Annotated in this window: 58 protein-coding genes and 1 pseudogene (2 of these 59 cut by a window edge); 47 read left to right on the top strand and 12 right to left on the bottom strand. The window is 59.0% G+C overall.

What is annotated here, in order from left to right:
• A protein-coding gene (locus AC05K6_RS05530) for a choice-of-anchor M domain-containing protein (RefSeq protein WP_476727987.1) crosses the window boundary here: on the top strand, window positions 1-2,564 show its 3' portion. Its footprint begins 190 nt before the window's first position; the window shows 2,564 of its 2,754 coding nt (coding positions 191-2,754); its start codon lies off the left edge, out of view; it ends in the stop codon at window positions 2,562-2,564.
• On the opposite strand, the gene AC05K6_RS05525 is transcribed toward AC05K6_RS05530, so the two are convergent.
• A complete protein-coding gene (locus tag AC05K6_RS05525; RefSeq protein WP_476727986.1) occupies window positions 2,561-3,481 on the bottom strand; it encodes an esterase/lipase family protein in 921 nt (306 codons plus the stop codon). The genes AC05K6_RS05530 and AC05K6_RS05525 overlap by 4 nt on opposite strands.
• 453 nt (window positions 3,482-3,934) lie before the next feature.
• Between AC05K6_RS05525 and rplJ the strand changes: the two genes are divergently transcribed.
• The 6 genes from rplJ to AC05K6_RS05495 all read left to right on the top strand — a co-directional run bounded on the left by rplJ (window position 3,935) and on the right by AC05K6_RS05495 (window position 14,454).
• Window positions 3,935-4,450, top strand: a complete 516-nt coding sequence (rplJ, locus tag AC05K6_RS05520; RefSeq protein ID WP_448307842.1) for a 50S ribosomal protein L10 — start codon at window positions 3,935-3,937, stop codon at window positions 4,448-4,450.
• 94 nt (window positions 4,451-4,544) lie between these two features.
• Window positions 4,545-4,931: a 50S ribosomal protein L7/L12 gene (gene rplL / locus AC05K6_RS05515; RefSeq protein ID WP_293791639.1), complete on the top strand. Its 387-nt coding sequence runs from the start codon at window positions 4,545-4,547 to the stop codon at window positions 4,929-4,931.
• 183 nt (window positions 4,932-5,114) lie between these two features.
• Window positions 5,115-6,254 (top strand): cell envelope lipid trafficking protein PgfA, encoded by a 1,140-nt coding sequence (gene pgfA / locus AC05K6_RS05510; RefSeq protein WP_476727985.1) that lies wholly within the window; start codon window positions 5,115-5,117, stop codon window positions 6,252-6,254.
• A 288-nt stretch (window positions 6,255-6,542) separates the two neighbouring features.
• Entirely contained in the window at window positions 6,543-10,055 is a 3,513-nt protein-coding gene (rpoB, locus tag AC05K6_RS05505) for a DNA-directed RNA polymerase subunit beta (protein ID WP_293791660.1), read from the top strand.
• 131 nt (window positions 10,056-10,186) lie between these two features.
• Window positions 10,187-14,158, top strand: a complete 3,972-nt coding sequence (locus AC05K6_RS05500; RefSeq protein WP_476727984.1) for a DNA-directed RNA polymerase subunit beta' — start codon at window positions 10,187-10,189, stop codon at window positions 14,156-14,158.
• Window positions 14,159-14,259: 101 nt separating this feature from the next.
• Window positions 14,260-14,454 (top strand): DUF4236 domain-containing protein, encoded by a 195-nt coding sequence (locus AC05K6_RS05495; RefSeq protein ID WP_005292014.1) that lies wholly within the window; start codon window positions 14,260-14,262, stop codon window positions 14,452-14,454.
• Window positions 14,455-14,477: 23 nt separating this feature from the next.
• On the opposite strand, the gene AC05K6_RS05490 is transcribed toward AC05K6_RS05495, so the two are convergent.
• The gene (locus tag AC05K6_RS05490; protein WP_476727983.1) at window positions 14,478-16,847 is read right to left on the bottom strand and encodes an ATP-dependent RNA helicase; all 2,370 of its coding nucleotides are present in this window, start codon (window positions 16,845-16,847) and stop codon (window positions 14,478-14,480) included.
• A 365-nt stretch (window positions 16,848-17,212) separates the two neighbouring features.
• On the opposite strand from AC05K6_RS05490, the gene rpsL reads away from it, so the two are divergent.
• From rpsL to tuf, 4 genes are all read left to right on the top strand, one after another.
• Window positions 17,213-17,584 carry a 30S ribosomal protein S12 gene (gene rpsL / locus AC05K6_RS05485; protein ID WP_034971062.1) on the top strand — a complete coding sequence of 124 codons (372 nt, stop codon included), beginning with the start codon at window positions 17,213-17,215 and terminating at the stop codon, window positions 17,582-17,584.
• Between the two features lie 3 nt (window positions 17,585-17,587).
• A complete protein-coding gene (gene rpsG / locus AC05K6_RS05480; RefSeq protein ID WP_005291999.1) occupies window positions 17,588-18,058 on the top strand; it encodes a 30S ribosomal protein S7 in 471 nt (156 codons plus the stop codon).
• Between the two features lie 274 nt (window positions 18,059-18,332).
• Window positions 18,333-20,447, top strand: coding sequence for an elongation factor G (gene fusA / locus AC05K6_RS05475; protein ID WP_005291997.1), 2,115 nt, complete (start codon window positions 18,333-18,335; stop codon window positions 20,445-20,447).
• Window positions 20,448-20,945: 498 nt separating this feature from the next.
• A complete protein-coding gene (gene tuf, locus AC05K6_RS05470) occupies window positions 20,946-22,136 on the top strand; it encodes an elongation factor Tu (protein ID WP_293791632.1) in 1,191 nt (396 codons plus the stop codon).
• Window positions 22,137-22,249: 113 nt separating this feature from the next.
• Here the strand turns inward: tuf and AC05K6_RS05465 are convergent, their stop codons facing one another.
• From AC05K6_RS05465 to AC05K6_RS05450, 4 genes are all read right to left on the bottom strand, one after another.
• The gene (locus AC05K6_RS05465) at window positions 22,250-23,008 is read right to left on the bottom strand and encodes a GntR family transcriptional regulator (RefSeq protein ID WP_476727982.1); all 759 of its coding nucleotides are present in this window, start codon (window positions 23,006-23,008) and stop codon (window positions 22,250-22,252) included.
• Window positions 23,005-23,355 carry a hypothetical protein gene (locus AC05K6_RS05460; RefSeq protein ID WP_476727981.1) on the bottom strand — a complete coding sequence of 117 codons (351 nt, stop codon included), beginning with the start codon at window positions 23,353-23,355 and terminating at the stop codon, window positions 23,005-23,007. The genes AC05K6_RS05465 and AC05K6_RS05460 overlap by 4 nt, the downstream gene beginning before the upstream one ends.
• Window positions 23,356-23,559: 204 nt before the next feature.
• A complete protein-coding gene (locus AC05K6_RS05455) occupies window positions 23,560-24,396 on the bottom strand; it encodes a hypothetical protein (RefSeq protein WP_476727980.1) in 837 nt (278 codons plus the stop codon).
• 206 nt (window positions 24,397-24,602) lie between these two features.
• The gene (locus AC05K6_RS05450; RefSeq protein WP_476727979.1) at window positions 24,603-25,304 is read right to left on the bottom strand and encodes a sortase; all 702 of its coding nucleotides are present in this window, start codon (window positions 25,302-25,304) and stop codon (window positions 24,603-24,605) included.
• A 999-nt stretch (window positions 25,305-26,303) separates the two neighbouring features.
• Between AC05K6_RS05450 and rpsJ the strand changes: the two genes are divergently transcribed.
• The 15 genes from rpsJ (at window position 26,304) to AC05K6_RS05375 (ending at window position 36,240) form a co-directional block, all read left to right on the top strand.
• The gene (rpsJ, locus tag AC05K6_RS05445) at window positions 26,304-26,609 is read left to right on the top strand and encodes a 30S ribosomal protein S10 (protein WP_010120790.1); all 306 of its coding nucleotides are present in this window, start codon (window positions 26,304-26,306) and stop codon (window positions 26,607-26,609) included.
• 46 nt (window positions 26,610-26,655) lie between these two features.
• Window positions 26,656-27,312 carry a 50S ribosomal protein L3 gene (gene rplC / locus AC05K6_RS05440; protein ID WP_005291985.1) on the top strand — a complete coding sequence of 219 codons (657 nt, stop codon included), beginning with the start codon at window positions 26,656-26,658 and terminating at the stop codon, window positions 27,310-27,312.
• Entirely contained in the window at window positions 27,309-27,962 is a 654-nt protein-coding gene (gene rplD / locus AC05K6_RS05435) for a 50S ribosomal protein L4 (protein WP_005291982.1), read from the top strand. The genes rplC and rplD overlap by 4 nt, the downstream gene beginning before the upstream one ends.
• Window positions 27,959-28,264, top strand: a complete 306-nt coding sequence (rplW, locus tag AC05K6_RS05430) for a 50S ribosomal protein L23 (protein WP_005291980.1) — start codon at window positions 27,959-27,961, stop codon at window positions 28,262-28,264. The genes rplD and rplW overlap by 4 nt, the downstream gene beginning before the upstream one ends.
• A gap of 39 nt (window positions 28,265-28,303) precedes the next feature.
• Complete coding sequence (rplB, locus tag AC05K6_RS05425) at window positions 28,304-29,146, top strand: 50S ribosomal protein L2 (protein WP_005291966.1); 843 nt, start codon at window positions 28,304-28,306, stop codon at window positions 29,144-29,146.
• Window positions 29,147-29,162: 16 nt separating this feature from the next.
• Window positions 29,163-29,441 (top strand): 30S ribosomal protein S19, encoded by a 279-nt coding sequence (gene rpsS, locus AC05K6_RS05420; protein WP_005291963.1) that lies wholly within the window; start codon window positions 29,163-29,165, stop codon window positions 29,439-29,441.
• 2 nt (window positions 29,442-29,443) lie between these two features.
• Entirely contained in the window at window positions 29,444-29,806 is a 363-nt protein-coding gene (rplV, locus tag AC05K6_RS05415) for a 50S ribosomal protein L22 (RefSeq protein WP_111711900.1), read from the top strand.
• Window positions 29,806-30,549, top strand: a complete 744-nt coding sequence (rpsC, locus tag AC05K6_RS05410; protein ID WP_035012120.1) for a 30S ribosomal protein S3 — start codon at window positions 29,806-29,808, stop codon at window positions 30,547-30,549. The genes rplV and rpsC overlap by 1 nt, the downstream gene beginning before the upstream one ends.
• A gap of 5 nt (window positions 30,550-30,554) precedes the next feature.
• On the top strand, window positions 30,555-30,971 hold the full coding sequence (gene rplP / locus AC05K6_RS05405; protein ID WP_005291957.1) for a 50S ribosomal protein L16: 417 nt from the start codon (window positions 30,555-30,557) through the stop codon (window positions 30,969-30,971).
• Window positions 30,971-31,204, top strand: a complete 234-nt coding sequence (gene rpmC / locus AC05K6_RS05400) for a 50S ribosomal protein L29 (RefSeq protein WP_005291954.1) — start codon at window positions 30,971-30,973, stop codon at window positions 31,202-31,204. Before rplP ends, rpmC begins: the two co-directional genes overlap by 1 nt.
• Window positions 31,201-31,494 carry a 30S ribosomal protein S17 gene (gene rpsQ, locus AC05K6_RS05395; protein ID WP_005291953.1) on the top strand — a complete coding sequence of 98 codons (294 nt, stop codon included), beginning with the start codon at window positions 31,201-31,203 and terminating at the stop codon, window positions 31,492-31,494. Before rpmC ends, rpsQ begins: the two co-directional genes overlap by 4 nt.
• 883 nt (window positions 31,495-32,377) lie before the next feature.
• Window positions 32,378-33,340 (top strand): iron-siderophore ABC transporter substrate-binding protein, encoded by a 963-nt coding sequence (locus AC05K6_RS05390; RefSeq protein WP_476727978.1) that lies wholly within the window; start codon window positions 32,378-32,380, stop codon window positions 33,338-33,340.
• A gap of 82 nt (window positions 33,341-33,422) precedes the next feature.
• Window positions 33,423-34,400 (top strand): FecCD family ABC transporter permease, encoded by a 978-nt coding sequence (locus tag AC05K6_RS05385; RefSeq protein ID WP_476728036.1) that lies wholly within the window; start codon window positions 33,423-33,425, stop codon window positions 34,398-34,400.
• A complete protein-coding gene (locus tag AC05K6_RS05380) occupies window positions 34,397-35,449 on the top strand; it encodes a FecCD family ABC transporter permease (RefSeq protein ID WP_476727977.1) in 1,053 nt (350 codons plus the stop codon). The genes AC05K6_RS05385 and AC05K6_RS05380 overlap by 4 nt, the downstream gene beginning before the upstream one ends.
• Window positions 35,446-36,240, top strand: a complete 795-nt coding sequence (locus tag AC05K6_RS05375) for an ABC transporter ATP-binding protein (RefSeq protein WP_476727976.1) — start codon at window positions 35,446-35,448, stop codon at window positions 36,238-36,240. Before AC05K6_RS05380 ends, AC05K6_RS05375 begins: the two co-directional genes overlap by 4 nt.
• Window positions 36,241-36,249: 9 nt before the next feature.
• On the opposite strand, the gene AC05K6_RS05370 is transcribed toward AC05K6_RS05375, so the two are convergent.
• Together AC05K6_RS05370 and AC05K6_RS05365 are read right to left on the bottom strand one after the other, a co-directional pair.
• Window positions 36,250-37,173, bottom strand: a complete 924-nt coding sequence (locus tag AC05K6_RS05370; RefSeq protein WP_476727975.1) for a siderophore-interacting protein — start codon at window positions 37,171-37,173, stop codon at window positions 36,250-36,252.
• A 197-nt stretch (window positions 37,174-37,370) separates the two neighbouring features.
• Window positions 37,371-37,724, bottom strand: a complete 354-nt coding sequence (locus AC05K6_RS05365; protein WP_476727974.1) for a hypothetical protein — start codon at window positions 37,722-37,724, stop codon at window positions 37,371-37,373.
• A 655-nt stretch (window positions 37,725-38,379) separates the two neighbouring features.
• On the opposite strand from AC05K6_RS05365, the gene rplN reads away from it, so the two are divergent.
• From rplN to rplE, 3 genes are read left to right on the top strand one after another with little or no spacing between them, the layout of a single operon-like run.
• Window positions 38,380-38,751 carry a 50S ribosomal protein L14 gene (rplN, locus tag AC05K6_RS05360; protein ID WP_293791601.1) on the top strand — a complete coding sequence of 124 codons (372 nt, stop codon included), beginning with the start codon at window positions 38,380-38,382 and terminating at the stop codon, window positions 38,749-38,751.
• Window positions 38,752-39,066 (top strand): 50S ribosomal protein L24, encoded by a 315-nt coding sequence (rplX, locus tag AC05K6_RS05355; RefSeq protein WP_005291939.1) that lies wholly within the window; start codon window positions 38,752-38,754, stop codon window positions 39,064-39,066. It begins immediately after the preceding gene.
• 2 nt (window positions 39,067-39,068) lie between these two features.
• Entirely contained in the window at window positions 39,069-39,620 is a 552-nt protein-coding gene (gene rplE, locus AC05K6_RS05350; RefSeq protein ID WP_293791600.1) for a 50S ribosomal protein L5, read from the top strand.
• Between the two features lie 108 nt (window positions 39,621-39,728).
• Here rplE and AC05K6_RS05345 read toward each other — a convergent pair whose 3' ends face one another.
• Entirely contained in the window at window positions 39,729-40,133 is a 405-nt protein-coding gene (locus AC05K6_RS05345) for a hypothetical protein (RefSeq protein WP_293791599.1), read from the bottom strand.
• A gap of 583 nt (window positions 40,134-40,716) precedes the next feature.
• Between AC05K6_RS05345 and rpsH the strand changes: the two genes are divergently transcribed.
• From rpsH to rplQ, 16 genes are all read left to right on the top strand, one after another.
• Complete coding sequence (gene rpsH / locus AC05K6_RS05340; protein ID WP_293791597.1) at window positions 40,717-41,115, top strand: 30S ribosomal protein S8; 399 nt, start codon at window positions 40,717-40,719, stop codon at window positions 41,113-41,115.
• 18 nt (window positions 41,116-41,133) lie between these two features.
• Window positions 41,134-41,670, top strand: a complete 537-nt coding sequence (rplF, locus tag AC05K6_RS05335; protein ID WP_293791596.1) for a 50S ribosomal protein L6 — start codon at window positions 41,134-41,136, stop codon at window positions 41,668-41,670.
• On the top strand, window positions 41,670-42,074 hold the full coding sequence (rplR, locus tag AC05K6_RS05330; protein ID WP_293791595.1) for a 50S ribosomal protein L18: 405 nt from the start codon (window positions 41,670-41,672) through the stop codon (window positions 42,072-42,074). Before rplF ends, rplR begins: the two co-directional genes overlap by 1 nt.
• Before the next feature lie 40 nt (window positions 42,075-42,114).
• Window positions 42,115-42,768, top strand: a complete 654-nt coding sequence (gene rpsE / locus AC05K6_RS05325) for a 30S ribosomal protein S5 (RefSeq protein WP_293791594.1) — start codon at window positions 42,115-42,117, stop codon at window positions 42,766-42,768.
• A gap of 3 nt (window positions 42,769-42,771) precedes the next feature.
• Window positions 42,772-42,957: a 50S ribosomal protein L30 gene (gene rpmD / locus AC05K6_RS05320; RefSeq protein ID WP_293791593.1), complete on the top strand. Its 186-nt coding sequence runs from the start codon at window positions 42,772-42,774 to the stop codon at window positions 42,955-42,957.
• A 2-nt stretch (window positions 42,958-42,959) separates the two neighbouring features.
• Window positions 42,960-43,409, top strand: a complete 450-nt coding sequence (rplO, locus tag AC05K6_RS05315; RefSeq protein ID WP_005291915.1) for a 50S ribosomal protein L15 — start codon at window positions 42,960-42,962, stop codon at window positions 43,407-43,409.
• A 278-nt stretch (window positions 43,410-43,687) separates the two neighbouring features.
• On the top strand, window positions 43,688-45,022 hold the full coding sequence (gene secY / locus AC05K6_RS05310) for a preprotein translocase subunit SecY (protein WP_476727973.1): 1,335 nt from the start codon (window positions 43,688-43,690) through the stop codon (window positions 45,020-45,022).
• Entirely contained in the window at window positions 45,019-45,564 is a 546-nt protein-coding gene (locus AC05K6_RS05305; RefSeq protein ID WP_476727972.1) for an adenylate kinase, read from the top strand. The genes secY and AC05K6_RS05305 overlap by 4 nt, the downstream gene beginning before the upstream one ends.
• A 138-nt stretch (window positions 45,565-45,702) precedes the next feature.
• Window positions 45,703-46,497, top strand: coding sequence for a type I methionyl aminopeptidase (map, locus tag AC05K6_RS05300; protein WP_293791589.1), 795 nt, complete (start codon window positions 45,703-45,705; stop codon window positions 46,495-46,497).
• 190 nt (window positions 46,498-46,687) lie between these two features.
• Window positions 46,688-47,881, top strand: coding sequence for a dicarboxylate/amino acid:cation symporter (locus tag AC05K6_RS05295; protein WP_293791587.1), 1,194 nt, complete (start codon window positions 46,688-46,690; stop codon window positions 47,879-47,881).
• A 232-nt stretch (window positions 47,882-48,113) separates the two neighbouring features.
• Window positions 48,114-48,335 carry a translation initiation factor IF-1 gene (infA, locus tag AC05K6_RS05290; RefSeq protein WP_005519800.1) on the top strand — a complete coding sequence of 74 codons (222 nt, stop codon included), beginning with the start codon at window positions 48,114-48,116 and terminating at the stop codon, window positions 48,333-48,335.
• Between the two features lie 243 nt (window positions 48,336-48,578).
• Complete coding sequence (rpsM, locus tag AC05K6_RS05285; protein WP_005291872.1) at window positions 48,579-48,947, top strand: 30S ribosomal protein S13; 369 nt, start codon at window positions 48,579-48,581, stop codon at window positions 48,945-48,947.
• A gap of 3 nt (window positions 48,948-48,950) precedes the next feature.
• A complete protein-coding gene (gene rpsK, locus AC05K6_RS05280; protein WP_293791578.1) occupies window positions 48,951-49,355 on the top strand; it encodes a 30S ribosomal protein S11 in 405 nt (134 codons plus the stop codon).
• Window positions 49,356-49,381: 26 nt separating this feature from the next.
• Window positions 49,382-49,987 carry a 30S ribosomal protein S4 gene (rpsD, locus tag AC05K6_RS05275; protein WP_005291869.1) on the top strand — a complete coding sequence of 202 codons (606 nt, stop codon included), beginning with the start codon at window positions 49,382-49,384 and terminating at the stop codon, window positions 49,985-49,987.
• A 143-nt stretch (window positions 49,988-50,130) separates the two neighbouring features.
• Window positions 50,131-51,144: a DNA-directed RNA polymerase subunit alpha gene (locus AC05K6_RS05270; RefSeq protein ID WP_448307990.1), complete on the top strand. Its 1,014-nt coding sequence runs from the start codon at window positions 50,131-50,133 to the stop codon at window positions 51,142-51,144.
• 55 nt (window positions 51,145-51,199) lie between these two features.
• Complete coding sequence (gene rplQ, locus AC05K6_RS05265) at window positions 51,200-51,760, top strand: 50S ribosomal protein L17 (protein WP_476727971.1); 561 nt, start codon at window positions 51,200-51,202, stop codon at window positions 51,758-51,760.
• A gap of 361 nt (window positions 51,761-52,121) precedes the next feature.
• Here rplQ and AC05K6_RS05260 read toward each other — a convergent pair whose 3' ends face one another.
• Entirely contained in the window at window positions 52,122-52,736 is a 615-nt protein-coding gene (locus AC05K6_RS05260) for a cation efflux transmembrane domain-containing protein (protein WP_476727970.1), read from the bottom strand.
• A 66-nt stretch (window positions 52,737-52,802) separates the two neighbouring features.
• Here AC05K6_RS05260 and truA point away from each other — a divergent pair, with 66 nt between their 5' ends.
• Window positions 52,803-53,696, top strand: a complete 894-nt coding sequence (gene truA, locus AC05K6_RS05255; protein ID WP_476727969.1) for a tRNA pseudouridine(38-40) synthase TruA — start codon at window positions 52,803-52,805, stop codon at window positions 53,694-53,696.
• Here the strand turns inward: truA and AC05K6_RS05250 are convergent.
• Window positions 53,600-54,799 (bottom strand): hypothetical protein, encoded by a 1,200-nt coding sequence (locus AC05K6_RS05250; RefSeq protein WP_476727968.1) that lies wholly within the window; start codon window positions 54,797-54,799, stop codon window positions 53,600-53,602. The genes truA and AC05K6_RS05250 overlap by 97 nt on opposite strands.
• Window positions 54,800-54,975: 176 nt before the next feature.
• Here AC05K6_RS05250 and eccB point away from each other — a divergent pair, with 176 nt between their 5' ends.
• Window positions 54,976-56,301 carry a type VII secretion protein EccB gene (gene eccB / locus AC05K6_RS05245; RefSeq protein ID WP_476727967.1) on the top strand — a complete coding sequence of 442 codons (1,326 nt, stop codon included), beginning with the start codon at window positions 54,976-54,978 and terminating at the stop codon, window positions 56,299-56,301.
• Between the two features lie 176 nt (window positions 56,302-56,477).
• Here the strand turns inward: eccB and AC05K6_RS05240 are convergent.
• Window positions 56,478-56,611 (bottom strand): annotated as a pseudogene (locus AC05K6_RS05240) (S8 family peptidase) (its annotated part continues 490 nt past the right edge of the window); the annotation flags it as partial.

The following is a 56,611-nucleotide window of genomic DNA, read 5'->3' as shown; positions in this document are numbered from 1 at the left end:
CACCACTACGCAGTGACCATCAGACCGCCGATATCCTGCAGCGGGCGCAGGCGACGCCGACGGGACACAAGCCCGGCGAGGTCAGCAGCGGGCCGACCGTGGGGAAGGATGTAAAGAACACTGCAACTGGTAAACCGCATGTGTGCGCAGGCAAAAAATTGCTGTACAAGGCGCATGTTGATGCGATCTACGGCACGTACAACAAAGGTAAGCCGGATGTGATGGTCGTGGACGGGCAGCAACCCGTTCCGGCCGACGACGTCTGCCTGCGCCTGGCGCCCGACGCAGTTGACGGTAGGGAAGTCTCCCGCATTAAGGTACCGAACAAGAAGGCGCTGTCCTTCCTGGGTAAGCCCGGTACGGTGTTGTGGAATGCCCCGCAGGCCGTGGACTTTTCCTCCCAATGGCGCCCTATCTGGGCCGGCCTGGGTGCTTTTGATCCGGCACATGAGGTAGAGGTGCCAAAGGACTTCGCAGAGGGGGCGTTGCACTTCCACATGAAGAAGTTCTCCGGTCCCGGCAACATGGAGGTCTTCTTCCACAATTCCGGCACGCCTACCCCAGAGCGCGTGCTTTCCACCAAGGATGGCCTCAAAGACTATGACTATGAGGTCGGTGGGCATGGACACTTCAACTGGACTTTCTCTAAAGCGGGGCTGTACCAGCTGACGATGGCTTGGGATGTGAAGAAGTCCGACGGCACCACCGTCAAGTCCGCTGAGCGCACCATCAATTGGCTGGTGGGTAGCGACAAGCAGGTGGGATTGCCGGAGGGAACAACGACGGGATTGGAGAAGATCACAAAGCCTGTCGCGCCCTTTGACAAGGAGAAGCCGGATGAGGGGGATAAGCCGGGGCAGCCTTCGGATACTGAATCTACAGATCCGGCTGATCCGGCCGATCCCACGGCTCCGACTGATTCGACCGAGGGGACTGATCCCACAACCGGGGATTCCGGAGATGCCGGAACCGGTGAAGAAGGTGCCGAGGAGCCGACCGATCCCGAGGATGGCACGGAGGAAACGGAAACCTCCTGCGAGACTCCGAAGGAGGTCTCCGATGAGGAAGTCCGTGGGGAGATTGACGAGGCCTTTGGATCCAATGAAGGTACTGAGAGAGCGGTGATCCCCAGCGGCCACATGGATCTAGGCGTGGGTACCAATGATGCTTCGGATGCAGACCCGCACACCTTCCTCAAAGACGGTGCGGATCCGGCAAATGTTCAGGAACGCGAGTCCGGCAGCTTCATCTTCCTGGTTAATAGTCCAAAGGCTAAGGTGCGCGTGCCGGATGAGTACCGCGAGGAGCTGGGCAAGAGCGCCATTTCCTTGCCACAGGCGCAGCAAGAAAACCGCGATGTTCCGTGGCTGGGCTTTTCCACCGAGCACCTGAACTCCGCGAAGGAAGGAGTGGACCTCTCCATTAAGGATTTCGAGGGGCCGGGTCGAATGGTGACATTGGAATCCACTGGCTTGGATACCCGACTCCGCCTCGATTCCGAGCACCGTGAAAACAAGCTCCACTATTCGGTGGGCGCTCACAATCACCAGCAGTTCCTCTTCACCAAGCCGGGTGCGTATCGAGTCGTCTTCCGCTACGAAGGCACCACCGTGGATGGCAAGAAGTTCGATAGGGAGCTAGAGACCTTCTTCGTCATCAAGGACAGTTGCGGTGAAGAAGGTAACGCAAAGAACGGTAAGTCTGGGCTCGAGGAACTGCAGGAGCTCCAGAAGCACCTCGATAGCGAGAACGTGAAGATCGGCAAGTACATGGACACGATTGTCGGTGGTATCGAGGCACTGCGTGGAAACAACAAGTCTCCACAGTCGGATGCTAAGAACAACTCCGGCAACACCGCCGCGGGTGGTGCAAGCAGTGGTGCAAACAGCGGTGACGGAGCGAGCGGTACAGCGACCGGCGCATCCAGCGGCACAGCGACCGGTATGTCCAATGGACACTCCAACGCTGCAGGCGCTGCATCCAATGGTGGTGCAAGTAATGGCTCCGGTTCCAATGGAACCAGCGGCAGTGGTACTGGTGGTGGACACTCTGTGAGTGGCGGTTCTACCGGGGGGAGCAGTGGAGCGGCGGATGTTTCTAGCGGTTCTGCTGGTGGTGACATCGCCTCCGCCTCGGACGGTGGTGCTGGGGATGCTGGAATCGCCGAAGAAGCCGGCAGCGTCGAGGGCGAGGCAGCAGGTGAAGAGGCCGGCGGCGGTGGTGGCATTCACCGCATCAACGCCGCCCAGGGACAGCACAATGGCAACGCCGCACCTGCGCACTCCGATGGTGCACAGAACGTGGAGACCAAAAAGACTGCCGCCGAATCCTTCCTGGATTCCCTCACCAGCGGTGGCTGGACCACTGGTTTCCTGTTGGGGCTAGGCCTGATGGGGCTTCTCGGTGGCGCATTGCTCTTCTTTGTGGCGGCACGCAATATGCAGCGCGCTCACACCATGCAACTTCTGCAGGCCTACCGGGAAATCAGCCGCGACCGCGCTGAGCAGGCCTATGCAGAAGGCACCTATGAGGAGGACGGCTGGGCTGAAGGCCAGGAGCGCTAACCGCGCCTCCGCGGCAGCCGGAACTCTCCCATCAAAGGCAGCACCATCCCGCGCTTCAGCGGGTTGGCTGCACGGTAAGTCTCTGGGCCGTCGTCGCCCGGTGCCAGAGCTTCCAAAATCAAATCAACCACGCGCGGCGAATACAGCATTGCCAGGTGCCCAGATAGATCCAGCGGGTTGCCATCCTGCACACTTAGATTGCGCACCCGGGCGCCTTCGCCCGCAACCATCACCTGCTTCAAACGGGGCGTCGCAATACCGTCGTACTTGGCCGTAATCATCGTGTAGTCGACGCCCGGCGTGGTGTCGCCTTCGCGGTTCAGGTAATCACCGAACTCACTGCCGACGCGCTGGTCGATAGCGGCACCACCAAGGAACTTCTCCAGGAACCCAGCGAGCTTATTGTTCGGGTCGATCCGGTCGCCCAGTGTCGATATGCCAGACAACGTGGTGCCATGGTGTGCCGGCCCTACGCCGATCAGTCGAGCCACTTTATTGCGAGCTACGTCCACCCGATCCGCACCGCCGGAGTCGGAGAGGTAAAGGCGCGCCTGAGCGACTCCCTGCGAGTGCCCCACGAGGTTTACCCTCTGCGCCCCTGTGCGCTCGATAACCTCGTCGATAAAGGCTGCGACCTCCAGTTGGGAGGTGCGTAGGAAGTTGTTCGCATATACGCCCGCGGCTTTTCCTGTGATCGCGGATCGATCCTTGCCGTAGTTCACGGCAAAAACGGGGTGGCCCGCCGCGACGAGGTGTTTGGCGATGTAATCCCACGTGTTATAAGCATTCAGCCACGTGCCGTGGATCAGCACCGTTGGTGTTCTGCCGTCTAAAGGTTCTTCCCATTTATTGACGCCCTCCGGTAGGGGATTGTCGCGTCGCAGGCTGGATAGGAACTTGGGGATAAATGCTTCCATAAAACCCAAGGATAACTAAATGAGTATCCTCAAGTTTTGTAAACGAAAGAATTGATAGAGGTAAAAGCCGCGATTTGGAGAAGTTGTGAACAGGGGTGTAACCTCCTTCGAGGAAGTTTGACTAGATCAACAACGAGATCAGCAACGTCAAGTTTTCACCGAAGACCGTCGGTCATCACCGTCTACATATTCCTTGAAAGGGAGAATGTGGACAGGAGATTGAAGGATCATCGTCATAGATGACGGCCCACGCAGGTAACACGATTAGACGTTCGGATCGGATTCCAGCCTTTAAAAGCCGGGGATCCTACGAATGCGCCTTGTGCTTCTTGCGTATCACGCCGGAAAACAAGGCGCTTTGTCGTTTATGTACAGTGTTGCCCTTCAACAATGATCGTCGGTGGACGTATTGCGTAAAACGTACACCGTATACATCAGGAAGGAGGCGAGAGTATGGCTAATCCGAAGAACACCGCTTCGCTGGAAGAGCTCAAGGCACGCTTCGAGCAGGCTCAGTCCACTCTGTTGACCGAGTACCGTGGCCTGTCTGTGGCTGAGACCACCGAGCTGCGTCGCGCTCTGGGTTCGGAAGTTACCTACTCCGTCGCCAAGAACACCATGATCAAGCTGGCTGCACGCGAAGCTGGCATTGAGCTTGATGAGTCCCTGCTGACTGGTCCGACTGCTATCGCATTCATCAACGGCGAGGCCGTAGATGCTGCGAAGGCTATGAAGGACTTCGGCAAGGATCACAAGAACTTCGTGATCAAGGGTGGCTACATGGACGGTGCCACGATTGATGCAGCTCAGGTTGAGGCAATCGCCGAGCTGGACAATCGCGAAACCACGCTGGCCAAGCTGGCCGGTGCCATGCAGGGTTCCTTGGCAAAGGCCGCAGGCCTGTTCAACGCACCAGCATCCCAGGTTGCACGCCTGGCCGCTGCACTGCAGGAGAAGAAGGAACAGTAAGTTCCTTCCCCACACACATAAGACATAAACCACTTTGCCGGTTGGGTCACCAACACTTTCTGACCCTCCGGCGCAACTACGAAAGGATGCCATCATGGCTAAGCTCACCAAGGACGAGCTCATCGAGGCTTTCAAGGAAATGACCCTCATCGAACTGTCTGAGTTCGTTAAGGAGTTCGAAGAGGTCTTCGACGTTACCGCTGCTGCTCCGGTTGCTGCCGTTGCTGCCGCTGGTGCTGCTGAGGGCGGCGCTGCTGCTGAGGAGAAGGACGAGTTCGACGTCGTTCTGGAGGACGCAGGCGCTAAGAAGATCGGCGTTATTAAGGTTGTCCGCGAGATCGTCTCCGGCCTGGGCCTGAAGGAGGCTAAGGAGCTGGTTGAGGGTGCTCCGAAGGCCATCCTGGAGGCTGCTTCCAAGGACGACGCTGAGGCTGCTAAGACCAAGCTGGAAGAGGCTGGCGCTAAGGTCTCCCTCAAGTAAGCTCGTCTTACTTTCCGCACGTCGGCCACGTGCCGACGGTGCGATTGAACTAAACCGCTGGGAATCACTTTTTGTGGTTTCCGGCGGTTTTTTGTTGCCTTGCTACGCTAGGAGGACAATATTGAAAGCGTGCTTGCTGTTGTGGGTATGCGAAAGAACTAAAACGCAGATGGTGGCAGAGAAGTGACGAAAGATTCCAGCTCCACGAAAGGGACCGGCAAAGGCCTCTACATACTGGGTGCGCTCGGTGCACTGATTGGCGTTGCGCTGATTACTGTGGGCGTCATGCTTCCGAAGGTGGTGTCGAACGAGAAAGCGGTACCGCTAGACCTGGCTGCGACGACGATTACCCTCAACGATCCGGCGGCGGTGATTGGGCCGAATTACCAGGGCTTGGATGGCAAGAAGGACGTTACGGCGCCGGTCAATAGGCAGTTCAAGATCACTTTGGAGGAGCCTGCGACCGATGAGGAGGCGAGCGCTCGAGTAGGCGTCACTACGGCTCGCACCGACGTCAAGGACGACCTGAAATCTCTGCTTGATGCACAGGTGTGGAGCTTCACTGTGGATCGTAGATCCGGTGAGGCTAAGGGCGGAGCGAAGGTATCCGACACTCCTGCTACTCCCGCGACTGAGGGAGAGATTGCCGGCTATTGGGCCAAGTTCCCACAGGGGACGGGGCAGCGTTCTTATGACTATTTCGATATGACGCTACGTCGCGCGTTGCCCGCCGAGTTCACTGGTACTCGCACGGTGACCACTGCCGATGGTCACGATCACGAGCTTTACGTGTTCCGTCAGGAAATCCCTGCCACGTCCGTAGCTAAGGAATATGCGGGTATCCGCAACACCATCACTGTTGAGGGAGGGGATGGGAAGCCTCAGCGTGCGCAGCTATTCCACGAGGGGTGGCGAGAGCTAACTGTGGAGCCGAAATCGGGTCTGCTGGTCGGCGTCGAGGAGGACATCAAGGACACGTACCGAGACAGCTCGGGCAAGGAAGTGCAAAACCTGTTGAAGTTCCACGGTAAGACGCCACAGAGGGTGACGTCGTCGATGCTGGATCAGGCCATGGAAGTAAGTGGTCAGCGGCACACCGACAAATGGGGTCTTGCATTGATCGTTGCGGGTGTTATTGTGGCAGCAGCATCCGTCGTGTTGGTTCTGTGGATCCGGGCTAAGAGGCGGGCTCGGCAGTGGTCTGAGCGAAAGGCTCAGAAGTCGGCCCAAAAGTCGGCTCAGAGGTCGGCCGAGAAGGCGGCTGAAAAACGGACTGAAGAACAGGCTGAGGAAAGAGCAGCGGGGGCTGCAGACGGAGCCTAGACAATCGCGCAGCGATGCTATAGGATAGTTCGTTGCGCTGGATTTGAATTGTTGAGCTATTCGCTTCGACGAAACGACTATCGGGTTGCGTAGACGCGATGCGAGAGCATTGCTCGAAAAGCAGACTTTGCCAAACGTGCCAAAAAGGCCATTTGACAAGGTCGTTTAGTCGTTTCTGCGTGGCGATAGTTTGGCAGGGAAAATCCATCTAAATCGACCATCACGAGACCGTACACACACAATCACGACCGTGCACTACAGCTCCACCACGTAGTGCCGACCGATGTTGTGCTGGAAGGACCCATCTTGGCAGTCTCCCGCCAGACCAGCTCAGTGGCCGGAATTCCCGGAGCTCCGCAGCGACACAGCTTTGCGAAGATCGATGCTCCGATTGAGGTTCCAGGCCTTCTAGACCTCCAACGAGAGTCCTTCGCTTGGCTCGTTGGCACGCCTGAATGGCGCGCCCGTGCCCAAGCTGAGGCAGGGGAGGACGTCCGCATCATGAGCGGACTTGAGGAGATTCTCGAGGAGCTTTCTCCGATTGAGGACTACTCCGAGAACATGTCCCTTACCCTGTCCGAGCCCCGTTTCGATGACGTGAAGTCCACCATCGACGAGGCGAAGGATAAGGACATCAACTACGCGGCACCCCTGTATGTGACCGCGGAATTCACCAACTCCATGTCCGGTGAGATCAAGTCCCAGACCGTTTTCATCGGTGATTTCCCGATGATGACGGACAAGGGCACGTTCATCATCAACGGCACCGAGCGTGTTGTCGTGTCCCAGCTCGTCCGTTCCCCGGGCGTGTACTTTGACGCTTCTATCGACGCCTCTACCGAACGTCCGCTGCACTCTGTGAAGGTGATCCCTTCCCGCGGCGCATGGCTGGAATTCGACGTTGATAAGCGCGACACCGTTGGCGTGCGCATCGACCGCAAGCGCCGTCAGCCGGTAACCGTTCTGCTGAAGGCTCTGGGCCTGACCACGCAGGAAATCACCGACCGCTTTGGCTTCTCCGAAATCATGATGTCCACCCTGGAAAAGGACGGCGTGGACAACACCGACGAGGCACTGCTGGAGATCTACCGCAAGCAGCGTCCGGGCGAGTCTCCGACGCGCGACTCTGCACAGGCTCTGCTGGAAAACTCCTTCTTCAAGCCGAAGCGCTATGACCTGGCCAAGGTTGGTCGTTACAAGGTGAATCGCAAGCTTGGCCTGGGTGGCGATACCGATGGCGTGATGATCCTCACTGAAGAGGACATTCTGACCACGATCGAGTACCTGGTGCGCCTGCACGCAGGCGAGAAGTCCATGACTTCCCCGGACGGTACCGAGATTCCGATCGATACCGACGACATCGACCACTTCGGCAACCGTCGTCTGCGTACCGTAGGCGAGTTGATCCAGAACCAGGTTCGCGTTGGCCTGTCCCGCATGGAGCGTGTAGTGCGTGAGCGCATGACCACCCAGGATGCGGAGTCCATCACGCCGACCTCCCTGATCAACGTTCGTCCGGTTTCCGCAGCGATCCGCGAGTTCTTCGGCACCTCCCAGCTGTCGCAGTTCCTGGATCAGAACAACTCTCTGTCTGGCCTGACCCACAAGCGTCGTCTTTCTGCGCTGGGTCCGGGCGGTCTGTCCCGTGAACGCGCTGGCCTGGAGGTTCGCGACGTTCACCCGTCTCACTACGGACGCATGTGCCCGATTGAGACCCCTGAGGGCCCGAACATTGGTCTGATCGGCTCCCTGTCTTCCTTCGCCCGCGTGAACCCCTTCGGCTTCATCGAGACCCCGTACCGCAAGGTTGTGGATGGGCAGATCACCGATGAGGTTTACTACTTCACCGCGGATGAAGAAGATCGCCACGTGATTGCTCAGGCGAACACTCCGTTCGACGAGAATCACCGTTTCACCGAGGAGCGCATTGAGGTTCGCCTGCGCGGCGGCGACGTGGAGGTCGTCCCGTACACCGAGGTGGACTACATGGATGTGTCGCCGCGACAGATGGTTTCCGTGGCAACTGCGATGATTCCGTTCCTCGAGCACGACGATGCTAACCGTGCGCTGATGGGTGCCAACATGCAGCGTCAGGCTGTGCCGCTGCTGCGCTCCGAGTCCCCGTACGTGGGTACCGGTATGGAGCTGCGCGCTGCGTACGACGCCGGCGACATGATCATCGCTCCGAAGGCCGGTGTGGTGGAGTACGTTTCCGCCGATTACATCACCGTCATGGACGATGAAGGTGTGCGCGATACCTTCATGCTGCGCAAGTTTGAGCGCACCAACCAGGGCACCTGCTACAACCAGAAGCCACTGGTGGACGAAGGCGACCGCGTTGAGGCCGGCCAGGTTCTGGCTGATGGTCCGGGTACCGACAACGGTGAGATGGCACTGGGTAAGAACCTGCTGGTTGCCTTCATGCCGTGGGAAGGCCACAACTACGAGGACGCCATCATCCTGAACCAGCGCATGGTTGAGGAGGACGTCCTGACCTCGATCCACATCGAGGAGTACGAGATTGACGCCCGCGATACCAAGCTGGGTCCGGAGGAGATCACCCGCGACATTCCTAACGTGGGCGAAGACGTCCTGGCAGACCTCGACGATCGCGGTATCGTCCGCATCGGCGCCGATGTCCGCGACGGCGACATCCTGGTCGGTAAGGTCACCCCGAAGGGTGAAACCGAGCTGACCCCGGAGGAGCGCCTGCTGCGCGCCATCTTCGGCGAGAAGGCCCGCGAGGTTCGTGATACTTCCATGAAGGTTCCGCACGGCGAGACCGGTAAGGTCATCGGCGTCCGTGTCTTCTCCCGCGAAGATGATGACGACCTGGCAGCCGGTGTCAACGAGATGGTTCGCGTCTACGTTGCTCAGAAGCGCAAGATCCAGGACGGCGATAAGCTCGCCGGTCGCCACGGCAACAAGGGTGTCGTGGGCAAGATCCTGCCGCAGGAGGATATGCCGTTCCTGCCGGACGGTACCCCGATCGACATCATCCTGAACACTCACGGCGTGCCGCGTCGTATGAACATTGGTCAGGTTCTGGAAGTGCACTTGGGCTGGCTGGCTAAGGCCGGCTGGAAGGTCGATACCGAGTCCCAGGATCCGAAGATCCAGAAGATGCTGGAAACCCTGCCAGAGGAGCTTTACGACGTTCCGGCGGACTCTCTAACGGCTACCCCGGTGTTCGACGGTGCTTCCAACGCCGAGCTTTCAGGGCTGCTCCGCTCTTCGCTGCCGAACCGCGACGGTGAGCGTCAGGTCGACGACTTCGGTAAGTCCAACCTGATCGACGGCCGCTCCGGCGAGCCCTTCCCGTACCCGGTTTCCGTGGGCTACATGTACATGCTGAAGCTCCACCACCTGGTCGATGAGAAGATTCACGCTCGTTCCACTGGTCCTTACTCCATGATTACCCAGCAGCCACTGGGCGGTAAGGCACAGTTCGGTGGCCAGCGCTTCGGTGAGATGGAGGTGTGGGCAATGCAGGCTTATGGCGCTGCCTACACCCTGCAGGAGCTCCTGACCATCAAGTCCGACGACGTGGTTGGTCGTGTGAAGGTGTACGAGGCGATCGTGAAGGGCGAGAACATCCCGGATCCTGGTATCCCGGAGTCCTTCAAGGTTCTTCTGAAGGAGCTGCAGTCGCTGTGTCTGAACGTTGAGGTTCTGGCCGCTGACGGCACCCCGATGGAGCTGTCCTCTGACGATGACGATGAGCTGGAGAACGCTAACGCAGCTCTGGGCATCAACCTGTCCCGTGACGAGCGTCCGGATGCTGACATGGATGTCAGCTAGGGCGTTGACGACCCTAAACATCTGACTTTCGTACATTCGCCGTATTTTCGGCGTTTAGCCCGACAAACAACACAGCTAAGCGCCGCAACTACCCAAAGCCCTCCGCTAAGAGGAGGGGAAAGGAAGTCCACGTGCTGGACGTCAACTTTTTCGATGAGCTTCGCATCGGGCTAGCGACCGCTGACGACATCCGTCGTTGGTCCCGTGGCGAGGTCAAGAAGCCTGAAACCATCAACTACCGCACCCTGAAGCCGGAGAAGGATGGCCTCTTCTGCGAGCGCATTTTCGGCCCGACCCGCGACTGGGAGTGTGGCTGTGGCAAGTACAAGCGCGTTCGTTACAAGGGCATCATCTGTGAGCGCTGTGGCGTTGAGGTGACCAAGTCCAAGGTTCGTCGTGAGCGTATGGGCCACATCGAGCTGGCCGCTCCTGTTACCCACATCTGGTACTTCAAGGGCGTGCCTTCTCGCCTGGGCTACCTGCTGGACCTGGCTCCGAAGGATCTGGAAAAGATCATCTACTTTGCTGCCAACATCATCACCTCCGTCGACGAGGAGGGTCGTCACAACGACCAGTCCACGCTCGAGGCAGAGATGCTGCTGGAGAAGAAGGAAGTTGAGCAGGACCGCGACGCAGAGCTGGCCGACCGAGCCAAGACTCTCGAAGACGATCTTGCTGAGCTCGAGGCAGCAGGTGCTAAGAACGACGCCAAGAAGAAGGTTCAGAGCGCAGCCGATCGCGAGATGCGCCACATTCGTGAGCGCGCCGAGCGTGAGATCGATCGCCTGGACGAGATCTGGAACACCTTCGTCAAGCTGGCTCCGAAGCAGATGATTGTGGATGAGAACATCTACAACGAGCTGGTAGACCGCTACGAGGATTACTTCACCGGTGGCATGGGCGCGGAGGCTATCCAGACCCTGATCCGTAGCTTCGACCTTGAGGCCGAGGCTGAGGCTCTGCGCGAGATCATTCGTGACGGCAAGGGCCAGAAGAAGCTGCGCGCTCTGAAGCGCCTGAAGGTTGTCGCTGCGTTCCTGCGCTCCGGAAACGACCCGGCCGGCATGGTTCTGGACTGCATCCCGGTGATCCCGCCGGAGTTGCGACCGATGGTGCAGCTGGACGGTGGCCGCTTCGCGACCTCCGACCTGAACGACCTGTACCGTCGCGTCATCAACCGCAACAATCGCCTGAAGCGCATGCTGGATCTCGGCGCCCCCGAGATCATCGTGAACAACGAGAAGCGCATGTTGCAGGAGTCCGTCGACGCACTGTTCGACAACGGTCGCCGTGGCCGTCCGGTTACTGGCCCGGGCAACCGTCCGCTGAAGTCCCTGTCTGACCTGCTGAAGGGCAAGCAGGGCCGCTTCCGCCAGAACCTGCTGGGTAAGCGTGTGGACTACTCTGGCCGTTCCGTGATTATCGTCGGTCCTCAGCTGAAGCTGCACCAGTGTGGTCTGCCTAAGCTGATGGCTCTCGAGCTGTTCAAGCCGTTCGTGATGAAGCGTCTGGTGGAGAAGTCCTACGCGCAGAACATCAAGTCCGCAAAGCGCATGGTGGAGCGCCAGCGCCCTGAGGTGTGGGACGTCCTGGAAGAGGCCATCGCTGAGCACCCGGTGATGCTGAACCGTGCGCCTACGCTGCACCGTCTGGGTATTCAGGCCTTCGAGCCGATCCTGGTCGAGGGTAAGGCTATCCAGCTGCACCCGCTGGCCTGTGAGGCCTTCAACGCAGACTTCGACGGTGACCAGATGGCTGTTCACCTGCCGCTGAGTGCCGAAGCACAGGCCGAGGCTCGCATCCTGATGCTGGCTTCCAACAACATTCTGTCCCCGGCGTCCGGTAAGCCGCTGGCTATGCCGCGTCTGGACATGGTGACCGGCCTGTACTACCTGACCCTGCTGAAGAAGCCAGAAGAGTTCGGTGGCCAGGGCGCTTACGCGGCGGCTACCGAGGAAGGCCCTGCACAGGGCGTTTACTCCTCCCTGGCCGAGGCAATCATGGCTTATGACCGTGGTGTTCTGGGCCTGCAGGCTCCAATCCGCGTGCGTATCAACCACCTGCGTCCGACCGCTGAGGTCGAGGCGCAGCTGTTCCCCGATGGTTGGCAGCGCGGCCAGACCTGGCTGGCGGAGACCACCCTGGGACGCGTGCTGTTCAACGAGCTGCTGCCGTGGAACTACCCATACGTAGAGGGCGTCATGGCGAAGAAGCCGCAGGCTGCCGTCATTAACGACCTTGCGGCGAAGTACCCGATGATCACCGTTGCACAGACGGTGGACAAGCTGAAGGACGCTGGTTTCTACTGGGCTACCCGCTCCGGTGTGACCATCACCATGCACGACGTGCTGGTGCTGCCGAACAAGCAGGAAGTTCTGGACAGCTACGAGGCCAAGGCCCGCGTCATCGAGAAGAAGATGGCACGCGGCAAGATCAATGAGGCCGAGCGCTACCAGTCTCTGGTGGACCTGTGGAAGGAAGCTACCGACTTCGTTGGTCAGTCCGTTGAGGATCTGTACCCGGACGACAACCCGATTCCGATGATCGTGAAGTCGGGTGCTGCCGGTAACATGCGTCAGATCTGGACCCTGGCCGGCATGAAGGGCATGGTTACCAACTCCCGTGGTGAGTACATCACCCGTCCGGTGAAGACCTCCTTCCGTGAAGGTCTGTCCGTGCTCGAGTACTTCAACAACTCCCACGGTTCCCGTAAGGGTCTGGCCGATACCGCGCTGCGTACCGCTGACTCGGGTTACCTGACCCGTCGTCTGGTGGACGTGGCACAGGACGTCATCGTGCGCGAAGACGACTGTGGCACCAAGCAGGGCGCTGTCACCCCTGTGGCCGTTCCGGTATTGGACGCTGAGGGCAACCCGACCGGCAACTACACCCCTGCAGACTTCGTCGAGACGTCTGTCCTGGGTCGCTACCTGGCTAGCGACGCCACCGCCTCCGACGGCACCGTTATCGTCGCCGAGGGCGACGTCATTGGCGAGGCAGAGCTGAAGGCTCTCCTCGACGCTGGTGTGGAGGAAGTAAAGGTCCGCTCCGTGATGACCTGTGCTACCAACACCGGTGTCTGCTCCACCTGCTACGGCCGCTCTATGGCGACCGGCAAGAAGGTCGAGATCGGTGAGGCTGTCGGTATTGTTGCAGCTCAGTCTATTGGTGAGCCGGGCACGCAGCTGACGATGCGTACCTTCCACCTCGGTGGTGTCGGTGGCGACATTACCGGTGGTCTGCCGCGTGTTCAGGAGCTGTTCGAGGCTCGCGTGCCGAAGGCGAAGTCCCCGATCGCTTCGGTGGACGGCAAGGTTCGCATCGAGGACGACGACAACTTCTTCACCCTCACCATCGAGCCGGACGACGGGTCCGACGATGTGGTGTACGAGAAGCTGTCGAAGCGTCAGGGCCTGGCAACGCTGAACAACGGTGGGGCAGAGCGCCCGATCCGCGATGGCGACCACGTGAAGATGGGGCAGCAGCTGCTGAAGGGCGCTGCGGATCCGCACGAGGTCCTGCGTGTGCTCGGTCGCCGTGGCGTGCAGCAGCACCTCATCAACGAGGTGCAGAAGGTCTACCGCGATCAGGGTGTGGCTATTCACGATAAGCACATCGAGATCATCGTGCGCCAGATGCTGCGCCGCGTGACGGTCATCGACTCCGGTTCGACCGAGTTCCTGCCGGGCTCCCTGGTGGATCACGCCGATGCAGTGGCAGCGTCCAAGGAAGCCGTGAAGGCTGGCGGCCGTCCGGTAGAGGTTCGTGCGGAGATCATGGGTATCACCAAGGCCTCCCTGGCAACCGAGTCCTGGCTGTCCGCGGCCTCCTTCCAGGAGACCACCCGCGTGCTTACCGACGCTGCTATCAACAAGCGTTCGGACAAGCTCATCGGTCTGAAGGAAAACGTGATCATCGGTAAGCTGATCCCGGCCGGTACGGGTATTTCGCGCTACCGCAACATCAGTGTTGAGCCGACCGAGGAGGCCCGCGCAGCGGCTTACTCCCTGCCGTCCTCCTTCGGCGATGGTTTCTACGCCGACGACACTTACGGTGAGTTTACCGGCGCAGCCGTGCCACTGGACGATATGGATCTGATGTAACTCAGTCTCCAACGCGAATCAGTAGGTTCGCTTAGAGCGGGTGCTTCCCTAACGCAAGGGGAAGTACCCGCTTTTCCTTGCGGTGCCTTATCATGTGCTGCATGGGCTTTATGTTTCGAGATTCCAAAAATTTCGGTCCGTTCAAGGTGAACACCTCTTCCGGCGGAGTGGGTGGTTCCACCCGTATCGGACCGATGCGCATTACCCAGCGCGCCGACGGTCGCCAATCCGTGACGATCCACACCCCGATCCGTGGTCTGAACTTCACCAAGACATTCGGCAGCAAGCGTCGCTAATTTCGCGCCACCGCGCTGATTTCCTAGTTCCTTAAGGCGCGTTTAGTCTTCTTTGTTGCTGTCGCCGACCATGGATCCTCGGGCCATGGGTGCTTCGGATAGCGCCCCCGCATGTCTTTGCGCACGCCCTGGTAAGGGCCGTCCCAGAAGCTTTTAAGATCATCGGTGACAGCTAGTTCGCGCCCCGCTGGCGAAAGCAGATGGAACAGAACTTTTCTACCTGCAATAATGGGGGATTCCGCCAGTCCAAAGCATTCCTGCAGCTTGACGCGCACGATCGGTCGTCCGGTCTCGTATCCAATCTTCGGTGCAGACCCACTGGGCACTTCCAGCCGTTCCGGCACCAGTTCATCCATTCGCCCTGCCTCGGGCCACGGGAGTTGGCGCATGATCGCCTGGTAGGCGTCAATATCGGCGATTCTTTCGCCCGCGACCACTCGCTCGGCCTCTGGCGTGTAATCGCCTGCAGCTAGATCCGGCCAAGGTTCCCCCAGTTGCTGACGCAGGTAGTCGACTCTCTCTTTTACTATTGACGCCCCCTCCGTCATCTGTAGCCACCCAAGTCCCTCGGCTGCTAAGGCTGCGACGGCCTGGTGCCTATCTGCCTCGCTGAGTTCGCTGACCGAAACTGGCGTGCTGGAAAGCTCGATGGCTCCGAGGTGGCGGGTGCGCCGGGCTCGGAGCTTGCCTTCAGTTATGTGTGCGGTGACGTCTTCCCGGATCTGCGATGAGCTTGGCTGCTGCAGGCTTGCTGCGGCACGGATCAGGGGAGTACGTCCTAATTGCACTTCTGCCACTGCCAGCCATTCGGAGCCACTGAGTGTGCGGCGCAACTCAGGGGCCAGTGTGGCACGGGTGCCGGAGGCCAGCAGATACACTGCCTGGTCGGCATCTGTGCCCACGAGTTTGGCCACACGGTCGGGATAGGCGGAGGCCACGATGTCGCCCGGAGTAGCCGTGCCATGGTCATTCACCATCCGGGCGAAGCGACGGACCTCGGAAGCTGGTGGCTTTGCTTCGGCCAGATCCCCTTGCAAACCGGTAGCCAGCGCCGCGACAACTTTGGCTGCGCCTGAGCCGTGCGCCAGCAGGGCTGCTCCGAGGCGTGGGTCGGCGGGAATGCGCGCGAGCTTCTGGCCTAACTCGGTAATGGAACCCTTTGAGTCCAGGGCATCCAGATAGTGCAGTTCCTGGTGGGCATCGGTGAGAGTTGCGGCCGGCGGGGCGTCGAGAAGAGAGATATCGGGGGAACCCCATGCGGCGAGCGTGAGAGCAGCGGCGACAAGATCCGAGGAGAGGATCTCCGGAGTGATGTCGGGTGCAAAGTGGGAGTAGTCAGCGGCAGAGTAAGCACGGTAGACCTGGCCTGGGCCAAGGCGCCCTGCGCGACCAGCACGTTGATCGGCGCTAGCTCTGGAAGTGGAGGTAGTGACAAGCCCGGACATCCCGCGTGCTTGGTCGCGGCGGGGTGTGCGGGAAAGGCCTGCGTCGATGACCGTGTGGACACCGGGAACAGTCAGGGAAGATTCGGCGATGGAGGTCGCGACCACGATGGGGGAGTCTCCGGTCAGTGCTGCGTCTTGTTCCTGGGAAGACAAGCTGCCATGTAGCGGGGCAGCGTCGGGGAGGTGGGTACAGACCGAGTCGATTTCTTTGCGTCCGGGGACGAAAACGAGTGTGCGGTGATCCGCGTGACCAGACTCGCGCTGGTTGTCGGTAGCCTGTTGTGCGAGTTTGGCAACATGGCGATAGAAAGCGGGTGAGCCCTGTGCACGTTCGGGGTGAGGGTGAAAAGAAATCTCGAGGGGGTGGGTGACTGCTGGAGTGGATACAACCTGCGCACCCATGTACTCCGCGAGCTTCTGCGTGTCGACAGTGGCGGACATGGCACACAGGTAGAGCTCCTCGGTGGGGTCGCCTTCACGCAGCATGGCGACTTCCTGGCACATGGCCAACACAAGGTCGGAGTCCAATTGGCGCTCGTGGACTTCGTCGATGAGGATCGCACCCACGCCCTCTAAGGCGGGGTCCGCAAGCAGGCGATTGAGGAGCACACCCGGGGTGACGAAGTCCACGAGAGTTCCTGGGTGATGTTCGCCGCGGATGCTATAACCGACCCGGTCACCGACGCGGGTGCCGTCCAATTGCGCAAGGCGCCGGGCAGCCGCGCGGACGGCCACGCGACGAGGCGCGGTGACGAGTACTTTCTGCGGAGTGGCTGTTTGCACTGAGCTCTGCAAAATATTGGAGAGTGCTGGAGGGACTAGGGTTGTCTTACCAGTTCCCGGCGGTGCTTCCACCACCAAAGGGCCGCGTTGGGGGATTCGGGGGAGCAGCTCGGCGGCGGGTAGCCCCTCGCCGATGGATGCAAGGTCGAACGGGTAAGGAAACATCGCGATGATTGTAGGCCAGTGTGTTTAAGAAAATGGGATTTGGTAGCTGGCACAAGGTGCACTAAACTTCTTCCCCGTAGATTGTATTGTCTCCGCTGGTGCAGTGGTGGCCACAGGTTAGCCGGGGTTTATGCCGGGCTAACGTCTAGGCCGGTTGTGCAGCTGGAGTGCGATGCAGGGATCTCCACGTTATTGCGTGGGGTGATACACCACGGAAGAGGCCCCGTAAGGAAGAGCCCCTTATTTTTCGTGTGTGCGCATCCTTTGGGATCCCCAAAGCTACAAATGCTCAACCCGCAGGGCAGTCACCACTTCGGTGGCCGCGTTGCGATACTGCACCGAAAGAACCGAAAGAAAGTTCATCTATGCCAACTATTCAGCAGCTGGTCCGCAAGGGCCGTCACGATAAGAGCACGAAGGTTGCCACTGCTGCGCTGAAGGGCTCCCCGCAGCGCCGCGGTGTGTGCACCCGTGTGTACACCACTACCCCGAAGAAGCCGAACTCCGCACTGCGTAAGGTCGCTCGTGTTCGCCTGACCTCCGGTATCGAGGTTTCCGCCTACATTCCGGGTGAGGGCCACAACCTGCAGGAGCACTCCATGGTGCTCGTCCGCGGTGGTCGTGTGAAGGACCTCCCGGGTGTTCGTTACAAGATCGTGCGTGGTTCCCTCGACACCCAGGGTGTTAAGGACCGCAAGCAGGCACGTTCCCGCTACGGCGCTAAGAAGGAGAAGTAAACAATGCCACGTAAGGGTCCAGCACCTTCCCGACAGCTAGTCAAGGATCCAGTTTACGGCGACGTTCTCGTCTCCCAGCTGGTTAACAAGGTTCTCCTTGACGGTAAGAAGTCCACCGCAGAGCGCATCGTTTACGGCGCTCTGGAGCAGTGCCGCGAGAAGACCGGCACCGATCCGATCCTCACCCTGAAGAAGGCTCTCGACAACGTTAAGCCGGCTCTTGAGGTTCGTTCCCGCCGTGTTGGTGGCGCTACCTACCAGGTTCCGGTTGAGGTTCGCCCCGGCCGTTCCACCACCCTCGCACTGCGTTGGCTGGTGACCTTCACCCGCCAGCGTCGTGAGAACACCATGACCGAGCGTCTTGCCAACGAGATCCTGGACGCATCGAACGGTCTGGGTGCATCCGTGAAGCGTCGCGAAGACACTCACAAGATGGCAGAGGCCAACCGCGCCTTCGCCCACTACCGCTGGTAACAGTGGTTTTATAGCCTCACAACCCTCAACTTCATATAGGGGTAGTGGGGCTATCGTGCTATTAAGCGCGTGAGGGCGCTAACTAGTAGACACGAGAAAACACTAGAAAACAGCAGACCCTCAACGAGACGTGACAGCGTAAAGCTGGCACAATAGAACGAGTACGTAATCGCCTGCGGCTTTCGGGGCTTTTAGAAGCACTACTGAACAACAATGTGAACAACATGGAAGTTCCAGCAAAGTCGCTCAACAACGAAATGAGCGGGGTAACCCAGTGGCACTTGAAGCGTTGACCGACCTGAAGAAGGTCCGCAACATCGGCATCATGGCGCACATCGATGCTGGTAAGACCACCACCACGGAGCGCATCCTTTTCTACACCGGTATTAACCGTAAGATCGGTGAGACCCACGATGGCGCCTCCACGATGGACTGGATGGAGCAGGAGAAGGAGCGCGGTATTACCATTACCTCCGCTGCTACCACCTGTTTCTGGGAAGGTAACCAGATCAACATCATCGACACCCCCGGCCACGTGGACTTCACCGTTGAGGTGGAGCGCTCCCTGCGTGTCCTGGACGGTGCGGTGGCTGTGTTCGACGCCAAGGAAGGCGTGGAGCCGCAGTCCGAGCAGGTTTGGCGCCAGGCAACCAAGTACGACGTTCCGCGTATTTGCTTCGTCAACAAGATGGACAAGCTGGGCGCAGACTTCTACTACACGGTGCAGACCATCGTCGACCGCCTGGGTGCAAAGCCACTGGTAATGGCCCTGCCGATCGGTGCTGAGGACGACTTCGATGGCATCGTTGACCTACTGAACATGCGCGCTGTTACCTGGCGCGGCAAGGTAGAGATCGGTGCGGAGCCGACCTACGAGGACATTCCGGAGGACCTCAAGGACAAGGCCGAGGAGTACCGCGAGAAGCTCGTCGAGACCGTTGCTGAGTCCGACGAGGAGCTCATGGAGCGCTACTTCGCCGGTGAGGAACTCACCGTTGATGAGCTGAAGGCACAGATCCGTAAGCTGACCGTTAACTCCGAGGTTTACCCGGTTTACTGTGGTTCTGCTTACAAGAACAAGGGCATCCAGCCGATGCTGGACGCTGTTATCGACTTCCTGCCGAACCCGATGGACGTCGGCTCCATCAAGGGCCACGACGCTAAGGATCCCGAGGTTGAGGTTCTGCGCAAGCCCTCCAAGGACGAGCCGTTCTCCGCTCTGGCATTCAAGGTTGCCGTACACCCGTTCTTCGGCAAGCTGACCTACGTCCGCGTTTACTCCGGTTCCGTTGAGTCCGGTGCGCAGGTCACCAACTCCACGAAGGACAAGAAGGAGCGCATCGGCAAGCTGTTCCAGATGCACTCCAACAAGGAGCAGCCGGTGGATCGTGCATCCGCTGGTCACATCTACGCCTTCATCGGCCTGAAGGACACCACCACCGGTGACACCCTGTGTGACGCTCAGGATCCGGTCATCCTGGAGTCCATGGACTTCCCGGATCCGGTTATCGAGGTCGCCATCGAGCCGAAGACCAAGTCTGACCAGGAGAAGCTGGGTACCGCTATCCAGAAGCTGGCGGAAGAGGACCCGACCTTCACCGTGAAGCTGGATGAAGAGACCGGCCAGACCGTCATCGGCGGTATGGGCGAGCTGCACCTGGACGTTCTGGTTGACCGTATGCGCCGCGAGTTCAAGGTTGAGGCGAACATCGGTAACCCGCAGGTTGCTTACCGCGAGACCATCCGCAAGCCGGTCGAGAAGCTGGAATACACCCACAAGAAGCAGACCGGTGGTTCCGGTCAGTTCGCGCGCGTCATCATTGCCGTCGAGCCCTACGCGCCGGAGGAGGGCTCCGAGGAGACCTACGAGTTCGTCAACGAGGTCACCGGTGGTCGCGTGCCGAAGGAGTACATCCCGTCTGTCGACGCTGGTATCCAGGACGCTATGCAGTACGGCTACCTGGCCGGCTTCCCGTTGGTAAACATCAAGGCCACCCTGCTGGATGGTGCTTACCACGAGGTCGACTCCTCTGAGATGGCCTTCAAGCTGGCCGGTTCTCAGGCTCTGAAGGAAGCAGTTGCCAAGGCAAAGCCGGTTCTGCTGGAGCCGCTGATGGCTGTTGAGGTCATCACCCCTGAGGAGTACATGGGCGACGTCATCGGCGACATCAACTCCCGCCGTGGCCAGGTTTCCTCCATGGACGACCGTGCCGGCGCCAAGGTTGTCAAGGCTAAGGTGCCGCTGTCTGAGATGTTCGGCTACATCGGTGACCTGCGTTCCCGCACCGCCGGTCGTGCAAACTTCTCGATGATCTTCGACTCCTACGGTGAGGTTCCGACCAACGTTGCTTCCGACATCATCGCGGAGCGCACCGGAGGCCAGGCCTAATACTTGGGTCGTTTCCGCCCCTCTCTAGCTAAGGCTTCCTTCATCTTTGTGACGCCCAAGGCTCCGTCGTAACGGGGCTGACAAGAGGGTTCACGGGGTGAGGGGCCTTGCGGGGTAGGGGTCAGCACGGCGCAGGCCTGCGTCAAAAAGTAACCAAATAGATAACTAGCTAAGACGGCTAGAAATAGTTGTCTCTAAGGGCTTACCCTAATTTATGTGGGGTTTTGGCTTTGCTTACAGAGGCTAATTTTTCTAGATGGGGTACAGTGACGTAGGATGCGGTGTGCTGGCCGTTACCCAGTTCGCGTGTAGCGCGACTGGCCTCGAAACACAAAGTCGAGGCGAAGATGTTCGTTACACGGATAATCTGAAATTCGGCAAGAAGTAAGAAAACTAGCCAGTGAGCAATCCGCAAACTGCGGGGAAGCAGCTGGTTGGCAATAAAAGTTAATGTGGCTGCGAGAGTCGTAGCCACCGAGCAGTCCAGGAGGACACAAAGTGGCGAAGGCTAAGTTCGAGCGTTCCAAGCCGCACGTAAACATCGGCACCATTGGTCACGTCGACCACGGCAAGACCACCACCACTGCCGCGATCACCAAGGTTCTGGCTGACGCATTCCCCGAGGCCAACAAGTCCTTCGCTTTCGACGCCATCGATAAGGCGCCGGAGGAGAAGGAGCGTGGCATCACGATCAACATCTCCCACGTTGAGTACGAGACCGAGAAGCGCCACTACGCTCACGTTGACGCTCCGGGTCACGCCGACTACATCAAGAACATGATCACCGGTGCTGCTCAGATGGACGGCGCTATCCTGGTTGTTGCTGCAACCGATGGCCCGATGCCGCAGACCCGCGAGCACGTTCTGCTGGCTCGCCAGGTTGGCGTTCCTTACATCCTGGTTGCACTGAACAAGTGCGACATGGTTGACGACGAGGAGCTGCTGGAGCTCGTCGAGATGGAGGTTCGCGAGCTGCTGGCCGAGCAGGAGTTCGACGAGGAAGCTCCGGTTGTTCACATCTCCGCACTGAAGGCCCTGGAGGGCGACGAGAAGTGGGGCAAGCAGATCCTCGAGCTCATGCAGGCTTGTGACGACTCCATCCCGGATCCGGAGCGCGAGACCGACAAGCCGTTCCTGATGCCGGTTGAGGACATCTTCACCATTACCGGTCGCGGTACCGTTGTTACCGGCCGTGTTGAGCGTGGCATCCTGAACCTGAACGACGAGGTCGAGATCCTGGGTATCCGCGAGAAGGCCCAGAAGACCACCGTTACCTCCATCGAGATGTTCAACAAGCTGCTGGACACCGCAGAGGCTGGCGACAACGCTGCACTGCTGCTGCGTGGTCTGAAGCGCGAGGACGTTGAGCGTGGCCAGATCGTTGCTAAGCCGGGCGCGTACACCCCGCACACCGAGTTCGAGGGTTCCGTTTACGTTCTGTCCAAGGACGAGGGCGGCCGCCACACCCCGTTCTTCGACAACTACCGTCCGCAGTTCTACTTCCGCACCACCGACGTTACCGGTGTTGTTAAGCTCCCGGAGGGCACCGAGATGGTTATGCCGGGCGACAACGTTGACATGTCCGTCACCCTGATCCAGCCGGTCGCAATGGACGAGGGCCTGCGCTTCGCTATCCGTGAGGGTGGCCGCACCGTTGGCGCTGGTCGCGTTACCAAGATCACCAAGTAGTAGTTATTACTTCACGCTGATCTCCGCTTAGCGCTACGGCGCTAAACGGGAAATGCCCCGGGTTCTTTAAAGAGCCCGGGGCATTTTTATATTCAGGTCTGTATCCGTGCAACCTATTCCCAGGGGAATTGATTCAACGTGGTCCAACTGAGAACGTTGTTCTTTCCAGACGTCGGGACGGCGATACTAAGGGCGTCGGCAAGATAGCGATCCTCACTCATTTCCAACGGCGAGCCTTTCGCATCGCGTGACAAACGGCGGTGTACCAAAACGGGGTCACCGGCAGCCAGCGGCAACCATCGGGCATCAACGGTTCCAGCTTTAGAGGCCGAGAAGACATTGTCCGCGGCGAAGAAGTGAATATTGTGACGCGCCGCTAGTTCGTTAGTGACAGAGGGACACGTTGGATCCATAGCTGCGACCTTCGCGCCCACCCAAGCGGGGTAGCGTGTGCGTTCTAGCATGACAGGTGCACCGTCAATGGTGCGGACGCGTAGAACCGTGAGTACCTGCTGGCCGTCGGGGATTCGCAACAGCTGTGAGTCTTGCTCAGTTTGTTCGACCCATTCTTGTTTGATGACATGCCCACCAGGGGTTCGTCCGCGTCCATAGGCCCATTGTGCGAAACTTCGGAACTTGGAGATCTCCGGAAAGCGAGCGGGCATCCGCATGACGACTTTGCGGGCACCGCGTTTGGAACTAAGTGTTCCTTCGTCCACCAGCACGTTAAGAGCCTGACGCATAGTTCCGGGGGCTACGTGAAAGCGCTCCGAGAGCTCCTTCTCACTCGGTAGTGGTTCCCCGACCGCGAAACGCTCGCTACGGATGTCCTCACGCAGCTCGTAGGCGATCTGCTGGTAACGGGCGGTCACTCGTTGTCTCCCTCCCGGTAGCCGCGGCGAAACTCCTGGGGCAGTTTGTGGAAGAGGGTACGGCGGACATTGCCGGCGAACCTTCCGGCGCTGCGTGCAAGATTCTCGGCCACGCCAACGGCTTGCTCAGCGGCGTCCAAAGCCTGGTCTGCCGTCTCCTCAGAAATGAAGCTAGGTCGGTGTTCTTGCACTTGTCGGCGTAGTCGCGCGCGCCGATCCCAGGCCTCGTCTAATACTCGCAGTGCCTCGATGAGTTCTGCGTCGCTTCCTCCCGCGTCGGGGTGGTGCTTCCGAACTAGTGCGCGCCGTTGGCGCAGATACTCAGGGTTGCTTCGGTAGTCGCTCATTGGTGTTCCTTCTTCGGGTGACGCCACCTCGGTGCCATTCGGCCTAAAAATCCACTACGTGGCGATTGTAGTGTTCAACAGTCGTAGGGGAGTGGAAGGCGCCACCGAATACATGAAACCCACCCCCTGCACGGCGTGGCCGTGAGGAAGGTGGGTTCAGGAGATTGTGCGCTGAGGCGCTTTGCGGCTTAGCCGCCTTAGGCCTTAAGCGAACAGCTTGCGGCGAACAGCGAAGGCGCCGGCTGCAATCATTGCAACGACGGCCAGGGCAGCCAGGCCACGTGCAGCGGTGTTGGAGCCGGTCTGTGCCAGCATGCCACGCTCAGTGGTTGCCTCGGTAGCGTTGCCGGTGTTGTCGCCAGCCAGCTTGCCACCCTGGGCAATGACCTCGTCCTTGTTGTTCTGCAGCATCTTGTCGGAAGCTGCCTTCTCCTCGGCAGACGGAGCTTCCTTGCTGTTCTCGTCCTTGACGTAGGTCTTGCCGTCGTTAGCGAGGTGCCAGACGATGCCACCGATAATCAGGGTAGCCGGCAGTGCCAGCCAAGCCAGGTCCTTCTTGTCGAAGTCCTGGCACTCTGCGCGCATCTCATCGGTGATCGGCTCGTTGACCTGGTTGCGATCCTTCACGTAGACTGTCGGATCCTGCAAGTGCTGGTAGCAGGTGTTGCCGAACTTGTCTTTCTTGGTGGCCGGAGCCGGGATGCCCTCTTCGGTCGGGACGCCGAAAGCCTTGTTGTAGTCTGCACGCATCTGGTCGGTGATCGGCTCGTTGACCTGGTTGCGATCCTTCACGTAAACGCTCGGATCCTGCGTGCTCTGGTACCAGGTGTTACCTTCGTCATCCTGCTTGGTAGCCGGAGCCGGGATGTTGGGATCCTCGGCAGTGTCTTCGTCGGTGACCCCACCCGGATTCGGAATGTTGGTGGAGTCGGCAGAATCAATCTCCGGAGCGGGAACCTGTGCCTGTGCAACGGTTGCGCCGCCAAGAGCGAGGACACTGGCCATCGCAACTGCGGTCAGCGACTGCGAGAAACGCTTCATGGTATCTCCTTCGAGAATATTGGGTCGTGTGATCGTGTTACAGTTCGCATCAAAGCAACACAGGTAACACTAGTAACATACGCCACTACTGTCATTAAGATATGTTAAGAATCTTATGGAATACGTCCATATGGGGGTGAAATGTTTCGACCAGGCACAATCGTCTATCGATGGACTCTGGACGCTCTGGGCGCTAAGGAGGCTTCCTAAGAATCTTTGGAGTCAGAATTGTTAGCCGTATTTGAAGTTCCTTGGAACTGCCAACCTACAACCGCATTTCGAATAGATGATTGCAAAGGGTTTGCCGGTTGGATGCAGCTGATGGTCAGCAGGCGTCCCGGGCTGGCGCCCTCGCCCCAAATGCTGGAATCCTCTGAGAGTCCTTCCTTCATGGGGTCGTGTAAATCAGTGGCCGTATAGACCAGCCAGTTATCACCAGAGTCCACTGTGCGGACATAAAGCTTGTCGCCGACCTGAACCTTATGGTGGTCGGCTGATCCGTCATAGAGGTTGTTAAACACTGCGGGTACGCCGGCGCCCGTATGTCCGGCAATTACCACGATGTCCGGAGAGTTTGTGCCCGGCAGAGAGTAAGGACGGTCGCCCGCTGTGTAGGTGCATGCCTTATCCATCGTTTCCGGATTGATGGCGCCATCCTTCACCCGGCAAGAACCATCTTGAAACTCGGCGTGCACATCAATCGCGGGAATGAACATCTCTACTGCCTGCGACGGGGAAATAGGAGGCGATTGCTCTGCAATGACTTCATTGGATTCCAAGCCTTCTGGAGGTTGGACCGGATCCTCCCTCTGCCAAAGCGCCACCGTGATTAGGACAGCAAAAATCGCTACCCCAATGCGCGCTACTGTGAGGCGAATGCGATCGCTGCGCCTCCGAGTTTGTGGCACGCTCTTCCCTTGTGAACGCTTCTGCCTATGGAGGTCACGCTTGCGATGCTTCGGTCGGCTCTTAACCTGCCCGATTGCTTCTGCTTTCCTACGCTGAGCTACTTGGGCACGTTCGCTGCGCGGTGTTGAAAACTCCGCATCAGGTTCTTCAGTCGGCCTTCTAAACTGCGCTGGCCGATTAGCGGATGCCGATTTCGGTGGAGGGATGCGCCCAATCACGCGCTTCGGGGAGTCGCTCATTGCAGTGTCTCCTTATCGATGACGCCACCTAGAAGTCATCCGCTTTCCAACTTGACTATGGGGCGATTGTAGTGCTCAACCCTTCGGTGGAGTGTAAGGCGGTGGGTGCGTTGGGGCGTCACAAAGAAAAGAAGAAAGGGATTTGGTTTCGGCGCGCCCGGTGTGGTTGAATACTTGACGTTGCTTTAACACGGCACATGAGGCTAGTTGGATACGCAGAGTGTCCAGCATCGTAGCCAAGAAGGTGTCGATGGTGAAGTGAGCATGATCCATCGTCGGTGAAGAACCTCGCGACAGTGATCCGAAAGGATCGCAGTGGGGCTACTTTGCTGTGCGGTACTTAAAAGTGGAAGGGCGACACGCCCGACCGCGGGTGCCGGAGGATGGGGCATGGTAAATGAACAGCGGCAGTAAGCGAAGGACAATCCTTCCGACAAGGCGCGGAACACGTTTCCAAGCTTTGCTCCATATATAAAGTCTATACAAGGTCTCGGTTGAACCAGACTGATCGTGGAGCGAGTAAGGGGCGGGAACCGGGTGTTGTTACATCACTTGATAATCCAAGTGCTGATGGCGTGTGTTCATTAAAACCAAATGACCCGCATTCCGTCGATGGCACAAACAAGTAAATGTAAGACACAAGCGACACTGGCGACTGGACCAGGCCCCTAGGCCGGACAGCGTTAAGACTAAGACAGATAAGAAGCGTGCTTTTCTGCTGTGGATACAGCAAGAGCGCTTTGAAGGAAGAGGACAAGCGTGGCGGGACAGAAGATCCGCATTAGGCTCAAGGCCTACGATCACGAGGCTATCGACGCTTCTGCCAAGAAGATCGTCGAGACGGTAACCCGTACCGGCGCTCGTGTTGTCGGCCCAGTGCCACTGCCAACTGAAAAGAACGTGTACTGCGTCATCCGTTCTCCGCACAAGTACAAGGACTCGCGCGAGCACTTCGAGATGCGTACGCACAAGCGTCTGATCGACATTCTCGACCCAACCCCGAAGACCGTTGACGCTCTCATGCGCATCGATCTTCCGGCCAGCGTCGACGTCAACATTCAGTAAGCGGCAAACGAGTCTGAACTACTGAAACGGCAGCGGAAGAGAAACTATGAGTGATATTGAGATCAAGGGCATCCTGGGCAAGAAGCTCGGCATGACCCAGATCTTCGACGAAGAAAACCGTGTTGTACCGGTTACCGTCGTCGAGGCTGGGCCTTGTGTCGTAACCCAGGTGCGTACCAAGGAAACCGACGGCTACGAAGCCGTACAGATCGCCTTCGGCGAGATCGACCCGCGCAAGGTAAACAAGCCGGCCGCTGGTCACTTCAAGAAGGCTGGCGTGACTCCGCGCCGCCACGTCGCTGAGATCCGCGTTGCAGACGCATCCAGCTACGAGGTAGGCCAGGACGTCACCGTCGACATCTTCAACGATGTCAAGTTCGTCGACGTGACGGGCACCACCAAGGGCAAGGGCTACGCCGGCGGCATGAAGCGCCACGGCTTCGCTGGCCAGGGTGCTGCTCACGGTAACCAGGCTGCACACCGCCGCGTGGGCTCCATCGGACAGGCTGCCACCCCAGGCCGCGTGTTCAAGGGCAAGCGCATGGCAGGCCGCATGGGTAACGACCGCGTTACCCAGCAGAACCTGAAGGTTGCCAAGGTCGACGCAGAGTCCAACCTGCTCCTGATCAAGGGTGCAGTTCCGGGTGTCAACGGCGGCCTCGTCGTTGTCAAGACCGCAGTGAAGGGCGGTGCACACGCATGAGCAATCTAAAGCTTGATGTCCACACCGCTGACGGTAAGACCAACGGCACGGTCGAGCTGCCCGCATCCATCTTTGATGCAGAGGCAAGCGTCGCACTGATGCACCAGGTCGTTACCGCTCAGCTCGCAGCAAAGCGTCAGGGTACTCACGCTACGAAGACTCGTGGCCAGGTCTCCGGCGGTGGCCGTAAGCCGTTCCGCCAGAAGGGCACCGGTCGCGCACGTCAGGGCTCCATCCGCGCTCCCCACTTCACCGGTGGTGGTACGGTGCACGGCCCGCAGCCGCGTGATTACTCTCAGCGCACCCCGAAGAAGATGAAGGCTGCCGCTCTGCGTGGCGCCCTCACCGATCGCGTGCGCCACAACCGCATCCACGTGGTTGAGGAGCTGGTTCCAGGCCAGACCCCGTCCACCAAGGCTGCTCGCACTTTCATCGAGCGTCTGACGGATCGTAAGTCCGTGCTGGTCGTTCTGACCCGCGAAGACGTCACCGCATGGAAGTCCGTAAACAACCTGCCGCAGGTGCACACCCTGGTTAACGACCAGCTGAACACCTACGACGTTTTGAACGCAGACGATGTTGTGTTCTCCGTGGAGGCACTGAACGCCTTCATCAACGCCGCAGATAAGACCAAGGAGGAGGCAAAGTGAGCACTGTAGCTGATCCTCGCGATATCATCATCGCTCCGGTCGTGTCTGAGAAGTCCTACGGCCTGATGGAGCAGAACGTTTACACGTTCCTGGTTAACCCCAGCTCTAACAAGACCCAAATCAAGATTGCCGTCGAGCAGATTTTTGGTGTGAAGGTCGCCAGCGTTAACACCGTTAACCGTGAGGGCAAGCGTAAGCGCACCCGGACCGGCTACGGCCAGCGCAAGGCAACCAAGCGCGCCATGGTGACCCTGGTCGCCGGCAGCGATCCGATCGACATCTTCGGTGGAGCGACCGCCTAAGGGCGGCCGGATACCGAAAGGTAAAGAGGAAGCAAGAGTATGGCTATTCGTAAGTACAAGCCGACTACGCCGGGTCGCCGCCAGAGTTCTGTCTCCGAGTTCGCGGAAATTACCCGTTCAACTCCCGAGAAGTCTCTGCTGCGCCCGCTGTCGAAGACCGGTGGCCGTAACGTTCACGGCCACATCACTACCCGTCACAAGGGTGGTGGCCACAAGCGCCGCTACCGCGTTATCGACTTCCGTCGTAACGACAAGGACGGCGTGATCGCCAAGGTCGCTCACATCGAGTACGACCCGAACCGCACCGCTAACATTGCGCTGCTGCACTACCGCGATGGCGAGAAGCGTTACATCATCGCTCCGCGTGGTCTGAAGCAGGGCGCTCTGCTGGAGTCCGGCCCGAACGCTGACATCAAGGTTGGCAACAACCTGCCGCTGCGTAACATCCCGACCGGTACCACCATCCACGCTGTGGAGCTGAAGCCGGGCGGCGGCGCCAAGATGGCTCGTTCCGCTGGTGCCTCCATCCAGCTGCTGGGTAAGGAAGGCAAGTACGCAATTCTGCGTATGCCGTCCACCGAAATCCGTCGCGTTGACATCCGTTGCCGCGCAACCATCGGTGAGGTCGGCAACCAGGAGCAGATCAACATCCGCTGGGGCAAGGCTGGCCGTATGCGCTGGAAGGGCGTTCGCCCGACCGTCCGCGGTGTTGTGATGAACCCGGTTGACCACCCGCACGGTGGTGGTGAGGGTAAGACCTCCGGTGGTCGTCACCCTGTGTCTCCTTGGGGTCAGCCTGAGGGACGCACCCGCAAGCCGAACCGTCCAAGCGACCGGATGATCGTTCGCCGTCGTCGCTCCAACAAGAACAAGAAGCGCTAAGAGGAGGTAGTAGAGAATGCCACGCAGCCTGAAGAAGGGCCCATTCGTCGACGAACACCTCCTTGCGAAGGTGGACGCTCAGAACGAAAAGGGCAACAAGAACGTCATCAAGACGTGGTCCCGTCGCTCGACCATTCTTCCCGATTTCATTGGCCACACTTTCGCCGTCCACGACGGTCGCAAGCACGTGCCGGTGTTCATCGATGATTCCATGGTCGGTCACAAGCTAGGTGAGTTCGCTCCTACGAAGACCTTCAAGGGTCACGTCAAGGACGACAAGAAGGGTCGTCGATAAATATGTCTGACACCGTAACCACCGCACGCGCAACCGCGCGTTTCGTCCGCGTCACTCCGATGAAGGCTCGCCGCGTGATCGACACGATCCGTGGCAAGTCCGTCGAGGACGCCCTGGCGATCCTGAAGTACGCTCCGCAGGCCGCTTCCGAGCCGGTCGCGAAGGTCGTTGCTTCGGCCGCCGCCAACGCCGAGAACAACTTCGGCTTGGATCCGCAGACGCTGGTCATCTCTGAGGCTTACGCCGATGAGGGTCCGACCATGCGCCGTTTCCGTCCCCGCGCCCAGGGTCGTGCTTTCCACGTCCGCAAGCGCACCAGCCACATCACTGTGGTCGTCGAGAGCCAGAAGGGAAGTGCTCAGTAGTGGGCCAGAAAATCCACCCCCACGGCCTCCGGCTGGGTATCACTTCCGAGTGGCGCTCCCGCTGGTACGCCGACAAGCAGTACGCTGACTACCTCGCTGAGGACATCAAGATCCGCGACTTCCTGTCCGAGGGTCTTGACCGCGCCGGCATCGCCGACGTTGTCATCGAGCGCACCCACGACCGGGTTCGCGTTGACATCCACACTGCCCGTCCGGGCATTGTGATCGGCCGTCGTGGCTCCGAGGCTGACCGCATCCGCGGCCAGCTGGAGAAGCTCACCGGCAAGCAGGTTCAGCTGAACATCCTCGAAGTCAAGAACATCGATGCCAACGCACAGCTGGTGGCACAGTCCATCGCTGAGCAGCTGACCAACCGCGTTGCCTTCCGTCGTGCAATGCGCAAGGCAATCCAGGGCGCTATGCGTCAGCCGCAGGTCAAGGGCATCAAGGTTGTTTGCTCCGGTCGCCTGGGCGGCGCGGAGATGGGCCGCACCGAGCGCTACCACGAGGGTCGCGTTCCGCTGCACACCCTCCGCGCTGAGATCGACTACGGCACCTACGAGGCTCACACCACTTTCGGACGCATTGGCGTCAAGGTGTGGATCTACAAGGGTGACGTTGTCGGTGGCCGTCGCGAGAGCCTGATGAATGCACGCGACGAGCGCCCGTCTCGCGGTCGTCGTGAGCGTCCACGTCGCGGTGGCGCACGTCGCCAGCGCGCTGAGCAGAAGCAGGAGGGCTAAGACAAATGCTTATCCCGAAGCGCGTTAAGTACCGTCGCCAGCACCGCCCGACCCGTCGTGGCGTGTCCAAGGGCGGCAACCGCGTAACGTTCGGCGACTACGGCCTGCAGGCCCTGGAGCCGACCTACATCACCAACCGTCAGATCGAGTCCGCTCGTATCGCCATTAACCGCCACATGAAGCGTGGCGGCAAGGTGTGGATCAACATTTTCCCGGACCGTCCGCTGACCCAGAAGCCGCTCGGCGTGCGTATGGGTTCCGGTAAGGGTCCTGTGGAGAAGTGGGTTGCCAACATCAAGCCGGGTCGTATCCTCTTCGAGGCCTCTTACCCGAATGAAGAGGTTGCTCTGGAGGCTCTGCGCCGCGCTGGTAACAAGCTACCCTGCAAGGTTCGCATCGTGAAGAAGGAGGATCAGTTCTAATGGCTACCGGAACTCCGGCACATGAGCTCCGCGAGCTCAACAACGAAGAGCTGACCACCCGCTTGCGTGAGGCGAAGGAAGAACTGTTCAACCTTCGCTTCCAGGCTGCGACCGGCCAGCTGACCAACAACCGTCGTCTGGGTGTTGTCAAGCGCGACATCGCCCGCATCTACACCGTCCTGCGCGAGCGCGAGCTCGGGCTGTCTACCAACCCGGGTGGTGACGCAGCATGAGTGAGGCAACCGTGAATGACAACGCAGCTGTGGAGAACGAGAAGGGCGCCCGCAAGGTTCGCTCCGGATACGTTGTTTCCACCAAGATGAACAAGACCATTGTGGTCGAGCTCGAAGACCGCAAGCAGCACGCACTGTACGGCAAGATCATGCGCCGTAACTCTCGCGTGAAGGTTCACGATGAGAACGAGACCGCCGGCGTAGGCGACCGCGTTCGCATCGAGGAGACCCGCCCGCTGTCCAAGGACAAGCACTTCCGCCTGACCGAGATCATCGAGAAGGCTCGCTAGTCCCAGCAGCTCTGGCAATCCGAGCAGCTTAGGCTGTTTAGATAGTCGTAGAGCTAGACCCTCTGTCGCATATTGTTGCGGCAGGGGGTCTTTCTTGTTTCTTATTGACGCCCACGTGGGTCACTTGGCGCTAGTGCCAGTGGCGCCCTATTTGGTGGCGCGAGGATGTGCAGATGTCGCTAGAACGGGGAATGCGTTAACGACACTGATTTGCAGATTCGCAAAACTGCAGGTCAGGGAATTGCTGCAAATGTCGGAGGCACGCCTGTGCTGACGGATTCCCGTTCTAGCGATATATCGGCCTGCGAGGAGGCGGGTTTGGGGCAGTAGGAGACCAGTAGGAGACCCCGCGCGGCCAGCTCCTTGTGTTGCCGAGGTGCAAATGTCGGAAAAGTTGCAATTTGTTATTGGAAGCGATTTGCACTTTTGTAAAAATGCAGGTCAGAGCGTTTCTAGAGCTTCGCTGAGTTGGGGCCAATTTTCGTTTTGCAACTTTTCCGACATTTGTCCTTCCGAAGTGCAGCTTCTTCGGCACTTGGCGCCACGAGTTGCAATAACTCAGGCATCTCGATGCTGGTGGCTTAGGCGGCTTTGGTGGCTTTGGCGGCTTTGGCAAGCGTGGTGGTCGTGGCGGCTTTGGCGGCGATGGTGGCGGGCGAGGTCCGGGGTTGCAATGGTGGCGGACTAGGTCTGGGGCGCCGCTGGTAATGGCGGCCGAGCGGGAAGGGCGGTAGCTTAAGGTAGGTTATTGTGTGGTTAGCCTAACCTGTGTAAGATGGGTCCGATTGCTGTGTTGGGCGTAGTCCGAGGAGGAAATTAGTCCCTTGAGGCTACGGGTACTTTACAGCACTCTCAAAGAGTCCCTTATGCGTTAGGCTTCTACATGTTTCAAAACAATTCGCTGACTCGTCGTTCGGCATTGAAGGCTGCAGCAGTTCTCACTGCCTCCACCCTCGTCCTTTCCGGATGTGCCCGCGGTGGGGACGACTCGGCGTCGAATAATGAAGGGGCAAGCAATGACCGCATTGCGGCAGTGGGCCTTGGAGACGCTGACACCCTGCTGGCTCTCGGCATCCAGCCAGTCCTGGTAGCGCCGTGGGGTGCTGAAGGGGACGTGGATGCCTCTGGCGTGGGGCCCTGGGCTAAGGAGAAACTCGGTGATAACAAGCCAGAAGCGGTATACGGTACCGCTACCGGCTTCACTGCGGAGATTTTGGAGAAGATCTCGGCTGCCGATCCAGACCAAATCATCGCCGTGAACTCCGCCGTGGACGAACAGGCGAAAAAGGCGCTCAACGACATTGCTCCCACAACTCTGAAGCCGAAGGGCGCAACGGACTGGCAGATTCCCTGGCGTGACCAGGTTACTCAGATCGCAAGTGCCGTAGATAAGGCAGAAGAAGGCGACAAGCTTATTGAGCAGACACAAAAGGCCTTTGACGATTTCCAAAAGCAGCACCCCGAGCTAAAGGGGAAGCGTGCAGCTATCGTCATGCCATACCAGGGAAAGATTGGTCTGTACACGTCCGGTGACGGACGCGGGCAGTTCATTGAGAACTTGGGCTTTAAGATCCCGAAGGAGCTGGAAGGCAATGGCAAAGAGTTCTACCGCGACATTGCACCAGAAAATTACAGCGACCTCAACAACGTGGATTACCTCTTTGTCCTCGACTATCAGGGCGCTGCCGAAACGCTAAAGAAGGATCCGACCTTCAACAAGCTGGAAGTAGTCCAAAAGGACAAAGTGTACTGGCTGGAAGAGAACGTCGGCAACGCCATGAGCATGCCGAACCCGCTGACCATCCCCTGGGCGGTAGACAAGTTCAACGAAGCGGTCCAGCCCTAATTCCGTGCAAAAGCCTCGATCTGTATTCGGTTCGCCCACACTGCCGCTGACTCTCGGTGCGCTGGTGTGCTTGGTGTTGTTGATGGTCGGTTCCCTGTTTCTGGGATCCAGGGGACTTTCCTTTTCTGAAGTGACCACCATCCTTGTGAACGGTCCGCACCCCTCCGCACAATCCAGTGTCAATGCAGAACAATCCGGGATCATTTGGGACTTACGCTTTCCACGTACGCTGTTGGCGGTGGTCACGGGAGCGGCACTAGCAATGGCAGGTGCGATTGCGCAGAGTTGGACGCGCAACCCCCTGGCGGACCCCGGCATTATCGGTGTCAACGCCGGTGCTGGATTTGCAGTAGCCATCGCACTGACTATCGGATGGGCGAACACAGTGGGGCAGCGGGCAGTCATGGGACTCATCGGCGCAGCTCTCTCCGCACTTATCGTGCTGCTGATCTCCCGAGTATCGCGGGATCCACTGACGTTGGTGCTGGTGGGGGTAGGCGTAACTTTCGCCCTCCAAGCGGCGACGAATATGCTGAGCCTTTATTCCTCCGACACCTTGGAAGGGCTGCGCCGCTGGACGGTGGGTTCCACAGCTGGCCGTGGTATGGATGACGTAATCATGGCTGCGATCGGCCTCGCGTTGGGTGCCCTGTGCGCCGCACTGGTGGCTCGCCCTTTGGACTTGATGGCAATGGGGGAGGACTCTGCCCACTCCCTTGGAGTTTCCCCCATGCGCACTCGTCTGCTGGCCGCAGCGGCGGTTGTAGTCCTTGCCGGTTCAGCTACAGCCACAGTGGGGTTGGTAACCTTCGTAGGCTTCGCGGTTCCTCACTTTTTGCGCCCTTTCACCGGCCCGGCACTGACTCGCTTGTTGGTGCCCACCGCCATAGTCGGCGGAGTTGTTGTGCTTTTAGCCGATATTGTCGGTCGCTTCGTACTGCAACCCAATGAGCTGGAAATGTCCATTGTTCTGGCTATCGTCGGCGCACCCGTGATGATTCTGGCGGTGCGGCGTCGAAAAGGGTCCTTGAATTCGGAAGACGTGGGAGTGGCGGTATGAGCAATTCAACGGCCATTCGAAGCATCAAACGTGCGCGACGCATGCGTGTGCTCGCGACCACCTTTGGCTTCGCCCTTATAGCTGCACTGTGCTACTGCCTGATTCTGGGGCAGGGTGCGGTGAAACTCAGCCCAGCGGAAGTGATCGAGGTCCTAACAGGCGGTGGTTCGCGCCAGGCGATCAACGTGGTGTGGGACTTGCGCCTTCCCGTCGCAATTGCCACTGTTCTGGTTGGCGCGGCGCTGGGGCTGGCGGGCTCATGGACTCAGACTATCGCTCGGAATCCACTTGCTAGCCCGGATATCTTGGGCGTCTCGGGCGGTGCTGCAGTGTTGGTCGTTGCCGGTACGGTGTTTGCCCGCCCGGTGTGGAGCGAAACCATACCGACCTTCTGGTGGCGCGCTGCCCTCGCATTGATCGGTGCCCTAGTTATTGTTGTGTTACTCATGCTCCTCGGTGGTTTTGGTACCTCGCAACGCGTAGTGGTCATTGGTCTGGCGTTGTCTTTCCTCACCCAAGCGATGGTGCAGTATCTTCTGCTCCGAGCGGATCTGACCCGCGCGGCGGATGCCCAAACCTGGCTTGCCGGATCCACGGGCTTTGTGCTCACGGAGGCCTTGTTGCCCATGGTGTTGGGTATGTTGCCTTTCGTTCTACTGGGTCTGTCTGTCGCCCGTGATGTTCCTCTGCTTTCTCATGATGACGCCACCGCGGCCACCCTTGGAGTAAACGTCAAAAAGGTGCGCGCGCTGTTGCTTCTTGCTGCAACGGGAATTGTCGCGGTTGTGGTTTCCCTTGTTGGGCCTGTTGGATTTGTGGCGTTATTGGCTCCTCAGGTGGCTAAATTGGTGGCTGCTACTCCTACGCCTCACCCCTTGTGTTCCACCGCTGCAGGCGCTGCTTTGATGGCTGCATGCGCCGTTATAGCGGGTGCTCTGCCGTTCACTGCTCCGGTGGGGTTGGTTACCGCAATCATCGGGGGACCTGCACTGGTGTGGTTGGTATGGCTTTCTGCCCGTCGCGGAACGTTGAAAGGAATGGTTCGATGAAACTTCGCGTCGATCGCGTCTCAGTTGGCTACGAAAACGAATCTCGTATCGTTGAGGACGTCTCCTTCGAGGCACAACCGGGGCAGGTAACTACTCTCCTGGGTCCCAATGGCTGTGGAAAGTCCACGCTGCTTAAAACCCTCTCCAGGTTGCTCACTCCAGCTGCAGGGCACGTGTTTGTCGGGGATAAGGACGTACATCGTTTGGGAGCGCGCGAATCCGCTCAACTTATCGCGCTTCTTCCACAGCATCCGATGTGCCCGGCGGGGTTGACTGTGGGAGAACTCGTGGAGCGCGGACGTCACCCTTACCGCCGAGCGCTATGGGGTGGGGGAATGTCGGCGTCACAAGATAAGAAGAAGGTTCGGGAAGCGCTGGAGAAAACAGCGACCATCAACCTCGTCAATCGCGATGTGGCGGAGCTGTCTGGAGGACAGCGACAGCGCGTTTGGATGGCTATGGTGTTAGCCCAAGACACGCCAGTTGTGTTGTTGGACGAGCCGACGACCTACCTGGATCCGGCACATGCGATGGAGATCCTAGGGATCGTGCGTGAACTAGCCCATGAGGGCAAGACGGTCGTGACAGTGTTGCATGACCTCAGTCTGGCCGGCAGCTTTAGCGACACGATGATCGTGATGAAAGACGGGAAAAAGATCGTTCAGGGCGCGCCGGAAGAGGCTTTGACGGCTGATGTTTTACGTGAGGCATATGGTCTATGCGCCGAGGTGTGGGAGGATCCGCGTGGCACGGCTCCGATCATCGTGCCGCGGGGGATAGCGGGCAAATAACCGCATCGCTTAAGGTCGCGCTTTGCCGAGGAACCAATATGGACACCATTGCACAGATTCACTGGGTAGCTTCCAGGTGCTAATTGCGTGACGGCGTACTTGCTTGCAGAGGTTTCCCTCGCCCGCGACCCAGACGCACTTTGACTGCGTTGCAGGGTGCTGAGAATGGTCAAGCCCTCTCAAATGCGCAATGGTGGTTTCGCTAAATTTCTCAGAAGGGGCGAACAGGAGGTCGAGGCTGCCCAATTCATCTTCCCAGTTGGGGTTGAGCAATGGTTCTAGGTCATTGGGGCTCTCGGCAATCATGCGGACATGCATGTCTTTCAATTGATCCGGTGCGAATGCGTGGGTGTACTCCAGAATTGCGCGCACTGAGGGTGCTGCGGACGGATCGGCGATCAAGGTTTGGGAGCGTCGCCCGCGATGCCATAGCCCCTGGCAGGTCCAGATCGCCACCTGATCGCCGGTTTGGGCACTCAAAACCCAGCGGAGACCAGGGCCGATGTTTTCATGGCTGGGGGTGGTGACGCCATGCGTCACCACGTCAAAAGTCAGTTGTCCAGCCACAGGATTCAGCGAGCGGACGGTGTACCACCGCAGGTGAGGACGTAGCTCATCTGGCATGGCAGCTACGCTGGCGCGAATATTTGCGCCGCCGGCATGAATTGGTAAATGTAGCTTGCCGCTGGCCACTTGCGGCATAAAGAGCCCGAAGAATTCATCTGGGCCGGAGAGTTTGAAACCAACTAGTTCCGGGGATTCGATGACAATGCGGCGGAGGTGTTGGGCGGGAGCGCTGACGTGGCACACTGTGGCGCGGATGATGTGGTGCTTAGGTTCGCTGGGTGCCACAACGAGTTCATGATCGACGAACACTGAGCGATAAGCGTCGCTTGCGGTTGAGGGGTCCAATACGAGCTGCTGCAGTGCCATAGTAAAAGTGAGCCTACCCTAACCTCATATAGGGTGGCAAAGGGGAAGGGAGGCGGAGGAGGGGCAGGATCGTAGAGATCTTAGGGATAGCAAAAGCACCCCGCGGCGATCGTGTATCGCCGTGGGGTGCTTGAGGTTAACGGCCAACCAAACTAATGGGTGACTGGAACCTGTGCTCTAGTAGAACGAAGAGGTTCTTACTTGAACAGGTTCGGAACCTTCTGGAAGTTGTTAGCCAGGGCGATGATGCCTGCAACCAGAGAGCCGATGGTGGTGATCAGGGTAACGACGGTTGTGAGCTTCTTCAGGCCAGAGGTGTTTTCGTCCCAACCGAAGAACTTGTCAGCGGAGCCAGCCAGCTCGGACTTGCCCTCGTCCTTCTTATCGCCGCTATCGTCCTTCTTATTCTCGTCCTTCTTTTCGCCGTTCTGGGTGCCCTGGCCAGCGGAGCTGGAATTGGTGGCGGGCTCCTCAGCTACAGCGGTAGCGGTGCCAGCAACAGTAACGGTAGCGGCGGTGGTCAGAGCTAGCAGAGACTTCTTGAGCTTCATGTGTATAAACCTCACTTAAAAAAGTTGGTGTGTCGGCCTTAAACCGGCCTTGGGTACGCAACGTAACGTAGCACGACTGTTGCCTGTGTGCACAGTGTCAATCTGTTGCCTAGCAGCTGTGGTTGCTGCGGAAATATTGCAATCTCCGCTGGAGAAGACCGCTTAGGTGCCCAAGGAGATTTTGAAGCCTTGCGATCCCTGTCGTCCTCTAGGCACGTTTTAAAAATGGGGAGATAGTTCAGTTTTCACTAATATCCCCATGTGGATGCGGTGATTTTCCGCAGTCTCAAGTGCAGGGGTTGCAAGATAGTGCAATATGAGCAAGAGCCCTGTTGAGGCGCATATCACACTCACATCACGCTGAGGATGAGGTGGCGTCAAAAGGTATAGAGAACTACCGTCGGGGGTGGGTTGAGCTACCCCCGCCGGAATAAATGGCGCCCCACGGGGCAAATCTCTGATACGGCGATTTTGTTAGCTGAGGGCGCGTGTGGAACAATATTCCAGTTGCCGAAAGGTGCAGTGTGCTCGAGTGTGTGCTCGCAATGTGCATTCATGAAGAGCCTGGCGCTTTAACCGGCACAGACCGCGTGCGCGAGGGTCGGTAATCCCACGCACGATACGCAAAAATTCTAGGTCAAATTAGGAGACTCAAGTGATTCAGCAAGAATCGCGTCTGCGAGTTGCCGACAACACCGGTGCCCGGGAAATCCTGGTCATCCGTCCGCTCGGTGGTTCCGTTCGACGCTCCGCTGGTATCGGTGATGTCGTCGTAGCAACTGTTAAGGAAGCTACCCCGGGCGGCACCGTGAAGGCTGGCGACATTGTTAAGGCTGTCATCGTCCGCGCTAAGAAGGAGACCCGTCGTCCGGACGGCTCCTACATCGCATTCGATGAGAACGCTGCTGTCATCATCAAGGCAAACGACAACGATCCCCGCGGCACCCGTATCTTCGGCCCGGTCGCACGTGAGCTTCGCGACAAGAAGTTCATGAAGATCGTTTCCCTGGCTCCGGAGGTGCTCTAAATGAAGATCCGTAAGGGCGACACCGTACTGGTTATCTCCGGCCCGGACAAGGGCGCCAAGGGCAAGGTTATTGAGGCCTACCCGCAGCGCGACAAGGTCCTGGTCGAGGGCGTCAACCGAATCAAGAAGCACGTTGCAAACTCCGCTCCAGAGCGCGGCGCTGAGTCCGGCGGCATCGTTACCCAGGAAGCTCCGATCCACGTTTCTAACGTGATGGTCGTTGACTCCGACGGCAACCCGACCCGTATCGGCTACCGCTTCGACGAAGACGGTAAGAAGATCCGCGTGTCCAAGCGCAACGGGAAGGACATCTAACGATGAGCGAAAACTACACCCCACGTTTGAAGACTCGCTACCGTGAGGAAATCCGCGAGAAGCTGAACGGCGAGTTCAGCTACGAGAACGTCATGCAGATCCCGGGCGTCACCAAGGTTGTCGTCAACATGGGCGTCGGCGACGCAGCTCGCGATTCCAAGCTGATCAACGGTGCAATCGAGGACCTGACCAAGATCACCGGTCAGAAGCCGCAGATCCGTACCGCGAAGAAGGCAATCGCTAACTTCAAGCTGCGTGAAGGCATGCCCATCGGCGCCCGCGTAACCCTGCGCGGCGACCGCATGTGGGAGTTCCTGGATCGTCTGCTGACCGTCGCACTGCCGCGTATTCGTGACTTCCGCGGTCTGAACGACAAGCAGTTTGACGGCCACGGTAACTACACCTTCGGCCTGACTGAGCAGTCCATGTTCTATGAAATCGACGTCGACAAGATCGATCGTCCGCGTGGTATGAACATCACCGTTGTTACCACTGCAACCAACGACGATGAAGGCCGTGCACTGCTGCGCGAGCTGGGCTTCCCGTTCAAGTAAGAGCGAGCTGCTGAGTACAGCAGCATAGCAAGCCAAAACCCCGCTTCCCCCGAGAAATCTCGGGATAGGGAAGCGGGGTTCGTTGTTTATGTCGTGGTTCCAGGTTATTTACTTGGAGCCCGGGAACCCGGTGAAGGTCTTGACGATCTTGCCGATGAAGCCCAGAACGTCCTCGATCTTCTTCAGGGTGGAGGTGGAGTCATCCCAACCCAGCAGCTTGTCAACGGAGCCCTTCAGCTTCTGACCCTGCTCGCTGTCAGCGGAACCCTCAGCAGGCTTGGTCTCGTTGTTGTTCTCGTCGGCTGGCTTGGTCTCGTCCTCGGCAGCGCCTTCTTCAGCAGCGTTCTCGTCTGCGTTCTCCTCAGCAGCCGGCTTGGTGTCGGTCTCGTTGGAGTTCTCGGTAGCTGCGGTGACCGGAGCCTCCGGTGCTTCTTCAGCGACGGCAGCCGGGATACCAGCCATTGCTACGGAGGATGCTGCGGCCAGGGTGATGAGGGACTTCTTGAACTTCAAAGAATTTTCCTTCCATGAGGGGTGTATAGAACTGCGATTGTGCCGAGTCAACTGCGATTGATTGCGGCGCAAATAGTCTCGTACTTTGAGTACGTACAACATGTGTAGTGAATCACCAATCAACTTTTCAAGGCGTTACTCGCATTTGTGATACATCTCACGTAACGCCTTGTTTTCGCAGTTTAAAGCTAAGAGAAGATATGACATATCGCTTATTGGGTGTTCAGGAGTAGCATATTGGCTACTTATTTTGCGCTCCGTGGTGTCAAGGGCTGTGAGACCTTAGGTTCTGAATCTAGGGGCGTCATTTCCTCAACAGCGATTTGGGTAAACATGCAGGTGGTTGCTAGAGTTATCTGGTCTTGCGTTGCCTCATGCCTGAAAGACTGGCTCAGCAACGTGAGCAGTGTAAACATCAAACCACTTTGTTGTAGGCCCCTCGCCCAATAGAGCGGCCGCGCGGACACGGCGGCGAGCACCCCACGTTATTTAGCATGGGGCGCGCTAGTAGCCAGCAAGCGCGCGGTACACGCAGTCTGGGTGGGTTGGGAACCGCAATGAGAAAGGCTATGGGTCAAAACTTATGACCATGACTGATCCCATCGCGGACATGCTGTCCCGCGTGCGGAACGCGTCAAACGCGTTCCATGATTCCGTCTCCATGCCTTCTTCCAAGATCAAGGCGAACATCGCTGAGATCCTCAAGGAGGAGGGTTACATTGCTGACTTCACCGTCACCGACGCCAAGGTTGGCAAGACACTGGACATTGAGCTGAAGTACGGCCCGTCCCGCGAGCGTTCTATCTCCGGGCTGCGTCGTGTTTCTAAGCCGGGTCTTCGTGTGTACGCAAAGTCCAACGAGCTGCCACAGGTCCTCGGCGGCCTGGGTGTGGCCATCATTTCCACGTCCCACGGTCTGCTGACCGACCGTGAGGCACAGAACAAGGGTGTGGGCGGAGAAGTTCTCGCCTACGTCTGGTAACTAGAGGAGGTCTAAACCATGTCTCGTGTTGGCAAGGCACCGGTGGCTGTCCCCTCTGGCGTCACCATCAACATCAACGGCCAGTCTGTCGAGGTTAAGGGTCCGAAGGGCACCCTGAGCCAGGACATTCCGGCTCCGATCACCGTGGTGCAGGAAGGCGAGGAGATCCTCGTTTCCCGCCCGGATGATCACCGCAAGAATCGTTCCCTGCACGGCCTGTCCCGTTCCCTGGTCTTCAACATGATCGAGGGCGTGACGAAGGGCTACACCATCAAGATGGAAATCTTCGGTGTTGGTTACCGTGTGCAGCTCAAGGGCAAGAACCTGGAGTTCGCGCTGGGCTACTCCCACCCTGTGCTGATTGAGGCACCGGAGGGCATCACCTTCGCCGTGGATGGCAACACCAAGTTCTCCATCACTGGTATCGACAAGCAGCAGGTCGGACAGATCGCCGCGAACATCCGTCGTCTGCGTAAGGACGATCCTTACAAGGGCAAGGGCATTCGCTACGAGGGCGAGCAGGTCCGTCGCAAGGTCGGAAAGACGGGTAAGTAATGAGCAACACTGCACAAAACGAAAAGCGTCTGCCGGTGGGCAAGGACATCTCCACCCGCCGCCGCACTGCACGCGCACGTCGTCACTTCCGTATCCGCAAGAACCTCTCCGGTACCCCGGAGACCCCGCGTCTGGTTATTCACCGCACCTCTCGCCACATGCACGCACAGGTCATCGACGATGTTGCAGGCCACACCCTGGTCGCAGCTTCTACGATGGAAGCAGATGTACGTGCCATGGAGGGCGACAAGAAGGCACGCGGTGCGAAGGTTGGCCAGCTGATCGCCGAGCGCGCCAAGGCCGCTGGCATCGAGGCTGTTGTCTTCGACCGCGCAGGCTACAAGTACCACGGCCGCGTTGCCGCTTTGGCTGACGCTGCCCGCGAAGGTGGTCTGAAGTTCTAATGACCAACTCCACGAACAACACCAACGGAAGGAACGCGTGATGTCGGGACGTGAACGTAACGGCGGACGCTCCGCCGAGAACAACGACAAGAACGAGCGCAACGAGCGTAACAACCGCAACGATCGCAACAACGACCGTGGCGGACGTAACGATCGTCGCAACCAGCAGGATGAGCGCAGCCAGTTCATCGAGCGCGTGGTTACCATTAACCGCGTCTCGAAGGTTGTAAAGGGCGGTCGCCGCTTCAGCTTCACCGCGCTGGTTATCGTCGGCGACGGCCAGGGCATGGTCGGCGTCGGCTACGGCAAGGCTAAGGAAGTTCCTGCCGCTATCCAGAAGGGCGCTGAAGAGGCTCGTAAGAACTTCTTCCGCGTTCCGATGATCAACGGCACCATCACTCACCCGGTTCAGGGTGAGGATGCTGCAGGCATCGTCATGATGAAGCCTGCTGCCCCTGGTACCGGTGTGATCGCCGGTGGCGCTGTCCGCCCGGTGCTAGAGTGCGCCGGCGTGCAGGACATCCTGTCGAAGTCCCTGGGCTCCGACAACGCCATCAACATTGTCCACGCAACCGTCGCTGGCCTGAAGCAGCTGGTGCGTCCGGAAGAGGTTGCCGCACGTCGTGGCAAGTCCCTGGACGAGGTTGCTCCGGCCGCTATGCTGCGCGCACGTGCAGCAGGACAGGGGGCATAAGAAATGGCTTTGAAGATTACCCAGACCAAGGGCTTGGTCGGAACCAAGCCGAAGCAGCGCAATTCCATGCGCTCTCTCGGCCTGAAGCGCATTGGCCAGTCGGTTGTCCGTGAGGATAGCCCGATCGTTCGTGGCCAGATCAACGTTGTGCGCCACATGGTCGAGGTCGAAGAAGTGGCAGGAGAGTAAACATGAGCGATCCAATTAAGCTCCACGACCTCCGCCCCGCTCCGGGCGCCAAGAAGTCCAAGACCCGCGTTGGTCGTGGTGAGGCATCCAAGGGTAAGACCGCAGGTCGTGGTACCAAGGGCACCAAGGCTCGTAAGCAGGTATCGGCAGCATTCGAAGGTGGCCAGATGCCACTGCACATGCGTCTGCCTAAGCTGAAGGGCTTCCGCAACCCCGCCAAGATCACCTACCAGGTGGTTAACGTGGCTGACCTGGAGAAGGCTTTCTCCAAGGGTGGCGACGTCACCGTTGCAGACATCGTCGCTGCTGGCCTGGCTCGTAAGAACCAGCCGGTGAAGATCCTGGGCAACGGCGAAATCAGCGTGAAGCTGAACGTCACCGCTAACAAGTTCTCGGGCTCTGCAAAGCAGAAGATCGAGGCTGCCGGTGGCACCGTCACCGAGGCTAAGTAAGACTAGACAAGTTCTAATCAGACTTAGTTACTAACAATCGCCCTGTCGGCACGTAATGTGCTGGCAGGGCGATTTTTTTGGGGGCGAAGCGCAGTGGTGGGGAAGTGCCATTTGAAATAGCGCTTGTGGTAGGTGGTAGAGTGTCCTAAGCATTTGTCCTGTCTGCTAACCTGTACAGGTTGCAATTAGTGTCGCCTCACCGCGGGCGTATCTTGAAGTGCAGGTGCGCTAGCCAGTAGATCCCGCACTACGGAAAGAAACTACACAGGAGGCAAAGTTTGTCCGCCATCTCCTCGGCGTTCAAGAACGCAGATCTTCGTAAGAAGATCTTGTTCTCCCTTGCGATGATCATCCTCTATCGCATTGGCGCCCAGATCCCCACCCCAGGCGTGGATTACGGCTCGATTCAAGCGCAGATCAAGGGTCTGACCGATAACTCGGCCATGTACTCCCTGATCAACCTGTTTTCGGGCGGTGCGCTGCTGAAGCTTTCTGTCTTCGCCGTCGGCATTATGCCGTACATCACCGCGTCCATTATCGTTCAGCTGCTCACAGTGGTGATCCCGAAGTTTGAACAGCTGAAGAAGGAAGGCCAGTCCGGCCAGGCGAAGATGACGGAGTACACCCGTTATCTCACTGTGGCTCTCGCACTGCTGCAGTCCGCCGGCATCGTGGCGCTGGCGGATCGGCGCCAGCTACTGGGGCAAGGTGTGCAGGTGCTTAAGGAAGATACCGGTATCTTCGGCCTCGTCACCATGGTGATGATTATGACCTCCGGTGCGGTGCTGCTGATGTGGATCGGTGAGCTCATCACCGACCGTGGTATCGGCAACGGCATGTCCCTGCTGATCTTCGCGGGTATCGCAACGTCGCTTCCGGCACAGGGTGCATCAATCTTCTCCGGCTCCGGCGGCTTCGTCTTCGCCGGTGTCGTCGTTGGCGTTCTGATCCTGGTTGTCGGCGTGGTCTTTATCGAGCAGGGTCAGCGCCGCATCCCCGTTCAGTACGCAAAGCGCATGATTGGCCGCCGCCAGTACGGTGAGACTTCCACCTACCTGCCGCTGAAGGTTAACCAGGCCGGCGTTATCCCCGTGATTTTCGCCTCCTCACTGCTGACCGTTCCGATCCTCATTACCCAGATCATCCAGTCCGGCAACCCACAGGCCGCCGGGCAGGACAACTGGTGGAACCGTAACGTCATGGCGGTACTGTCGAACCCGGCCGCCTGGCAGTACATCCTGGTTTACGTCGGCCTAATCATCTTCTTCTCCTTCTTCTACGTCTCTGTGCAGTATGACCCGTACGATCAGGCAGACAACATGAAGAAGTACGGTGGCTTCATTCCGGGCATCCGCCCGGGCCGTCCGACTGCGGAGTACCTTGGATATGTGATGAACCGTCTGCTGATCGTCGGTTCCATCTACCTGGCCGCTATCGCCGCCCTGCCGAACATCTTGATCAACATGGGTGTGCAGACGGCACAGGCCGGCGGACAGGGACAGATGCCATTTGGTGGTACCGCTATCCTGATTCTGGTGTCTGTGGCTCTGACCACGATCAAGCAACTCGAATCGCAAGTCATGCAGTCTAACTACGAAGGATTCCTGAAATGAGACTAGTTCTGCTCGGCCCTCCCGGCGCTGGTAAGGGCACCCAAGCATCCCTGCTGTCCGACTCTCTGAAGATCCCGCACATCTCCACCGGCGATCTGTTCCGCGCCAACATCTCCCAGGGCACCGAACTGGGCAAGCAGGCACAGGAGTACATGGATGCAGGCAAGCTGGTTCCCACCTCTGTCACCGCTGACATGGTTCGCGACCGCCTGAACCAGGAAGATGCTGCCAAGGGCTTCCTGCTGGATGGCTTCCCCCGCACCATCGAGCAGGCAGAGCTGCTGGAGGAGATGCTGCAGGACGACGGCCACTCCCTGGATGCCGTAATCAACTACGTTGTCTCCGAGGACGTTGTCGTCGACCGCATGCTGGCCCGCGGCCGCAACGACGATAACGAGGAAACGATCCGCACCCGCCTGGAGGTCTACCGCAACGAGACCGCTCCGCTGATCGACCACTACAAGGACATCCTGTTGAACATCGACGCAGAGGGCACCGTGGAGGATATCTCCACCACCACGCTGAACGCGCTGGACAAGTAAACTCCACGCAATCGCGCATCCCGCCAGCCGGTCCCACACGGTCCGACCTGGCGGGATTTGTGGTTATTCACCCCGTGAGGGTGGCGTCACCAAAGAAACAGACAAAAACACAACAAAGAAGCAAGGACAGGCGAAACAATGGGTTTTCGGCGAAAGAACAAGAAGATCGCAGCGAAGACTCCCGAGCAGCTAGACGCTATGCAGGCGGCCGGGGAGATCGTCGGGCTGGCACTGCAGGAAGTGAAGAAGGCCGCTGCGCCGGGCAAAACCACTCTCGACCTTGACCGTGTAGCTGAGCAGGTTATCCGCGACCATGGTGCCGTGCCCACGTTCAAGGGATATGGTGGCTTCCCTGGATCGATCTGTGCGAGCCCGAACGACATGATCGTCCACGGAATCCCTTCGGAGGATGTTGTGCTAAAGGAAGGCGACCTCATCTCCGTCGACTGCGGGGCTACCCTCAATGGCTGGGTGGGGGACTCAGCGTGGACTTTTGGCATCGGAGAGATTGCCGATGAACACGATCGCCTCAACCGCGCTACCGAATGGGTGCTGTACGAGGGGCTGAAGGCTATGGTGCCGGGCAACCGCCTGACCGATGTGTCCTGGGCGCTGGAGCAGGCCACCGAAGCCGCGGAGAAGAAGTTTGACGTAGAGCTGTGGATCGTCGACGGCTACGGCGGCCACGGTATCGGGCGCACCATGCACGAAGATCCGTACTTGGCCAACGAAGGCCGCGGTGGGCGCGGGCCAGAGATCCAGGAGGGCTCCGTCCTGGCGATCGAGCCGATGCTGGCGCTGGGCACTGCGGATTCCCATGTTCTCGACGACGAATGGTCAGTGCTCACCGATGATGGCAGCTTCGCGTCCCACTGGGAGCACACCGTCGCGGCGACCGCTGATGGACCGCGCATCCTGACACCGCGCAAGTAGGGGTTTTCCTCCGCACTCTTTGTGACGTCCCCTGCCTGTGCGACCTCGCTGGCGTGAATTCGAGGGGCTTAAGGCGGGGAGAAGGGGTTAATGGGGCAAGGGCGATTATTGGGGCATGAAGTAGTCAGGGTACGCTAATCATTAATCGTTTCTTGAGGACCTACAAGCATGTGCAAAGGGAAGCGCCAGCATGAATCTATCCCGTCTTTTTAAATCACTGCTGTTCAAGATTATCGTTGCGATTATTTTGGGCATCGTATGCAGCCTGTTTTTCCCGGAATGGGCGGGGCGCCTGTTCGCAACGTTTAACGGACTGTTTAGTAACTTCCTGGGATTCTTCGTCCCGGTCTTGATTTTCGCGCTGATCGCGCCGGCAATCGCCAGCCTGGGGCGCGGGGCAGGCAAGTGGCTGGGTGTAACTGCTGGCATTGCCTATGTTTCGACCATCGTTTCGGGCTTGATTGCCTACGGCGTGGCCGAAGGAACGTACCCGTCTCTGCTCGGCAGCGACTCGATTATCGAGGCTGAAGACATCGACGCGGGCGCTTTGCAGCCGTTCTTCTCTGTAGAGATGGATCCGCCCATGGGCGTGATGTCCGCCTTGCTGCTGGCCTTTACTGTGGGCATCGCCATGGCCTCCATGCGTACCGAGGTGCTGTACAAGGGTGCTGAGGAGCTGCGCGAGGTAACGATGAAGGTGATTGAGAACTTCATCATCCCGCTGTTGCCGATCTACATCTTCGGTGTGTTCCTGACGATGGGCATGAACGGCAATCTGAAGCTGACGCTAACCCAGTTCTCGAAGGTGCTCATCCTCGCGGTCGTGATGACCTGGCTAATCTTGCTGCTTCAGTACGTGTTGGCGGGAGTCTTTGCCGGGCGCAACCCGTTCAAGGCGCTGAAGAATATGATGCCGGCATATTTCACCGCACTGGGTACCTCCTCCTCCGCAGCGACCATTCCTGTGACCCTGGAGTGCACCCGTAAGAATGGCGTTACGCAGTCCGTGGCTGATTTCGTGGTGCCTCTGTGTGCGACAGTGCACCTGTCCGGCTCCATGCAGAAGATCGCCCTGTTTGCTTTCTCCATCGTCTACATGACGGGCATTGATATGAGCGCCGGTATGGCGTTGGGCTTCATTTTCTTGCTGGGCGTCATGATGATTGCCGCGCCGGGCGTGCCGGGTGGCGCCATCATGGCCGCAGTGGGGCTGCTGCAGTCTCAGCTGGGCTTCGACGATGGCCAGGTGGCGCTGATGATTGCGGCATACATCGCCATCGATTCCTTCGGTACTGCATGTAACGTCACTGGTGACGGTGCAATTGCGCTGACGGTGAACCGTTTGGCGAAGGGGCAGCTGCGCCGCGAGGAGCAGCACGCCTAAGCCTGCTACCACCGAGATATCGACGCTCACGCTGAATTTGAATGGTTCAGAGTGAGCGTTTTTGCATATGCGCAGGTCGCGTGTATTGTTAGCAGGTGGTGCATGAGGCTTTCGTCTCTGCTGGTGATCGGTAGAACGTCGAAAAGGCCAGCAGTGGAAAAGTCCATATGTGTGCCACATGTAGCAAAACATCACCCATCCAGCTATCTGAGCTGGGGAAACGTTGGAGGATATGGCAAAGAAGGAAGGCGCCATCGAGGTTGAGGGTCGCATTGTCGAGCCCCTGCCGAACGCGATGTTCCGTGTCGAACTGGACAATGGCCACAAGGTATTGGCTCACATTTCCGGCAAGATGCGCCAGCACTACATCCGTATCCTGCCCGAGGATCGCGTCGTCGTGGAGCTGTCTCCCTACGACCTGACCCGTGGGCGCATCGTTTACCGCTACAAGTAAATCGTTAAGCCTCCACACATCCAACCTGGGAATCGCTGTTAGCGCAGCGCCTCCTGGTCACTACCTCTGGCCGCGGCGGCCGGAGCCCTCCTTCCAACACTCCAATAGTTGGAGTGTTGGTTTCGCACATTCAAGGCACCTGGTGCATGAACAGTCCCTTCCGTGACTGTGGGCGAAATACTCGAAGGATTAACAGGGACGAGTGTGGAGAAAACCGTCGCTAAACCGGAAGGAAAATGCCCTATGGCACGCCTTGCTGGTGTTGACCTGCCACGCGAAAAGCGCATGGAGGTCGCACTGACCTACATCTTCGGAATCGGCCCAGCCCGTTCCAAGGAGCTGCTGGAAAAGACCGGCATCTCCCCTGATCTTCGCTCCAAGGATCTGACCGACGAGCAGCTGTCCGCTCTGCGTGACGTTATCGAGAACACCTGGAAGGTGGAGGGTGACCTCCGCCGCGAGATCCAGGCCGATATTCGCCGCAAGATCGAGATTGGTTCCTACCAGGGCCTGCGCCACCGCCGTGGTCTGCCGGTTCGTGGTCAGCGCACCAAGACCAACGCTCGTACCCGTAAGGGCCCCAAGAAGACGATCGCAGGAAAGAAGAAGTAACCTATGCCTCCGAAGACTCGTTCCGGCGCGCGCCGTACTGGCCGTCGCGTCGTCAAGAAGAATGTGGCAAACGGCCACGCATACATCAAGTCCACCTTCAACAACACCATCGTGTCCATCACGGACCCGAAGGGCGCTGTGATTTCCTGGGCTTCCTCGGGCCACGTCGGCTTCAAAGGCTCCCGTAAGTCCACCCCCTTCGCTGCACAGATGGCTGCTGAGTCCGCTGCTCGCAAGGCAATGGATCACGGCATGAAGAAGGTTGACGTTTTCGTAAAGGGTCCGGGCTCCGGCCGCGAGACCGCCATCCGTTCCCTGTCCACCGCGGGCCTCGAGGTCGGAAGCATTTCCGATGTCACCCCGCAGCCGCACAACGGTTGCCGCCCGCCGAAGCGTCGTCGCGTTTAAAGAGAAGAAAGGATTAGGGATAAAAAATGGCTCGTTATACCGGCCCCGTAACCCGTAAGTCCCGTCGCCTCCGCGTCGACCTCGTCGGCGGCGACAACTCCTTCGAGCGTCGCCCCTACCCTCCGGGGCAGGCTGGCCGTGCTCGCATCAAGGAGTCCGAGTACCTCCTGCAGCTGCAGGAGAAGCAGAAGGCGAAGTACACCTACGGCGTCCTGGAGAAGCAGTTCCGCCGTTACTACGCAGAGGCCAACCGTCGCCCGGGTAAGACCGGTGACAACCTGGTCATCCTGCTGGAATCTCGCCTGGACAACGTTGTATACCGCGCAGGTCTGGCACGCACCCGCCGTCAGGCTCGCCAGCTGGTTTCCCACGGTCACTTCACCGTGAACGGCAAGAAGGTCAACGTTCCTTCCTTCAAGGTCTCCCAGTACGACATCATCGACGTGCGTGAGAAGTCCCGCTCGATGCTGTGGTTCGAAGAGGCTCAGGAAGCCCTGGTCGATACGATCGTTCCTGCTTGGCTGCAGGTCGTACCGTCCACTCTGCGCATCCTCGTGCACCAGCTGCCCGAGCGCGCTCAGATCGACATTCCGCTGCAGGAACAGCTGATCGTCGAGCTCTACTCGAAGTAAAACTGACGAACCTATTCGTTAGACTTACTTCGGATAGAACACCAACAGCGGTTTCTACCGTTCGCACCGTCCATCAAACCTGGTGGCGGTTGTCCCCGTAACGGCGTCATATAGCGGTCGCCGAAAAAGGAGAAGCTTAAACAATGCTGATTTCACAGCGCCCCGCGCTCACTGAAGAGTTCATCGACGAGTCTCGCTCTCGGTTCGTTATCGAGCCGCTGGAGCCGGGCTTCGGCTACACGCTGGGTAACTCCCTGCGCCGGACCCTGCTGTCGTCCATCCCGGGCGCAGCAGTAACCTCCCTGCGCATCGAGGGTGTTCTCCACGAGTTCACCACGATTCCAGGCGTGAAGGAAGATGTTTCCGACATCATCCTGAACATCAAGACCCTGGTTCTGTCCAGCGATTCCGATGAGCCTGTCTCCATGTTCATCCGCAAGGAAGGACCTGGCGAGGTTACCGGCGCTGACGTTGAGGTGCCGGCTGGTGTAGAGGTCCACAACAAGGATCTGCACATCGCCACCCTGAACGAGCAGGGCAAACTGGAGATCGAGATGACTGTCGAGCGTGGCCGTGGCTACGTTCCGGCTGCTACAGCTTCTTCTGAGATCGGACGTATCCCGGTCGACCAGATCTACTCCCCGGTTCTGAAGGTCAGCTACAAGGTTGAGGCAACTCGTGTGGAACAGCGCACGGACTTCGACAAGCTGATCCTGGACGTGGAGACGAAGAACTCCATTACTGCCCGCGACGCCATGGCATCTGCAGGCAAGACCCTGGTGGAGCTGTTCGGTCTGGCACAGGAGCTGAACCACGAAGCAGAGGGCATCGAAATCGGCCCATCGCCGCAGGAAAGCGAGCACATCGCTGCCTACAGCATGCCGATTGAGGACCTGAACTTCTCCGTTCGTTCCTACAACTGCCTGAAGCGTGAAGAGATTCACACCGTCGGCGAGCTGGCTGCACGCACGGAGTCCGATCTGCTGGACATCCGTAACTTCGGTCAGAAGTCCATCAACGAGGTCAAGGTCAAGCTGGCTGGCTTGGGCCTGGGCCTGAAGGACGCTCCGGAGGGCTTCGATATCACCGATATCGAGGGCTACGACGCAGAGACCGGCGAGTTCATCGACACCGAGGGCGAGGACATCGCGGAATAACCCGGTGGTTAACCGCACGCGCTCACTGATTTAAAGATCCACACGAGGAGAACTAATGCCAACCCCGAAGAAGGGCGCCCGCCTGGGCGGTTCTGCTTCCCACCAGAAGAAGATCCTGTCCAACCTCGCTGCTCAGCTGTTTGAGCACGGCGCCATCAAGACCACGGACGCAAAGGCTAAGCTGCTGCGCCCCTACGTCGAGAAGATCATCACCAAGGCAAAGCGCGGCACCCTGTCGGATCGCCGCAACGTGCTGAAGCTCATCCGGAACAAGGAAGTTGTTGCTTACCTGTTCAACGAGCTGGCTCCGAAGTTCGAAGGCCGTCCGGGTGGCTACACCCGCATCATCAAGCTGGAGAACCGCAAGGGCGACAACGCTCCGATCTCCCAGATTTCCCTGGTGACGGAGCAGCTGGCCTCCACCGAGGCAGAGCGCGCTAACCGCGTTGCTGCTTCCAAGGCTAAGAAGGCTGAAGAGGCTAAGGCTGAGGAGGCTCCGGCTGAGGAGACTCCGGCTGAGGAGGCCCCGGAGGTCGAGGCTGACACCGCGACCGACAAGGCCGCTGAGGCTGAGGCTGAAGAGGCTGAGGCTGATGAGGACGCTGAGGACAAGTAAGTCCGGCGCTTTCGCCTAGCTTTGAGGCGGGCCACGGTTACCCTTTTGGGTAGATCGTGGCCCGCCTTTGTCTTTTCTACTTTTTATTGTTGACGCCAACCGGCCCCATCTGCGCCCGATATCGCGTATGGCTTGGCAATTTGCCTGTGTACCGACTGAACAGGGGAGGGTTCTGGGTGGGAATGTCGCTAGAACGGGAATGTGTTATTGGGAATCGATTGCAAGTTTCTAAAAGCGCAGGTCAGAGAGTTTTGAATTCAGCTGTTCCCAGATTTTGCATTGCAGATTCCCGATTCAACGACATTTCCCTGGGCGCTGCTGCCACATTCCCGATTCAGCGACATCCGCCAGCCGCGGATGGCTAGTCCATCTCCAACTCCGGCTCCTCCGCCCGTGCCTGTTCGAACACTTCCTTTGCCGCTGACAGGTTAACCAGACCGATAATCACACCCACCACAATGTCTGGCCATGCGCTGGCCCAGAAGAGCATAATCACTCCCGCTGCGAGGATAAGCAGGTTTGCCGCGGCATCATTGCGCGCAGCCAGCCATGCCCCCTGCACCAGGGCACTATTTGCCCCGCGCAGACGCAGCAACAACACAGCGCACACCAAGTTGATAATGAGCGCCCCGATGGCAGTCGCACTCAGAGTCGCAGGTTCCGGTGGCGTCCCCGTCACCACTTTCCAGACTGCCGTGCCGAATGCAGCGAAGGCTGGAATGAGAATCAGCCCTGCCAGTGCGTAGCTGGCCTTTCGCCGGCTGGCCACCGACCACCCCAGGGCGGTGAGTACCAATACGTTAATGAGAGTGTCCTCGAGGAAATCTGCGGCGTCGGCAAACAAAGCGGCCGAGCCGATGACCAGCGCAATCACAACCTCAACAAGAAAACCCAGGCCATTGAGAGCCGCAACCCACGCCACCAACCGACGGGCACGAGCATCGAGGGAGGATGCTGAGAATTCGCTGTCGTGCATGCAGACTAGACTAAGTCGCGCGCGATGGAAGCAACAACCGAACCCACCAGAGAAAGGCCACCGACCATGCCCGAGAATCCGCAGGATAATCCAGAGCTGATCCGGGTGCGTCTGGATGTTGCCTACGACGGCACGGATTTCCATGGCTGGGCAACCCAATCCGGTGGGCTGCGCACGGTGGCGGGGGTCTTGCAGGAGAAACTCTCGCTGGTCACGCGCCACCCTATTGAACTTGTTGTCGCAGGGCGTACCGACGCAGGCGTGCATGCCAGCGGCCAAGTGTGCCACGCCGACATTCCTGTTGATGCGTTTGCGCAGCGCTCGCTCACCCGCCCGGAGGATCTAGTGCGGCGCCTTTCCCGCATGTTGCCCTCCGACGTGCGCGTGCACGGCGCTCGTATGGCACCGAAGGGTTTCGACGCCCGATTCTCCGCGCTGCGCCGGCACTACATTTATCGCGTAACGACTCACCCGGCCGGCCCCGTGCCGGTGCGTGCCCGGGATACGGCCGCGTGGCGCCACCCGATTGATCTGGAGAAAACTCAGGCAGCTTCCGACGCGCTGCTTGGGTTGAACAACTTCGCAGCGTTTTGCAAAGCTCGTGAAGGCGCTACCACTATCCGTGAGCTGCAGGAATTCCGCTGGGTTGACGTCTCGACGGAGGCTGAGACCCAGACGTACGAGGCACACGTGACCGCCGATGCTTTCTGTTGGTCGATGGTGCGCTCGTTGGTAGGAGCGGCCTTGACAGTGGGGTCGGGCAAACGATCCGAGGACTTTACTCCCGGGCTGTTGAAAGAGACAAAGCGTAGTTCCGCAGTGCCAGTCGCGCCCGCGGAGGGGCTGAACCTAGTGCGCGTGGACTACCCAGCTGATGAAGACCTGGCGGAGCGGGCGCTGACAACCCGTGCTAAGCGTTCGCCGGTGGGCATGGGCAACGAGTCTCCCGCCGAGCCGTGATACAAACGCGGTTTGGGGGAGCGCGCCGTTGGAGGTAGCGCTGAAGCGCGCGCTGATCGCGCTGGTGAATGCGCCGCGCTTGTTGCAGTCTGTGCTGGCTGTGCCACCGGGGCAGGGGTGCGAGCAGGTGCGGTGACGGCGAAGAAGTTGAAGTATTCCCGATGATCCCCGTGGGCCAGGATTGCTCCCGTGCCAACTGCTGGCACTGCAATGCATACATCCACTGCCGCAGCACCGACAGCCTGCAGCCGGGCACGTCCCTGGTTCAAGATGTCCTCCGCGGAATCGAACCCGATACCACCGTGAACTCCCGTGTGAGCCCCCTGATGAGCCGTCTTCTGCGCATCGACCATTCTGTGTCTACCAGTATTACCGGCGACAGCGGGGGAGACCTCCACGAGCACAACATGTGTCTTAACGCCTGCAGCTCGCGTGGCATCCGCTGAATCGTCCACGGATCCAGCGCTCCCGAAACGCTGCAAATCGAAAATTTCCTCCGGCCAGTTCATTGACCCCTCAAGCGCACGCAGCTGTGCAGGGGTGCCGAACAGTGCGAACGTTGCGCCGGGAATGGGGTGGATCAGCATGGGTTCGCCTGCATCGGAAAGACCTACAAACCAACCGGGTACCGCCGGTACAGTCAGCTGCTCTGGTAACCGAGTCACCTGAGCCCCCACCGGTGGAGTCTCCACAGGTAGAGCCCACACTCCGCACCCGCTGGCAGCAAAAGGCATCCTAGCCGCCGCGGACTCGGGCACGCCCACTAGCGTGGCATGGGAATCGCCCAGCCAGCTGCGGCCGAAAGGTTGGGTGGGGATGACGGCGGTGGAAATGTTGGCGTCCACAAGAGAGAGACCCACACCACCCGCTAACTGGTCGCCGGCGATCTGCCGTGGCGACGGCTCACCCCACAATTTGTCGTGCACGCAGAGAAGGCGAAACCAGCGCGTGCTCTGATCCGCGGTGGTGCGACCGCGGGTGAATACAAACCACCCCGCCACCATGCATGTGATGGCCACGGCGCCGCAAAGAACCCACGCCCACCAGGCAGCGTGTTCGGCATTGGACGCATCGGCTGGCATATCGGCAGCTAGAAATGCCACGAAGCCCATTATTCCCATCCCCCAAAGTATGAAATTACCCCGAATGCGAAGTTCCCCTCGCGCCAGCAATTCAACCATGGAATACTTAAGCGCGCTAGCGGGGGCTAGAAGAACACAAAACAACTCAAACAACGCAAGATATCAAGCGCATTTAAACAAGGGGGAGCGCAGTAATCATGCGCACAACGGGGATACAGGTTTCTGGATTTAATTTTCTATTGCGCAGACTGGAGCTTGCGCTGGTCATCGGGGATCCACGCATGGCTCACGACCCATTGCGGAGTCAGCGGCGGGCACTTGTTGTCGGTGTACTGCTGAGCTTGCTGATCGCTGGAGGTGCGGTGATGCTGGGGCTGCTGCGCCCGCAACCCAGCCTGGATGGCGCCGATCTCGTGGCCGATGAGACGGGCGCACTGCATATCCGCTTGGCCGATACCTATCATCCGATCACGAATGTCGCCTCAGCACGGCTGATTCTGCAGCAACCAGTCGAGGCGCAGAAGACTACCTCCGAGCAGCTTGCACAGGTGCCGTTGGGGGAGCCAATTGGCATTGGGCAGGTTCCGGGGTTGGTCGCTGCGCCAGAACGCGAGTGGCTTTACTGCGATCGGATCCGCGGCGGGCTAACAGGTGGCACTGGTGGTGCTGCCGCCGCTGGTGGTACGGGCACGGTTGTGGCTGCGGAGCACATCGATCCCCATCGCTTTGCTCTGCTGGCCGCCCCTTCGGGCTATTGGCTTATTGACGCCACCACTCGCGCCCGCATAACTCCAGACGCGGCAAGAGCATTTGGCACCGAGGCAGTGCCCGCCAGCGATGGTTTAGTCCAACAGTTCCGGCGGAGTCGCGATATCGCCATGCCCGTGGGGAAAACCAAGATGCCTGCACCCTTCGACGTCGCGGGGAGGATCATCACGGCTGGCGACCGGACATTTCTGGTGGACAGCAATGGGGTTGGTGAAGTAAAAGGCGCGCGCCGCGAATTTGCTCTGGCCAGCAGTGCTATGCCGACCGTGGAAACTCCACTGGCGGAGGTGATGCGCCAGCCGAGCATTGATGTATTAGCGGGAATCCCAGAACTCGATGGGGACCAACCAGTCACCTGGGCACAACCGAAGATGGTGTGTGCCGGGCCGGAGGGACTGGCAGAACCCGTTGAACCAGGACGGACGAAAGGCACGACAGACGCGGTCAGTAGTTCCGCTCAGATTCGGGAAGTCCTCTCATCGGAAAAGCCGAGCGCATTCTACGGGCCGCGCGGAACCTCTGCATTACAGACGGAGCGCGGTTACGTGCTGATTAGTGACAACGGGGTCCGCTACTCCGTGGGTAGCGAAGCTGAGTTACATGCCCTTGGGTTCAATACACAGCGCAGTGTTCAGTTCTCGCGCGTAGCCTCGTTGCCCGACGGTGGCTTGCTCTCTGCGGACAAGGCTCGGCAGACGACCGTGGCGATGATGCCCAGCGCCAGTACAAGTGAGAGCACGATGGGGACGGAATAGTCTGTGGCCGTTGGCTCGTGCGGTGGGGTGCTGACGGTATACAGATCATAAGAAGCGTCCACTGCTGCGGAGCCATCCTGCAGATCAAGAGCCCTATCCAATGCTGCGGCGGGATTGACGACTCGCATTTGTTCGCCCATCCCTGGACCACTCGCGCCGGGCAACGCTGTGGTTAGAATCAGCTCTCGCACCTGCCGTGCGCTGAGCTGCGGAGCGACCTGCCACACTAAGGCCGCGGTACCCGTCACAATTGGAGCAGCAAAGCTGGTGCCTTCAAACGGTTCGGGATTACCGACGATGGTGTGCACCT

This window comes from Corynebacterium sp. TUM25020, assembly GCF_056388495.1.
Note: the sequence above shows the minus strand (reverse complement) of the source record. Positions and strands in the feature narration are given on the sequence as shown.

Bases quoted from the DNA above. Each gene is read 5' to 3' on its own strand.
- AC05K6_RS05365 (WP_476727974.1), bottom strand. From the start codon at position 37,724: ATGAAGCTCAAGAAGTCTCTGCTAGCTCTGACCACCGCCGCTACCGTT.
- AC05K6_RS05270 (WP_448307990.1), top strand. From the start codon at position 50,131: ATGCTGATTTCACAGCGCCCCGCGCTCACTGAAGAGTTCATCGACGAG.
- rplV (WP_111711900.1), top strand. From the start codon at position 29,444: ATGTCTGACACCGTAACCACCGCACGCGCAACCGCGCGTTTCGTCCGC.
- rplF (WP_293791596.1), top strand. From the start codon at position 41,134: ATGTCTCGTGTTGGCAAGGCACCGGTGGCTGTCCCCTCTGGCGTCACC.
- truA (WP_476727969.1), top strand. From the start codon at position 52,803: ATGCCCGAGAATCCGCAGGATAATCCAGAGCTGATCCGGGTGCGTCTG.
- rpsK (WP_293791578.1), top strand. From the start codon at position 48,951: ATGCCTCCGAAGACTCGTTCCGGCGCGCGCCGTACTGGCCGTCGCGTC.
- AC05K6_RS05370 (WP_476727975.1), bottom strand. From the start codon at position 37,173: ATGGCACTGCAGCAGCTCGTATTGGACCCCTCAACCGCAAGCGACGCT.
- rpsM (WP_005291872.1), top strand. From the start codon at position 48,579: ATGGCACGCCTTGCTGGTGTTGACCTGCCACGCGAAAAGCGCATGGAG.
- map (WP_293791589.1), top strand. From the start codon at position 45,703: ATGGGTTTTCGGCGAAAGAACAAGAAGATCGCAGCGAAGACTCCCGAG.
- AC05K6_RS05260 (WP_476727970.1), bottom strand. From the start codon at position 52,736: ATGCACGACAGCGAATTCTCAGCATCCTCCCTCGATGCTCGTGCCCGT.
- AC05K6_RS05380 (WP_476727977.1), top strand. From the start codon at position 34,397: ATGAGCAATTCAACGGCCATTCGAAGCATCAAACGTGCGCGACGCATG.
- AC05K6_RS05455 (WP_476727980.1), bottom strand. From the start codon at position 24,396: ATGAAGCGTTTCTCGCAGTCGCTGACCGCAGTTGCGATGGCCAGTGTC.
- rplD (WP_005291982.1), top strand. From the start codon at position 27,309: ATGAGCAATCTAAAGCTTGATGTCCACACCGCTGACGGTAAGACCAAC.
- rplX (WP_005291939.1), top strand. From the start codon at position 38,752: ATGAAGATCCGTAAGGGCGACACCGTACTGGTTATCTCCGGCCCGGAC.
- AC05K6_RS05460 (WP_476727981.1), bottom strand. From the start codon at position 23,355: ATGAGCGACTACCGAAGCAACCCTGAGTATCTGCGCCAACGGCGCGCA.
- rplP (WP_005291957.1), top strand. From the start codon at position 30,555: ATGCTTATCCCGAAGCGCGTTAAGTACCGTCGCCAGCACCGCCCGACC.
- rpsD (WP_005291869.1), top strand. From the start codon at position 49,382: ATGGCTCGTTATACCGGCCCCGTAACCCGTAAGTCCCGTCGCCTCCGC.
- AC05K6_RS05385 (WP_476728036.1), top strand. From the start codon at position 33,423: ATGGTCGGTTCCCTGTTTCTGGGATCCAGGGGACTTTCCTTTTCTGAA.
- rpmD (WP_293791593.1), top strand. From the start codon at position 42,772: ATGGCTTTGAAGATTACCCAGACCAAGGGCTTGGTCGGAACCAAGCCG.
- rpsH (WP_293791597.1), top strand. From the start codon at position 40,717: ATGACCATGACTGATCCCATCGCGGACATGCTGTCCCGCGTGCGGAAC.
- rplO (WP_005291915.1), top strand. From the start codon at position 42,960: ATGAGCGATCCAATTAAGCTCCACGACCTCCGCCCCGCTCCGGGCGCC.
- rplJ (WP_448307842.1), top strand. From the start codon at position 3,935: ATGGCTAATCCGAAGAACACCGCTTCGCTGGAAGAGCTCAAGGCACGC.
- AC05K6_RS05525 (WP_476727986.1), bottom strand. From the start codon at position 3,481: ATGGAAGCATTTATCCCCAAGTTCCTATCCAGCCTGCGACGCGACAAT.
- rplQ (WP_476727971.1), top strand. From the start codon at position 51,200: ATGCCAACCCCGAAGAAGGGCGCCCGCCTGGGCGGTTCTGCTTCCCAC.
- AC05K6_RS05495 (WP_005292014.1), top strand. From the start codon at position 14,260: ATGGGCTTTATGTTTCGAGATTCCAAAAATTTCGGTCCGTTCAAGGTG.
- eccB (WP_476727967.1), top strand. From the start codon at position 54,976: ATGCGCACAACGGGGATACAGGTTTCTGGATTTAATTTTCTATTGCGC.
- AC05K6_RS05295 (WP_293791587.1), top strand. From the start codon at position 46,688: ATGAATCTATCCCGTCTTTTTAAATCACTGCTGTTCAAGATTATCGTT.
- AC05K6_RS05490 (WP_476727983.1), bottom strand. From the start codon at position 16,847: ATGTTTCCTTACCCGTTCGACCTTGCATCCATCGGCGAGGGGCTACCC.
- rplL (WP_293791639.1), top strand. From the start codon at position 4,545: ATGGCTAAGCTCACCAAGGACGAGCTCATCGAGGCTTTCAAGGAAATG.
- rpsL (WP_034971062.1), top strand. From the start codon at position 17,213: ATGCCAACTATTCAGCAGCTGGTCCGCAAGGGCCGTCACGATAAGAGC.
- rpsG (WP_005291999.1), top strand. From the start codon at position 17,588: ATGCCACGTAAGGGTCCAGCACCTTCCCGACAGCTAGTCAAGGATCCA.
- rplR (WP_293791595.1), top strand. From the start codon at position 41,670: ATGAGCAACACTGCACAAAACGAAAAGCGTCTGCCGGTGGGCAAGGAC.
- rpsS (WP_005291963.1), top strand. From the start codon at position 29,163: ATGCCACGCAGCCTGAAGAAGGGCCCATTCGTCGACGAACACCTCCTT.
- rpsE (WP_293791594.1), top strand. From the start codon at position 42,115: ATGTCGGGACGTGAACGTAACGGCGGACGCTCCGCCGAGAACAACGAC.
- rplE (WP_293791600.1), top strand. From the start codon at position 39,069: ATGAGCGAAAACTACACCCCACGTTTGAAGACTCGCTACCGTGAGGAA.
- rpsQ (WP_005291953.1), top strand. From the start codon at position 31,201: ATGAGTGAGGCAACCGTGAATGACAACGCAGCTGTGGAGAACGAGAAG.
- rplC (WP_005291985.1), top strand. From the start codon at position 26,656: ATGAGTGATATTGAGATCAAGGGCATCCTGGGCAAGAAGCTCGGCATG.
- rpmC (WP_005291954.1), top strand. From the start codon at position 30,971: ATGGCTACCGGAACTCCGGCACATGAGCTCCGCGAGCTCAACAACGAA.
- rplB (WP_005291966.1), top strand. From the start codon at position 28,304: ATGGCTATTCGTAAGTACAAGCCGACTACGCCGGGTCGCCGCCAGAGT.
- AC05K6_RS05305 (WP_476727972.1), top strand. From the start codon at position 45,019: ATGAGACTAGTTCTGCTCGGCCCTCCCGGCGCTGGTAAGGGCACCCAA.
- infA (WP_005519800.1), top strand. From the start codon at position 48,114: ATGGCAAAGAAGGAAGGCGCCATCGAGGTTGAGGGTCGCATTGTCGAG.
- AC05K6_RS05390 (WP_476727978.1), top strand. From the start codon at position 32,378: ATGTTTCAAAACAATTCGCTGACTCGTCGTTCGGCATTGAAGGCTGCA.
- AC05K6_RS05375 (WP_476727976.1), top strand. From the start codon at position 35,446: ATGAAACTTCGCGTCGATCGCGTCTCAGTTGGCTACGAAAACGAATCT.